The organism is Ketogulonicigenium robustum (genome assembly GCF_002117445.1).
GTDB lineage: Bacteria > Pseudomonadota > Alphaproteobacteria > Rhodobacterales > Rhodobacteraceae > Ketogulonicigenium > Ketogulonicigenium robustum.
On the sequence record NZ_CP019937.1, the window covers coordinates 195,602 to 250,424 of the forward strand.

The 54,823-nt window shown below is 62.4% G+C and carries 58 protein-coding genes (2 of these 58 cut by a window edge); 25 read left to right on the forward strand and 33 right to left on the reverse strand.

The features are described 5' to 3' along the window. A protein-coding gene (locus tag BVG79_RS01040) for a multidrug efflux RND transporter permease subunit (protein ID WP_085785262.1) crosses the window boundary here: on the reverse strand, positions 1-2,463 show its 5' portion. 645 nt of this gene lie to the left of the window's left edge; 2,463 of the gene's 3,108 nt are visible here — the first part of the coding sequence; its start codon is at positions 2,461-2,463; its stop codon lies beyond the left edge, outside the window. 3 nt (positions 2,464-2,466) lie between these two features. Beyond that, positions 2,467-3,693 (reverse strand): efflux RND transporter periplasmic adaptor subunit, encoded by a 1,227-nt coding sequence (locus BVG79_RS01045; RefSeq protein ID WP_236951385.1) that lies wholly within the window; start codon positions 3,691-3,693, stop codon positions 2,467-2,469. 340 nt (positions 3,694-4,033) lie between these two features. Here BVG79_RS01045 and BVG79_RS01050 point away from each other — a divergent pair, with 340 nt between their 5' ends. Further along, on the forward strand, positions 4,034-5,872 hold the full coding sequence (locus BVG79_RS01050; RefSeq protein WP_085785263.1) for an ABC transporter ATP-binding protein: 1,839 nt from the start codon (positions 4,034-4,036) through the stop codon (positions 5,870-5,872). A 434-nt stretch (positions 5,873-6,306) separates the two neighbouring features. After that, positions 6,307-7,605: a Hint domain-containing protein gene (locus BVG79_RS01055; protein ID WP_157115596.1), complete on the forward strand. Its 1,299-nt coding sequence runs from the start codon at positions 6,307-6,309 to the stop codon at positions 7,603-7,605. 42 nt (positions 7,606-7,647) lie between these two features. Here the strand turns inward: BVG79_RS01055 and cydX are convergent, their stop codons facing one another. The 5 genes from cydX to cydD all read right to left on the reverse strand — a co-directional run bounded on the left by cydX (position 7,648) and on the right by cydD (position 13,943). Then, entirely contained in the window at positions 7,648-7,758 is a 111-nt protein-coding gene (gene cydX / locus BVG79_RS01060) for a cytochrome bd-I oxidase subunit CydX (RefSeq protein ID WP_085787171.1), read from the reverse strand. Between the two features lie 14 nt (positions 7,759-7,772). Then, positions 7,773-8,924 (reverse strand): cytochrome d ubiquinol oxidase subunit II, encoded by a 1,152-nt coding sequence (gene cydB / locus BVG79_RS01065; protein ID WP_085785264.1) that lies wholly within the window; start codon positions 8,922-8,924, stop codon positions 7,773-7,775. 6 nt (positions 8,925-8,930) lie between these two features. Then, positions 8,931-10,508: a cytochrome ubiquinol oxidase subunit I gene (locus tag BVG79_RS01070; protein ID WP_085785265.1), complete on the reverse strand. Its 1,578-nt coding sequence runs from the start codon at positions 10,506-10,508 to the stop codon at positions 8,931-8,933. Between the two features lie 88 nt (positions 10,509-10,596). After that, positions 10,597-12,279, reverse strand: a complete 1,683-nt coding sequence (locus BVG79_RS01075) for an amino acid ABC transporter ATP-binding/permease protein (RefSeq protein WP_085785266.1) — start codon at positions 12,277-12,279, stop codon at positions 10,597-10,599. Continuing rightward, a complete protein-coding gene (gene cydD / locus BVG79_RS01080; protein ID WP_085785267.1) occupies positions 12,276-13,943 on the reverse strand; it encodes a thiol reductant ABC exporter subunit CydD in 1,668 nt (555 codons plus the stop codon). The genes BVG79_RS01075 and cydD overlap by 4 nt, the downstream gene beginning before the upstream one ends. Positions 13,944-14,120: 177 nt before the next feature. Here cydD and BVG79_RS01085 point away from each other — a divergent pair, with 177 nt between their 5' ends. Next, entirely contained in the window at positions 14,121-14,480 is a 360-nt protein-coding gene (locus BVG79_RS01085) for a protein tyrosine phosphatase family protein (protein ID WP_085785268.1), read from the forward strand. A gap of 31 nt (positions 14,481-14,511) precedes the next feature. On the opposite strand, the gene BVG79_RS01090 is transcribed toward BVG79_RS01085, so the two are convergent. From BVG79_RS01090 to mnmC2, 7 genes are all read right to left on the reverse strand, one after another. Next, on the reverse strand, positions 14,512-15,702 hold the full coding sequence (locus BVG79_RS01090; protein ID WP_085785269.1) for an MFS transporter: 1,191 nt from the start codon (positions 15,700-15,702) through the stop codon (positions 14,512-14,514). Positions 15,703-15,791: 89 nt separating this feature from the next. Further along, the gene (locus tag BVG79_RS01095; RefSeq protein WP_085785270.1) at positions 15,792-16,112 is read right to left on the reverse strand and encodes an ArsR/SmtB family transcription factor; all 321 of its coding nucleotides are present in this window, start codon (positions 16,110-16,112) and stop codon (positions 15,792-15,794) included. A gap of 231 nt (positions 16,113-16,343) precedes the next feature. Beyond that, positions 16,344-16,808: a Cu(I)-responsive transcriptional regulator gene (gene cueR, locus BVG79_RS01100; RefSeq protein WP_085785271.1), complete on the reverse strand. Its 465-nt coding sequence runs from the start codon at positions 16,806-16,808 to the stop codon at positions 16,344-16,346. 6 nt (positions 16,809-16,814) lie between these two features. After that, on the reverse strand, positions 16,815-17,012 hold the full coding sequence (locus BVG79_RS01105) for a heavy-metal-associated domain-containing protein (protein WP_085785272.1): 198 nt from the start codon (positions 17,010-17,012) through the stop codon (positions 16,815-16,817). A gap of 87 nt (positions 17,013-17,099) precedes the next feature. Next, positions 17,100-17,297: a hypothetical protein gene (locus BVG79_RS01110; RefSeq protein ID WP_085785273.1), complete on the reverse strand. Its 198-nt coding sequence runs from the start codon at positions 17,295-17,297 to the stop codon at positions 17,100-17,102. Between the two features lie 268 nt (positions 17,298-17,565). Continuing rightward, entirely contained in the window at positions 17,566-18,438 is an 873-nt protein-coding gene (locus tag BVG79_RS01115; protein WP_085785274.1) for a DMT family transporter, read from the reverse strand. Next, positions 18,435-19,109: a tRNA (5-methylaminomethyl-2-thiouridine)(34)-methyltransferase MnmC2 gene (gene mnmC2, locus BVG79_RS01120; protein WP_085785275.1), complete on the reverse strand. Its 675-nt coding sequence runs from the start codon at positions 19,107-19,109 to the stop codon at positions 18,435-18,437. Before mnmC2 ends, BVG79_RS01115 begins: the two co-directional genes overlap by 4 nt. 46 nt (positions 19,110-19,155) lie before the next feature. Between mnmC2 and BVG79_RS01125 the strand changes: the two genes are divergently transcribed. Beyond that, on the forward strand, positions 19,156-20,181 hold the full coding sequence (locus tag BVG79_RS01125) for an NAD(P)/FAD-dependent oxidoreductase (protein WP_085785276.1): 1,026 nt from the start codon (positions 19,156-19,158) through the stop codon (positions 20,179-20,181). On the opposite strand, the gene moaB is transcribed toward BVG79_RS01125, so the two are convergent. Together moaB and BVG79_RS01135 are read right to left on the reverse strand one after the other, a co-directional pair. Then, entirely contained in the window at positions 20,178-20,711 is a 534-nt protein-coding gene (gene moaB / locus BVG79_RS01130; protein ID WP_085785277.1) for a molybdenum cofactor biosynthesis protein B, read from the reverse strand. The genes BVG79_RS01125 and moaB overlap by 4 nt on opposite strands. Continuing rightward, on the reverse strand, positions 20,708-21,481 hold the full coding sequence (locus BVG79_RS01135; protein WP_085785278.1) for a uracil-DNA glycosylase: 774 nt from the start codon (positions 21,479-21,481) through the stop codon (positions 20,708-20,710). Before BVG79_RS01135 ends, moaB begins: the two co-directional genes overlap by 4 nt. Before the next feature lie 45 nt (positions 21,482-21,526). On the opposite strand from BVG79_RS01135, the gene dgcA reads away from it, so the two are divergent. Further along, on the forward strand, positions 21,527-22,489 hold the full coding sequence (gene dgcA, locus BVG79_RS01140) for an N-acetyl-D-Glu racemase DgcA (RefSeq protein WP_085785279.1): 963 nt from the start codon (positions 21,527-21,529) through the stop codon (positions 22,487-22,489). A gap of 7 nt (positions 22,490-22,496) precedes the next feature. Continuing rightward, on the forward strand, positions 22,497-23,360 hold the full coding sequence (locus BVG79_RS01145) for a D-amino-acid transaminase (RefSeq protein ID WP_085785280.1): 864 nt from the start codon (positions 22,497-22,499) through the stop codon (positions 23,358-23,360). Between the two features lie 68 nt (positions 23,361-23,428). Here the strand turns inward: BVG79_RS01145 and BVG79_RS01150 are convergent, their stop codons facing one another. Genes BVG79_RS01150 through BVG79_RS01160 form a run of 3 tightly spaced genes read right to left on the reverse strand, consistent with a single transcriptional unit; the run spans position 23,429 to position 25,147 of the window. After that, positions 23,429-24,064, reverse strand: coding sequence for a DUF5671 domain-containing protein (locus BVG79_RS01150; RefSeq protein ID WP_085785281.1), 636 nt, complete (start codon positions 24,062-24,064; stop codon positions 23,429-23,431). Further along, positions 24,061-24,381 carry a DUF1244 domain-containing protein gene (locus BVG79_RS01155; protein ID WP_198167864.1) on the reverse strand — a complete coding sequence of 107 codons (321 nt, stop codon included), beginning with the start codon at positions 24,379-24,381 and terminating at the stop codon, positions 24,061-24,063. The genes BVG79_RS01150 and BVG79_RS01155 overlap by 4 nt, the downstream gene beginning before the upstream one ends. After that, the gene (locus BVG79_RS01160) at positions 24,374-25,147 is read right to left on the reverse strand and encodes an N-formylglutamate amidohydrolase (protein WP_085785282.1); all 774 of its coding nucleotides are present in this window, start codon (positions 25,145-25,147) and stop codon (positions 24,374-24,376) included. Before BVG79_RS01160 ends, BVG79_RS01155 begins: the two co-directional genes overlap by 8 nt. Positions 25,148-25,314: 167 nt before the next feature. On the opposite strand from BVG79_RS01160, the gene pyk reads away from it, so the two are divergent. From pyk to pheT, 6 genes are all read left to right on the forward strand, one after another. After that, positions 25,315-26,760, forward strand: coding sequence for a pyruvate kinase (pyk, locus tag BVG79_RS01165; RefSeq protein ID WP_085787173.1), 1,446 nt, complete (start codon positions 25,315-25,317; stop codon positions 26,758-26,760). Positions 26,761-26,789: 29 nt separating this feature from the next. Beyond that, complete coding sequence (locus BVG79_RS01170) at positions 26,790-27,020, forward strand: hypothetical protein (RefSeq protein ID WP_085785283.1); 231 nt, start codon at positions 26,790-26,792, stop codon at positions 27,018-27,020. 131 nt (positions 27,021-27,151) lie between these two features. After that, a complete protein-coding gene (rpmI, locus tag BVG79_RS01175; protein ID WP_085785284.1) occupies positions 27,152-27,349 on the forward strand; it encodes a 50S ribosomal protein L35 in 198 nt (65 codons plus the stop codon). 12 nt (positions 27,350-27,361) lie between these two features. Then, a complete protein-coding gene (rplT, locus tag BVG79_RS01180; protein WP_085785285.1) occupies positions 27,362-27,724 on the forward strand; it encodes a 50S ribosomal protein L20 in 363 nt (120 codons plus the stop codon). Between the two features lie 130 nt (positions 27,725-27,854). Then, the gene (pheS, locus tag BVG79_RS01185; RefSeq protein ID WP_085785286.1) at positions 27,855-28,928 is read left to right on the forward strand and encodes a phenylalanine--tRNA ligase subunit alpha; all 1,074 of its coding nucleotides are present in this window, start codon (positions 27,855-27,857) and stop codon (positions 28,926-28,928) included. A 51-nt stretch (positions 28,929-28,979) separates the two neighbouring features. Then, positions 28,980-31,376, forward strand: a complete 2,397-nt coding sequence (pheT, locus tag BVG79_RS01190; RefSeq protein WP_085785287.1) for a phenylalanine--tRNA ligase subunit beta — start codon at positions 28,980-28,982, stop codon at positions 31,374-31,376. A 39-nt stretch (positions 31,377-31,415) separates the two neighbouring features. Here pheT and BVG79_RS01195 read toward each other — a convergent pair whose 3' ends face one another. Further along, a complete protein-coding gene (locus tag BVG79_RS01195) occupies positions 31,416-32,111 on the reverse strand; it encodes a glutathione S-transferase family protein (protein ID WP_085787174.1) in 696 nt (231 codons plus the stop codon). A 197-nt stretch (positions 32,112-32,308) separates the two neighbouring features. Between BVG79_RS01195 and mscL the strand changes: the two genes are divergently transcribed. Continuing rightward, a complete protein-coding gene (gene mscL / locus BVG79_RS01200) occupies positions 32,309-32,731 on the forward strand; it encodes a large conductance mechanosensitive channel protein MscL (RefSeq protein WP_085785288.1) in 423 nt (140 codons plus the stop codon). Between the two features lie 15 nt (positions 32,732-32,746). Continuing rightward, positions 32,747-33,205, forward strand: coding sequence for an Lrp/AsnC family transcriptional regulator (locus BVG79_RS01205; RefSeq protein WP_085785289.1), 459 nt, complete (start codon positions 32,747-32,749; stop codon positions 33,203-33,205). A gap of 87 nt (positions 33,206-33,292) precedes the next feature. Here BVG79_RS01205 and rpsU read toward each other — a convergent pair whose 3' ends face one another. Then, complete coding sequence (gene rpsU, locus BVG79_RS01210) at positions 33,293-33,499, reverse strand: 30S ribosomal protein S21 (RefSeq protein WP_013383050.1); 207 nt, start codon at positions 33,497-33,499, stop codon at positions 33,293-33,295. 109 nt (positions 33,500-33,608) lie between these two features. Here rpsU and BVG79_RS01215 point away from each other — a divergent pair, with 109 nt between their 5' ends. The 3 genes from BVG79_RS01215 (at position 33,609) to BVG79_RS01225 (ending at position 35,990) form a co-directional block, all read left to right on the forward strand. Then, a complete protein-coding gene (locus tag BVG79_RS01215) occupies positions 33,609-34,232 on the forward strand; it encodes a COQ9 family protein (protein WP_085785290.1) in 624 nt (207 codons plus the stop codon). 79 nt (positions 34,233-34,311) lie between these two features. Next, the gene (locus BVG79_RS01220) at positions 34,312-35,067 is read left to right on the forward strand and encodes an electron transfer flavoprotein subunit beta/FixA family protein (RefSeq protein ID WP_085785291.1); all 756 of its coding nucleotides are present in this window, start codon (positions 34,312-34,314) and stop codon (positions 35,065-35,067) included. Further along, entirely contained in the window at positions 35,067-35,990 is a 924-nt protein-coding gene (locus BVG79_RS01225; RefSeq protein ID WP_085785292.1) for an electron transfer flavoprotein subunit alpha/FixB family protein, read from the forward strand. The genes BVG79_RS01220 and BVG79_RS01225 overlap by 1 nt, the downstream gene beginning before the upstream one ends. Here the strand turns inward: BVG79_RS01225 and BVG79_RS01230 are convergent. From BVG79_RS01230 to BVG79_RS01250, 5 genes are all read right to left on the reverse strand, one after another. Then, positions 35,933-36,718 carry a DUF6473 family protein gene (locus BVG79_RS01230; protein WP_085785293.1) on the reverse strand — a complete coding sequence of 262 codons (786 nt, stop codon included), beginning with the start codon at positions 36,716-36,718 and terminating at the stop codon, positions 35,933-35,935. The genes BVG79_RS01225 and BVG79_RS01230 overlap by 58 nt on opposite strands. A 102-nt stretch (positions 36,719-36,820) precedes the next feature. Beyond that, complete coding sequence (locus BVG79_RS01235) at positions 36,821-37,087, reverse strand: HPr family phosphocarrier protein (RefSeq protein WP_085785294.1); 267 nt, start codon at positions 37,085-37,087, stop codon at positions 36,821-36,823. Positions 37,088-37,105: 18 nt separating this feature from the next. Beyond that, complete coding sequence (locus BVG79_RS01240; RefSeq protein WP_085785295.1) at positions 37,106-37,522, reverse strand: PTS sugar transporter subunit IIA; 417 nt, start codon at positions 37,520-37,522, stop codon at positions 37,106-37,108. After that, the gene (rapZ, locus tag BVG79_RS01245; protein ID WP_085785296.1) at positions 37,519-38,454 is read right to left on the reverse strand and encodes an RNase adapter RapZ; all 936 of its coding nucleotides are present in this window, start codon (positions 38,452-38,454) and stop codon (positions 37,519-37,521) included. The genes BVG79_RS01240 and rapZ overlap by 4 nt, the downstream gene beginning before the upstream one ends. A gap of 11 nt (positions 38,455-38,465) precedes the next feature. Next, positions 38,466-38,909 (reverse strand): HPr kinase/phosphorylase, encoded by a 444-nt coding sequence (locus tag BVG79_RS01250; protein ID WP_085785297.1) that lies wholly within the window; start codon positions 38,907-38,909, stop codon positions 38,466-38,468. Between the two features lie 278 nt (positions 38,910-39,187). Here BVG79_RS01250 and BVG79_RS01255 point away from each other — a divergent pair, with 278 nt between their 5' ends. Together BVG79_RS01255 and BVG79_RS01260 are read left to right on the forward strand one after the other, a co-directional pair. Then, positions 39,188-40,786: a phosphoenolpyruvate carboxykinase gene (locus BVG79_RS01255; RefSeq protein ID WP_085785298.1), complete on the forward strand. Its 1,599-nt coding sequence runs from the start codon at positions 39,188-39,190 to the stop codon at positions 40,784-40,786. Positions 40,787-40,899: 113 nt separating this feature from the next. Continuing rightward, positions 40,900-41,385, forward strand: a complete 486-nt coding sequence (locus tag BVG79_RS01260; protein ID WP_085785299.1) for a DUF3859 domain-containing protein — start codon at positions 40,900-40,902, stop codon at positions 41,383-41,385. A gap of 3 nt (positions 41,386-41,388) precedes the next feature. On the opposite strand, the gene BVG79_RS01265 is transcribed toward BVG79_RS01260, so the two are convergent. Then, entirely contained in the window at positions 41,389-42,042 is a 654-nt protein-coding gene (locus BVG79_RS01265; RefSeq protein ID WP_085785300.1) for a ribonuclease T2 family protein, read from the reverse strand. Between the two features lie 128 nt (positions 42,043-42,170). On the opposite strand from BVG79_RS01265, the gene BVG79_RS01270 reads away from it, so the two are divergent. After that, on the forward strand, positions 42,171-42,914 hold the full coding sequence (locus BVG79_RS01270) for a DUF1013 domain-containing protein (RefSeq protein ID WP_085785301.1): 744 nt from the start codon (positions 42,171-42,173) through the stop codon (positions 42,912-42,914). A 66-nt stretch (positions 42,915-42,980) separates the two neighbouring features. Here the strand turns inward: BVG79_RS01270 and mdoH are convergent, their stop codons facing one another. Both mdoH and BVG79_RS01285 read right to left on the reverse strand, forming a co-directional pair. After that, a complete protein-coding gene (mdoH, locus tag BVG79_RS01275; RefSeq protein WP_085785302.1) occupies positions 42,981-44,720 on the reverse strand; it encodes a glucans biosynthesis glucosyltransferase MdoH in 1,740 nt (579 codons plus the stop codon). A gap of 176 nt (positions 44,721-44,896) precedes the next feature. Next, on the reverse strand, positions 44,897-46,507 hold the full coding sequence (locus BVG79_RS01285; RefSeq protein WP_085785304.1) for a glucan biosynthesis protein G: 1,611 nt from the start codon (positions 46,505-46,507) through the stop codon (positions 44,897-44,899). A 236-nt stretch (positions 46,508-46,743) separates the two neighbouring features. Here BVG79_RS01285 and BVG79_RS01290 point away from each other — a divergent pair, with 236 nt between their 5' ends. From BVG79_RS01290 to BVG79_RS01300, 3 genes are all read left to right on the forward strand, one after another. Then, positions 46,744-47,262, forward strand: coding sequence for a GNAT family N-acetyltransferase (locus BVG79_RS01290; RefSeq protein ID WP_085785305.1), 519 nt, complete (start codon positions 46,744-46,746; stop codon positions 47,260-47,262). A 72-nt stretch (positions 47,263-47,334) separates the two neighbouring features. Next, positions 47,335-49,119 carry an aspartate--tRNA ligase gene (gene aspS / locus BVG79_RS01295; RefSeq protein WP_085785306.1) on the forward strand — a complete coding sequence of 595 codons (1,785 nt, stop codon included), beginning with the start codon at positions 47,335-47,337 and terminating at the stop codon, positions 49,117-49,119. Positions 49,120-49,173: 54 nt separating this feature from the next. Next, complete coding sequence (locus BVG79_RS01300) at positions 49,174-49,494, forward strand: DUF1467 family protein (protein ID WP_085785307.1); 321 nt, start codon at positions 49,174-49,176, stop codon at positions 49,492-49,494. Here the strand turns inward: BVG79_RS01300 and BVG79_RS01305 are convergent, their stop codons facing one another. Then, positions 49,495-50,064 (reverse strand): nitroreductase family protein, encoded by a 570-nt coding sequence (locus BVG79_RS01305; RefSeq protein WP_085785308.1) that lies wholly within the window; start codon positions 50,062-50,064, stop codon positions 49,495-49,497. A gap of 79 nt (positions 50,065-50,143) precedes the next feature. Between BVG79_RS01305 and BVG79_RS01310 the strand changes: the two genes are divergently transcribed. Both BVG79_RS01310 and BVG79_RS01315 read left to right on the forward strand, forming a co-directional pair. Further along, positions 50,144-50,392 carry a DUF167 domain-containing protein gene (locus BVG79_RS01310; protein ID WP_085785309.1) on the forward strand — a complete coding sequence of 83 codons (249 nt, stop codon included), beginning with the start codon at positions 50,144-50,146 and terminating at the stop codon, positions 50,390-50,392. After that, the gene (locus BVG79_RS01315; RefSeq protein WP_085785310.1) at positions 50,389-51,165 is read left to right on the forward strand and encodes a M48 family metallopeptidase; all 777 of its coding nucleotides are present in this window, start codon (positions 50,389-50,391) and stop codon (positions 51,163-51,165) included. The genes BVG79_RS01310 and BVG79_RS01315 overlap by 4 nt, the downstream gene beginning before the upstream one ends. 12 nt (positions 51,166-51,177) lie before the next feature. Here BVG79_RS01315 and rimO read toward each other — a convergent pair whose 3' ends face one another. The 3 genes in view from rimO to BVG79_RS01330 are tightly spaced (at most 56 nt apart) and all read right to left on the reverse strand, a layout consistent with a single transcriptional unit that may run on beyond the window. Further along, complete coding sequence (rimO, locus tag BVG79_RS01320; RefSeq protein WP_085785311.1) at positions 51,178-52,548, reverse strand: 30S ribosomal protein S12 methylthiotransferase RimO; 1,371 nt, start codon at positions 52,546-52,548, stop codon at positions 51,178-51,180. A 56-nt stretch (positions 52,549-52,604) separates the two neighbouring features. Next, complete coding sequence (murJ, locus tag BVG79_RS01325) at positions 52,605-54,200, reverse strand: murein biosynthesis integral membrane protein MurJ (RefSeq protein WP_198167865.1); 1,596 nt, start codon at positions 54,198-54,200, stop codon at positions 52,605-52,607. After that, positions 54,197-54,823: the 3' end of a [protein-PII] uridylyltransferase gene (locus BVG79_RS01330; RefSeq protein ID WP_236951387.1), read on the reverse strand. It continues 2,100 nt past the right edge of the window; 627 of the gene's 2,727 nt are visible here — the last part of the coding sequence; its start codon lies off the right edge, out of view; the stop codon is at positions 54,197-54,199. The genes murJ and BVG79_RS01330 overlap by 4 nt, the downstream gene beginning before the upstream one ends.

The window sequence follows — 54,823 nt, forward strand, 5'->3', positions numbered from 1 at the left end:
GCCGGACATCGACACCGCGCGCGATCCGCCAAAGCGCGCTAGGCTTGTGGGGACGACTTCCCATTTCTGGGTCATGAAAGCTGAAAACGGCACCATCTCGCCGCTGGAGTTGCGGGCGTTCCACTGCATTACGTCGTCGGCCTGCATGCGGTAATCGGCTTGCCCCTGCACCATGACGGGGCGCAGCGTGCCGTTGAAGGCAAAGTCATTCACTTGGCGGCCGGTGAAGATCGTCGCCAGCATGGCGTTCACATCGGATACCGATATCCCCAGCGCCGCCGCCTTCAGTTGGTCGACATCCAGATTCAGCGCCACAGTCGAGCGTGTGGTGCCGCCGCGAATGTTGTTGACCGCGCCCGATGCGGTCGCTGCGGCATTCAGGTCGGCGGCGGCGTTCAGAAGGGCTTCTTGCCCGTTCGCGCCCTGATCGACCAGATACATCGAGAACCCCGAGGAATTCCCCAATGCCGGCATGGCGGGCGGCTGCATGAAGAAGATATTGCCCGCGCGGTGCCCCGAAAAGCGGGCCGTGGCGCGCTGCACCAAGCTGGCCGCCGTGTGGTCGTGGCGGTCGTCGAAGGGGCGCAGCTTTACAAACAGCATCGCGCTGCCTTGCCCCGACCCGCCGAAACTGAACCCGAGGTTCGCGAACACGGCGTCGACCGTCGCGCTTTCTTCGTTCAGCAGGTAGTCTTCGACCTCAAGCAAAACTTTTTCGGTTTGCGCGGTGGTTGCGCCGTCGTTCAGCGAAATCATCGCCATCAACACGCCTTGGTCTTCTTGCGGGATGAACGATGACGGCAGGTTGTCGTAAAAATACCAAAGGGCGCCGGTAATGGCCGCCAGTGCGACCATCGATTGCACGGGCAGCTTCAAAATCCAGCGGTTGGTCTGGGCGTAGCGATTGGTGAACGCCGCAAGGCCGCTGTTGAACCAGCGCGCAGGGGGAAAGCGGCGCGGGCCGTGTTGCGGTTTCAGCAGCGTGGCGCACAGCGCGGGCGTCAGGATCAGCGCGACGAACAGCGACAGCACCATGGCCGAGATGATCGTGACTGAAAACTGGCGGTAGATCACGCCGGTCGACCCCGCCATGAACGCCATGGGCAGGAACACGGCTGACAGCACGGTCACGATGCCGACCAGCGCGGGCGTGATTTCATGCATCGATTTGCGCGTGGCGGCGCGGGCGTCCAGACCCTCTTCCTCCATCACGCGTTCGACGTTTTCGACGACGACGATGGCATCATCGACCAGCAGGCCGATGGCCAGCACCAGCGCGAACATCGTCAGCGTGTTGATCGACATACCGAACAGCGACAACACCCCAAATGTGCCCAGCACCACGACTGGTACGGCAAGGGTGGGGATCAGCGTGGCGCGCCAGCTTTGCAGGAAGATCAGAATGACAAGGAAGACCAGAATGACCGCCTCGGCAAGGGTGTGGTACACCTTCTCGATCGATTCCTCGACAAAGGGCGAGGTGTCGTAGGCGTAGGCAATCTCGACCCCTTCGGGCAGGGCGTTTTGCAGCCCTTCCAGCGTGTGGCGCACGTTTTCGGCGGTATCGACCGCGTTGGCCCCCGAGCTGAGATTGACGCCAAAGCCTGCAGCGGGCTTGCCGTTGAAACGCGAATCCTGTCCGTAGCTTTCCTGCCCGATTTCAACGCGAGCCACATCGCCTAGGTAGACATGGCTGCCGTCCGAGTTGGTGCGCAGCAAGATACGCTGGAATTCCTCGGGCGAGGTCAGTTGCGATTGCGCCGTCATCGACACACTGAACTGTTGGCCCGGCACTACCGGCTGGCTGCCAAGGCTGCCGACAGTCACAGTGGCGTTGCGCGACGAAATGGCCGATGTGATGTCCGACGGTGTCATCTGGTACTGCACCAGTTTGAACGGATCCAGCCAGATACGCATTGCATAAGATGTGCCAAAGGCTTGCAGCCCGCCCACGCCGTCGACGCGGGTGACGCTGGGCTCGATCAATTCGTTCATCATGTCGCCCAGTTGCAGCGTTGTATAGCTGCCGTCGTTCGACACCAGCGCGGCGACCATCAAGATGGAATCGGTCGACCGCGATACCGTCACACCGTTGCTTTGCACGCTGTCGGGCAGTTGGTTGGTGATCGACTGCATCCGGTTTTGCACCTGGATCTGCGCCATGTCGGCATCGATGGAATCATCGAAGGTCAGGGTGACCGTCGCGCGGCCTTGTGACGATTGCGACACCATATAAAGCAACCCCTCTAGTTCAGAGAGGCCGTTCTCGATCGGGGTGGTAACCGCGTTTTCGACTGCTTCCGCAGGCGCGCCCGAGTAGCTGGCGCTGATGCGGATCGTGGTTGGCGCAACCTCGGGGTATTGCGCGATTGGCAGTTGCTGGATGCCCCATGCGCCAAACAGCATGGTGATAATCGCCAGCACCCATGCAAAGACGGGGCGGTTAATGAAAAACTGCGCCATCGGTTAGTTCCCGCCTTGCGGGGTGGCGGGGACATCCTCGACAAGCCCTAGCGCGTTGATGGTGACAGGAACGGGCACCACATCGCGGCCGGCTTGCATGTTCGACAGCCCGTCGACGATGATCTGGTCGCCCGCAATCAGACCCTCGGTTACGATCCAGCTGTTGCGCGTGACCCCCATTGACGTCAGCGTGCGCTGTTCGGATTTATTGCCAGCTCCCACGACCCACACGGTCAACGATCCGTCATTCGCGCGCGATGTGGCGCGTTGGGGCACCAGCACGGCATCGGTCGAGCCGATGGTGATTTCGCCGCGCACGAACATGCCGGGCAATATGCGCCGCTGCGGGTTGTCGAATTGGAACCGGATGGTTTGCGATGCGGTGGTTTGCGAGATTGCCACTTCGGGGGCGACAAGCGCGCCGGTGAAGCTGGTCGATCGCCCGTCATCCAGCGTCAGAGTCACATCGACGGTATCTTTGGGCGAGAGCTGGCCCTGTTCGATCTGGGTGCGCACCGACAGCAGGCGCGCTGCGGGTTCGGTCAAATCGACATAAATTGGGTCGATGCGGGTCACGTTGACCAGACCGGTGGTTTGATTTGCGGTGACGATGTCGCCCACGGTGATGGCAGGCAGCCCCGCGATGCCGTCAATCGGGCTGCTGACGGTGGTCCATTTTAATTCGCGCTGCGCATCATCCAGCGCGTTTTGCGCGTTGACCAGTGTAGCCTGCGCGGCGGCAAATGTCGCCCGCGCGCCATCCATATCGGTGCGGGTGGCGGCGTTGTTATTCGACAGTTGCTCCAGCCGCTGCAGGTTGGTTGCGGCATTGTCGCGCGCGGTGGTGGCCTGCGTCAGGGTTGCTTCGGCGCTCAGGACGGCAGCCTCGTAGGTGTCGCTTTCGATGCGAAATAGCGGCGTGCCTACCGTCACGTCCTGCCCCGAGACATAGAGAATTTCGGTGATCATCCCGCCCACGCGCGGGCGCACGGCGGATTCCTGAAAAGCCACCGCACGGCCGGGGATCACCTCGGTCAGGGCGACGGTTTCAACGGCGGCTGTGACCACACCAACCTGCGTCGGCCCAGCACTGCGCCCGCCGAAACCACCGCCCCCGCCCATGGGCTGGGCAATGGCCATTCCGGCCGACAGCAGCAGTATGGCAAGCGGGGTTAACAGGTGGCGGAGGGGCAAGGTTGGCTTCATCTGGCTCTCGGGCTTGCGGGTCATAAGGCTCATCCCCGTCGGGCGCGGATGGATAGGTCTGACGTTGGTCTAGCTTGAACGGATATGCCCTGCATTTCCGTCGCGGGGGTAGTGAAAAAAGCGTGTTAAACAAATCTGCGCGGTGCGGGCTTATTATTCGTGCAACCCCAGCTGGTAAATTGATGCGGTGCGGGTCGCCAAACCGTCGCAAAGCGATGCTATCGTGGCTGTTCGTAACCCCCGCGTCTGCCGTCCTGCCATTGCGGGGAAAAGGTGCTGGTCTGGCCCGTGTCACCATGGTAGCAGGGCCGTCCCGTAGAAAATAAAGGTCGGGAATCCGTCCTGACCACCCGAAGGTGTGCCCATGTTTCGTTGGTTTGAAACCCGCGTCGACCCCTATCCTACCGATACCCCGCAGATGCCGCCCCAACGGTTCTGGGCGTTCATCTTGCACTATTCGCGCGGCCTGCTGCCGTGGATCGTGCTGCTGGGCGTCGTATCCGCCCTGACAGCGCTGATCGAGGTCGCGCTGGTCGGTTACCTTGGCGCGTTGATCGACCGTATGGCCGGCGCCGAGCCGAATGCCTTTTGGCAGAACGAGGGGCGCACCCTTGTGTTGGCCGGGCTGGTGTTGGTGCTGATCTCACCGCTGATCCAGGCGCTGGGCTCGCTTGTCATGCACCAGACCCTGTTGGGGAACTACCCGCAACGGATCCGTTGGCAGGCGCACCGCTGGATGCTGGGGCAGTCGCTCAGCTATTTCCAAGACGAATTCGCCGGGCGTGTTTCGACCAAGGTGATGCAGACCGCACTGGCCGTGCGCGAGGTGGCGATGAAAATCGTCGACGTGCTGGTCTATGTGCTGGTCTATTTCAGCGGCGCGCTGATTTTGGCGGCCTCTAGCGATTGGCGGCTGGCGTTGCCGTTTTTGGCGTGGGGCATCGTGTATGGCCTGCTGTTGCGCTGGGTCGTGCCGAAAATCGGCCGCGTGTCCGAGGCGCAGGCCCATGCCCGCGCGGCCATGACGGGCCGCATCGTCGATGCCTATACCAACATCACCACGGTGAAGTTGTTCTCGCATTCCTCGCGCGAGGAAGCCTTTGCCCGCGAGAGTATGGACGAGTTTCTGGGCACGGTGCATGCGCAGATGCGCCTGTCGACCATTCAGAACGTTTCGCTGGCGGTGCTGAACGCGCTGCTGACCGCAACCGTGGCCAGCCTTGGCATTTTCCTGTGGATGCGCGGTGCGGTGCCGGTCGGGGCGTTGGCGATTGCCGTGCCGCTGGCGCTGCGCATGGGGAACATGTCGCACTGGATCATGTGGGAATTTGCGGCGCTGTTTGAAAACGTCGGCACGGTGCGCGATGGCATTTCGGCGCTGGCTGTGCCGCGTAAGGTCGTTGATGCCCCCGCCGCAAAGCCGCTGGTGGTTCATCAAGGCGAGGTCGCCTTTAATCACGTCGGCTTCGACTATGGCTCGACCTCGGGGGTGATCAACGACCTGAATCTGGTGATCAAACCCGGCGAGCGGATCGGCCTTGTCGGGCGGTCGGGCGCGGGTAAATCGACCTTGGTCAACCTGCTGCTGCGCTTTCACGATGTGAAGTCTGGGCAGATTCTGATTGATGGCCAAGATATCGCCACCGTCACGCAGGATTCGCTGCGCGCCGCGATTGGGGTGGTGACGCAAGACACGTCGCTGCTGCATCGCACGATCCGTGACAACATCGCCTACGGCCGCCCCGATGCCTCGATCGAGGAGATCATGGCCGCCGTCCGTCTGGCCGAGGCCGAGGATTTCATCACCCGCCTGACCGACAGCAAGGGGCGTGGCGGGCTGGATGCACAGGTCGGCGAACGCGGCGTGAAGCTGTCCGGCGGTCAACGCCAGCGCATTTCCATCGCGCGGGTCGCCCTGAAGAACGCCCCGATTCTGGTGATGGACGAAGCGACATCCGCCCTCGATTCCGAGGTCGAGGCCGCGATTCAGGAACAGCTAACCGGCTTGATGGAAGGGAAAACGGTGATTGCCATTGCTCACCGCCTGTCGACCATCGCGGCGATGGATCGCCTGATCGTCATGGACAAGGGGCAGATCGTCGAGGAAGGCACCCACGCGCAATTGCTGGAGTTGGGCGGTATTTACGCCCGCCTGTGGGCGCGGCAATCGGGTGGCTTCCTGCCCAGTGACGACGAAAGCTGACAGGTCGGGGTGTCAGTACATCGTTAATAAATGCGCCGCCCTTCGGGGCGGCGTTCTTTTTTGCCTCGTCGCGCGATTCGTCTTGCTCTCACCATGTCGAGGGTGAGGATGTGCGTATCTGCGATTGGGTGCTATTATTATTCAGACTCGCGTAGGTTGGTTCTGAATGCGTTAACCAATTTGGCGAATGGTTATGCGTCTTGCGCTGGTCGCGGGTGATGTCGACACTATGCGAGGTGTCGTTATAATGCACTGATAAATATAATTTTATATGTGAAATTATAATCTCTATTCTGCCGTATATATCGGATAATCTACGATTAATTGTTAACCAATTTTGCATCAGCCAAATTGCCTTAAGGGCCTATCTGCCGCCGTGTGCTAAAGGGAATGTTTTGGTGTTCCGTGATTCAATGCGCGTGCGAGGGTAGCTTATGGCGATTAGTATTATCGATGGTGGAACTTATGTCATCAATGCACAAAACGTTAATGATCCAAACCTTTTGAACCTGAACCTGCTGGGCAGTGCGACCATCATCGTCGATGGCGTCGATTTCAAATCCAGCAATATTTTGTTGAACTTGAACGTCGCCTCGAACGTGACGTGGCAAACCCAAAACGGGGCATCGCTGACGATCGAGTCTGGTTTGCTAGGCCTTAATCTGCTGTCGGGAATGGATTTTGTCGTTGGCGACACCAGTAAGATCGACTTCCATGCCGCTGGTGTGACGGCATTGGGCGTGCTGCTGACGCCTAGTTATGATGTGACGTTTACAGGCGCCGGGGCAGGCGTTTTCAACTACACGCCTGCGAATATCGCGGTGCTGGGGCACACTTTCTTTAACGTGTCGGGGATGGGCGCCAAGGACCAGTTCATCCTGAACGGCGGGCATCTAGCGGTGCGAAATTACAATGCCGCGTCCGAAGTTCTGACCCTAGGCCGCACAGCGGATAGTTTGTTGGTGAATCTGCTGGCGAAACTGGGGCTGGTATATGAAGACGTCAGCGTACGTATAGGCATGTCGCAAAAAGAATACGCCGAATTCACCGACAAGGCGGGGCAGGGTGGCATTGCCAACCAAGGTAGCGCCTGGCTGTTGTGGAACACCAGCGTCGGGACCTACACCGACCCCTGCTTTGCCGAAGGCACCTTGATCACCACGGGCCGCGGCGCTGTGCCCGTGCAAGACCTGCGGGCGGGCGATCTGGTGCTGACGAAAGACAAGGGGCTGCAGCCTATCAAGTGGGTAGGCAGGTCGCATCTGGACGCGGCCATGCTGGATATGCGCCCCAATATGCTGCCCGTGCGCATTGCCAAGGGGGCGCTGGGGGCCGGTATGCCGCACACGGATCTAACCGTATCGCCGCAGCACCGCATGGTTGTGTCCGGCGATGCCGTGCACGCTGCGACGGGCAACGACGAAGCGTTCATTGCGGCCAAGCACATGACCAACCTGCCTGGCGTCAGCGTCATGCAAGATGCGACCGAGGTGACATATTACCATATCTTGCTGGATGCGCATTCCGTGATTTTCGCAAATGGCGCCCCCAGCGAGAGCTTCTTCTTGGGCGACTACACCCGCCGCACGCTGAACCCGCGCCTGATGGCCGAGGTGCGGCAGGTCGTGCCCGGGGTCGATGATCCTGATTTTAGTCCCGTCATGGCCCGTCCGGCGTTGCGTGGGCGCGATGCGCGCGAGGTGTTGACTGCCAGCTGCTACGCCGCAGATTAAGGCATGAAAAAGGCCCCCGCGATGGCGGGGGCCTTTGGCGTTCTAGTCTTGCTTTTTCTTCGATCCGTCATCGACCAGTTCAAACCACATGGCGTTCAGAACGGCGAAGGTGACGGCCAAAGGAAGGCCCAAAATCCAAGCAAAATACCACATGTCATTTGTCCTTTCTAATAAGCATGGCCGCCGTCGGTGATGTCTTTCTCGCGCACCTTGCCCCACAACAGTTTGTAGGCCCATGTGGTGTAGGCGCAGATCAGCGGCAGGAAGATGGCTGTGACCACCAGCATGATGAACAACGTCATATGGCTGGAGGACGAATCCCACACGGTCAGGCTGGCCTCGGGTTGAATTGACGAGGGCAGGATGAACGGGAACATCGAAAGCCCGACGGACGCGATGATGCCCAAAATGGCCATTGCGCTACCCGCCATGGCCAAAATCTCGCGCCGCAATTGCAGCGCAAGCAGCACGACCAGCGGCCCCAGCAGCCCCAAAACGGGGGCGATGATTGTCCACGGGTGGGCGGCGTAATTTGCAAACCACGCGCCCCCTGCAACGGCCACCGTTTTCCCCAGCGGGTTCGACGGACCGTCAGGCGCGAATGTGCTGGTGACCTGATACCCCCCAACGAACGCCCAAAGGGCAAGCCCCCCCAGCGCATAAATCACCAGCGTGGCGATCGACGCCCAGCGGCCGAAGACGCGGCCGCGTGCGCGAATGTCGCCTTCGGTTTTCAGGATCATCCAGTTCGCGCCGTGCATGATCAGCATCGTGACCGACAGCAAGCCGCACAGCAGCGCGAACGGGTTCAGCAGGGCGAAGAAGCTGCCCTCGTAGAAAATGCGCAGATCCGAGCCCAGCCGGAACGGCACACCTTGCAGCACATTCCCAATGGCGACGCCGAAGATCAGGGCAGGGACGAACCCGCCAATAAACAGCGCCCAGTCCCAGTTGCGGCGCCACCGCGCACTTTCGCGCTTGGACCGGTATTTGAACCCGACGGGCCGCAGGATCAGCGCGGCCAAAATCGCAAACATGGCCAAGTAGAACCCCGAGAACGACACCGCATAAAGCAGCGGCCATGCGGCGAAAATCGCGCCGCCGCCCAAGATCAGCCAAACTTGGTTACCTTCCCATACGGGGCCGACGGTGTTGATGACGATGCGCCGTTCGATATCGGTTTTGCCCGCGAAAGGCAGCAGCATCGCCACGCCCAGATCGAACCCGTCCATCAGGGCAAAGCCGATCAGCAAAACGCCCAACAGCACCCACCAGATCAGGCGCAGCGTGTCATAGGTGATCAATTCATGTAAGATCATAACAGGTTACTCCGCCGGAACTGGGTTACGGCCCCACAGGGGCGCTTCGGGTTCTTCGTCGGGTTGGGGGCCTTTGCGGATCGCGGCCAGCATCAGGCGCACCTCGATCACCAGCAGAACCGAGTAGATTGCGGTAAAGCCGACGATGGTCAGCAAGACTGTGGGAACCGTCAGATGCGACACCGCCGCAACCGTCGGCAAAATGCCGTCGATTGCCCAAGGCTGGCGGCCGAATTCGGCGACGATCCAACCTAGCTCGGCCGCGATCCACGGCAACGCCATGGCGGCGACGGCGATTTTCAGCGGCCAGCGGCGTTTGTCCAACTGGCGGCGGGCCGACAGGAAGAAGAACCCCGCCATCAGCGCCACGTTGAAGAAGCCGATCCCCACCATGCCACGGAAGGCCCAGAACAGCACGGGCACGTAAGGCACGGTATCCCACGCCGCCGCCTCGATCTGCGCGTCGGTGGCTGTGCGCGGGTCATCGACGTATTTCAGCAGCAGCAGGGCATAGCCCATGTCGTCTTTGTAGGTATCAAACCGCGCTGCAACCTCGGGGGCGACGGTTTCACCGACGGGGGTGGCGCGATAGTCTTGCAGCGCGTCATAGGCGTTCAGGCCCAGACGAATGCGCTGTTCATTCTCGGCCAGCAGCTGGTCGATGCCGGGGATTACGGTGGTCAGCGAACGCGTGCCGATCAGCCCCATAACCCACGGAATATGGACGCCAAAATGCGTGGTGCGTTCGTTCATGTCGGGAATGCCGACCAGCGTGAAAGATGCCGGTGCGGGCTGGGTTTCCCACATCCCCTCGATCGCGGCCATTTTCATCTTTTGGTTGGATGACACCAGATAGCCGCTTTCATCCCCCAGCACGACGACCGAAATCGACGCCAGCAGCCCGAAGGATGCTGCAATCGTCATCGACCGCTTGGCCAGATCGACAAATTTGCCCCGCAGCAGATACAGCGCCGAAACCCCCAGCACAAAGACCGAGGCCGTCACATAGCCCGCCGAAACGGTGTGCACGAAGCGGGTTTGTGCGACGTGGTTGGTCAGCACCTCGAAAAAGCTGGTGACTTCCATTCGCATGGTGTCGGGATTGAATTCGGCGCCTACGGGGTGCTGCATCCAACCATTGGCGATCAGGATCCACAGGGCCGAGAAATTCGACCCGATGGCAACGGCATAGGTGGCCATCAGGTGGCCGACCTTCGACATCTTGTCCCAACCAAAGAAGAAGAGGCCGACGAACGTCGCCTCCATGAAGAATGCCATCAACCCCTCGATCGCAAGGGGGGCGCCGAAAATGTCGCCGACATAGTTGCTAAAATAGCTCCAGTTCATGCCGAACTGGAATTCCATGACGATACCTGTTGCCACGCCCAGCACGAAATTGATGCCGAACAGCGTGCCCCAGAATTTGGTCATCTGGCGCCAGATTTTGCGGCCAGTCATCACGTAGACCGTTTCCATGATGGCCAGCAAGATAGACAAGCCCAGCGTCAGCGGGACGAATAAAAAGTGGTAAAGCGCTGTCAGCGCGAACTGCAGGCGCGATAGAGTTACAATATCAAATTCCATCACTATGCCTTTCCCGGCGCAAAGCCGGCGTTATGCACACTGGATGTCCAGCAGAATGGCTGGGCATCTGGCTGATAGGGCTGCGCGTTCAGTCCGGGCGCAGCAGGGCCAGCGCACTGGAAAACGCGGGGCTGGCCTTTTCATAGCTGGCGACAATGCGGCCGCCCTCCATGACGATAAGGCGGTTGGCAAATGCGGCCTCGCGCCTGATATGGGTTGCGATTACTACGGTTCTGTCGTCGGTCAAGCGTTGTAATTGCGTGATAACGTCGCGCGCGGTGCCGCTGTCGAGGGCCTCGGTCGGCTCGTCCAGCAACCAGATCGGGGCGTCGCGCAGGATCATGCGGGCCAGTGCCAGCCGGCGCGCCTGCCCGCCAGATATACCCAAGCCGCCCTCGCCGATGACGGTGTCGAGCCCGCCTGGTAACTGCGACAGTCCGGCAGCTGCCGCCGCATCGGTCAGTGCCTCATCGCTGGCCGTGGGCGCGGCGAGGCGCAGGTTTTCGCGCAGCGTGTCGGCGAAAATCTGGTTGCGCTGTGTCATCAGTGCTGTCGGCGCAACGGCGGCTACGCCCGATGTCGGCGTAACTTCTTGCGCCAATATAGCCAGCAGGCTCGACTTTCCCGCCCCAGAAGGGCCAATGATTGCAACGGTTTGTCCGGCGGCTATCGACAGGTTGATGGTATCCAGTCGCGGCTGACCCGCGCCAGATTGGGCAAGCGTCACCGCTGCCAGCTCGGCTGCGGTCCCTGCGGGCGGCCGCGGGTATTCGGGCAATGGCGCCGTGTCTTGCAAGCGTGGGCGCAGGCGCCGCGCTGCCATTCGAATGCGTGGCAATTCCATCGCACCGCGCCGCAGTGCGCCGAACGGTTCGACTGCGGCGAAGGCCAGCAGAACGGCCAGTGTCGCAGGCGCTGCCCCGATATTTCCGGCTTGAACCAAGTGCCCTGCGACCAGCAAGACACCCGCCAAAACGGCCGCTGCGACCAGCCCGAACGCAAGTGTCGCAGTGGCTTCGGTGTTGTTCAACTTTTGGTCAACACGGGCTAGCCGTGCGTCCGCCTGCAGGATTGCGTCGGCCTGCGCCTGCATCCGGCCGGTCATGATCAGGGCGGTTTGCCCCTGCACAAGGTCGATGGTGCGAGCGCGGTTCGCCTCGACCATGCGGGCGCGGTACAGGGTGTTCGCGGCAGCGCTGCGGGCAGCGGCGGCGGGAATGGCGATGCCGGCAGCGATCAGTACTGCAACAACCCCCAACCCCAGCCAGACATTCAGCACCCCCAGCACCACACCCGCAACCAGCGCCACCGCACCGGCGGCGAACGCGGGTACCAGCACGCGCAGATATAACCCGTCGAGGGCGTCTATATCATGCGTCAGCCGGAACAGCAGCCGCGCGGGCCGCAGGATTAGCCGCCCCGCCGCGCCGGGCGTGGCCCAGCCGCGGAACAGCCGCGCGCGCAAGCTGGCCAAGACGCGCAATGTGGCGTCATGCGTCACCACCCGCTCGCCATAGCGCGATGCGGTGCGCGCCAGCGCCAGCAGCCGGATCGACGCGGAAGGCATGAAGACGTCGAATGCGGCAATCGCCGCGACCGATAGCCCCGCAATGGCGGCTGCTGTCAGGAACCAGCCCGATAGACCCAAAAGGGCCGTGCCAGCCAACGCAGTGGCGGCGGCCAAAAGCCCGCCTTGAATCATCGCCTTGCGCTGTTGTTGGATGAACAGCCGCAATACGGGCGTAAGGTCGCGGATGGCGGGGTGCTTCATGCCGCATCCTCCAACCGTGGTGGCGCAAGGCGGATGGTGCGCCCCATGCGCTGCGCAAGCAGCGGGTCATGCGTGGCAACGACCAGCGTTTTGCCCTGCGCGGCCTTGATCAGGCTATCGGTTACATCCGCTGCGGTGATGGGGTCCAGATGGGCGGTCGGCTCGTCCGCAAGAATGATCTGCGCGGGGTGCGTATCCTCGCGCGCGAGGGCGCGGGCCAGCGACAGGCGCAGCACCTCGCCGCCGGACAGGCCGACGCCGTCTTCGCCAATCGCACCGTGCCCGTGCAACGCCGCGACACGGCCTAGCTGCGCCTGTTTCAAAGCCGCATCCACAGTGCACTGTGCCATGGGGCGGCCCAGCGTGATGTTCTGCTGCAGGCTGCCAGCGAACATATGGGCGTTCTGGCCCACCCAAGCGATGCTGGCGCGCGCACCGGCGGGGGTGGCATCGCCGATGCTGATGCGCCCCGCCGTTGGGCTGGCAAGGCCAGCGATTAGGGCCAGCAGCGTGGATTTCCCCCCGCCGCTGGGCGCAAGGATCGCCACATGTTCCCCCGCCGCGATCTGCAGGTTCAGGTCGTGGAACACGGGGGCAGGGGCGCCGTCATGTGAAAATGCCAAGCCATCGATGGCAATGGCAGGCGCAGCGCCCAGCGCGCTGACGGGGCCGGTGGGTAGCGGCTGGCCCTGCGCGTCGGTTTGCATGGCGAGGGCTTTCATCGCAGCCTCGCCCGCTGCGCGATCGTGCCAGACGGCAGACATCTCGCGCCAAGGCTCAAAGAAGTTGGGGGCCAGCAGCAGAATGAACATGCCCTGTGTCAGTGTCAGCTGGCCGCCCCACGCGCCAAAGGGCAGCTCGCCCAGCAGGTGGAAGCCGACGTAAACGGCAACCATTGCGACCCCTAGGGCCGAAAATAGCTCCATCACGGCGGATGTCATGAAGGCGATGCGCAGCACGGCCATCGTTTTTTCGCGCAACTGTTCGGCATGGGTATGGATGCGCTGGGCCGTCGCCTCGACCGCGCCAAGGCCCCGGATCGTCGCAAGACCGCGCAGACGGTCGAGCAAAAAGGCGTTCATCGTGCCGAGCTCGACCATTTGGGTGCGGCTGGTGGCCTCGGCGCGCCAACCGATGAGGGCCATGAAGACGGGAATGACCGGCAGGCAGATCAGCAGCGCCAGCGCGGCAGCCCATGACAGCGGCAGGATGGTGAAGAAGAACACCAGCGGCACAACGGCAGCCTTCAGCCGGATCGGGCGGAACCGCGCCAGATAGGGCACGATCGCCTCGGCTTGTTCGGCGATGATGCTGGCCGCCGCGCCCGATTCCTGCCGGCCGCGATCCAGCGGCGACTGGGCAGTCAGGGCCGAGATTGCGTTCGCCCGCAGCTGATGCAAGCGCCGCCGCGCGGCGGCGAATGATAGCCGCGTTCCCCAACTATCAAGAAACGCGCGCAGCGCGCCAACGGCAAAGACACCCGCAGCCAGCGGCGCCAAACGCGAAAAATCACCGGCAGCGATTCCCCCGATCGCCATGGCGATGCAGGCGGCTTGTGCAATCCAAAGAAGGCCAGAAACGGTCGGAAGCACATCGGCCCCACCCCTCTTGGCGGGGTTGCCACTGTGGTGATGTTCCTTGTGAACCGAACGGCTGGGGCGCATGGCTTGCTCGCTGGTCGTTGTGCGCCTTATTTTTCACCGCTTTTTTGCGCAGGGGCAAGCGAAATCGACCCCTTAGCTGCGGGCGCGCGTAGGTGTTTCCAGATGGCCAATCAGGGGCATATGGTGGTAGCGATCAGTCAGCGCCCACGGCGCGAATGCATTTTGAGGAGAGATTCAATGGCACATTCGGATCACGACGCGGCAGGGCTGCAAATCCGCCACATCGACGACGACTTCTCGACCATGGCCCAGATCAGCGTCGAGGATGTCGCCGCCATCGCGCAGCTGGGCTACAAGGCGCTGGTTTGCACGCGCCCCGACATGGAAGACCCGGGCCAGCCCGATTTCGCGCAGATCGCTGCGGCGGCCGCCGATCAGGGTCTGCAGATTGCGCATATTCCTGTTGTGGGTGGTGTGGGCGCAACGCCCGAACAAGTGGCCGAGATGAAGGCGTTTCTGGCCGCCGCGCCCAAGCCGATCCTGGGCTATTGCCGGTCGGGCACCCGCGCAGGCGTGCTGTATGAGGCCGCGAAGTAAATGCAAAAGGGGGCGCGCGTGGCCCCCTTTTTCACGCCGTCTTGCGCCCTATCCGCCACACCAGCGGCGCCAGCACCAGCGCGATGGCGGGGAAGATCATCCAGTTGATCACGACCCACCCCGAGGCATTCAGCAGTGCCCCCGACGAGAACGAGGCGATGGCGACCGTGCCGAAGATGACAAAGTCGTTCAGCCCTTGGGCGCGTGCGCGTTCGGACGGGGCATGGGCGGCGGTCAACATCGCGGTCGACCCGATGAAGCCGAAGTTCCAGCCGATCCCCAGCAAAACCAGCGAGCCATAGAAGTTCACCAAGCCAAAGCCCCCCAGCGCCGCGATCGCCGATAGCCCGATAATGACCAGACCGGCCGCCGTCATGCGTTCGGTACCAAAACGCGCCATCAGGCGACTGGTGACAAGGCTGGGCAGAAACATCGCCAAGACGTGCCATTGGATGCCCAAGGCCGCAGCATCGACCCCATGGCCATGCCCAACCATCGCGATGGGCGCGGCTGTCATGACAAAGACCATCAACCCGTAAGTGACCAGCCCCGACGCCAGCGCCAGCAGGAAACGCGGCGTGCGCAGCATTTCCCCGACCGACCGCGCCGGGGCATCTGTTGGCTGCGGCGTGTGCGGCGCGGTCGGGCGCAGGCGCGTCAGCACGATCATCGCCAGTATGGCCAACACGGCTTGCGCCAGAAAACTGCCCGCAAACGGCACGCCGCCAAAGGCGTTGCGCGTCCAGATGACGGTTTGGGGGCCGACGACCGCAGCGATCAGGCCGCCGATCATCACCCACGAAATGGCCTTGGCGCGCTGGGCCTCGGTCGCGCTGTCGGTGGCGGCAAAGCGGTAGCTTTGCACGTTCGCGGCGTAGTAGCCGGCGATTAATGTGCCCAAACAGAAGGTGGTGAAGTTCTGTGTATAAACCCCCGCGAACGCCACCAGCGCCCCGATGATCGCCACCAGCGCCCCGATCATATACGCGGCCTGCCGCCCACAACGGCGCATCAGGAATGCCGCGGGCAGTGTTCCCAGCGCCAGCCCCAAATTGAACAGGCTGACCGGCAATGTCGCCAGCGCCGGTGTGCTGGATAGCTGTTGCCCGATCAATCCGCCTAGCGAAATAATAATCGGCGGGGACGCAGCCCCCAAAGCCTGTGCGGTCGTCAGCACAACCAAGTTGTGCCGGAATAAGAGGGTATCCGGTGTCTTTGCCATAGTGCGGTGTCGGTTCGATCTATCTGTCTGGCGTCACACGGCCTTTGCAGGGGCCATGATCCATCACTGACAGGATCGTTCCGGCAAAGCTAGGCCGCTTCGGCACAAAATGTTTCGTAAAGCATCAGGACCACTTTTTGTGCCGCTTCGCTTTCGATGCGGTACCAGATCGTTTGGCCATCGCGTCGGCCGATGATGATCCGGTCGCGCCGCAAAAGCGCTAGGTGCTGTGATACTGTCGAGTCGCGGATCCCCAGAAATTCGGCCAGCTGCCCGACCGACTTCTCGCCCTCGGCCAACTGGCAGAGGATCAGCAGCCGATGTCGGTTCGCCAATGACTTGAGCAGTTCGCTTGCATCATCGGCCGAGCCGCGCATGGCCTCGGGGTCGATATTGATCTCAAATACCATTTTTTCTTAGCTACAGTTCTGTGAAGTTTTCAGGGGCGCATGCTGCGGCGCAAGGCGACAGCGCAGGCCCCCGAGTATCTTCATTTCTGTGCCGTTTCACCAGCGGGTTATTTTATATATCGGGTAAGTAAGCCAAGATACGCCGGTGCGGTGAAAAATGGTTTTAATTCGGGCGGATACCTTCTTTTGATGGGTCTAAAACGTGCCGGTCGCGCCGGGCAATCGGCAATTTTACGCTGGCGTGCGTCCGCGGTTTTGTCCGTTGACGCCAAAGCGCGGCGGGCTGATCGGGGCTTGCGCGTGGGCGGGCGCCGTCGCGAATTCGTCCAATATGGCGCAATCTGGGCTGCCGTCGCCGTGGCAGCTGGCGGCCAGACGGCCCAGCGCATCGCTCATCTCCAGCAACTCGGCGGCTTGGCGCGCCAGTGCTTCGGCGTGGCTGGTCGCTAGGGCCTTCACATCGGCGCTGGCACGGTGGGGATCGCGCCACAGGCCCAGAAGGTCGCGGATCTGGTCGATGCCGAACCCCATATGGCGGCAGCGACTGATAAAGCGCAGCGCCTCGATATCTTTGGGGCCGTAATGACGATAGCCGGCAACTGACCGCGCCGCTGGCGCAATCAGGCCGACTTGTTCGTAGTAACGGATCATTTTTGCCGAAAGGCCCGTCTGCGCCCCTGCTTCGCCGATATTCATGGCAGGTCAGGCGGAGGGAATGGCGGGAAAACCAGCCTCGTCCAACGCGGCGCTGATCTGCGCCGCATCCGCGCGCGAGGTCACGTCGATCAGGCGGTCGGCAGGTGCGGCGTTCACGACCGCATCGGGGTCGATCTCGCGGATCGCGGCGGTCACAGCGCGGGCGCAGCCGCCGCAGGTCATATTTTCAACGCGAAACTTCATGAGAGCCTCCTTGCCCTTGTCCACGTTCCCTAAGATGGGGGTTGCCACCGTGGGAAGGTCAAGGGGCAAGAAGGCCCAAAGAAGAATTTATTCAGCTGCGACGGCGCCGCTGAATTTACCGCACCAGTCATTGGCGCTGACGACCGGCCAGAAACCACGGGTTTCGGCGGCGGGCTGGCTGATGGGCGGGTTCGCGCGACACAGGCCGGCGTTTTGAAGCTTGCTATCGGAATTGGCCGCGTGATCCTCGTAGAAGGCGCAGGCGTTGCAATTGCTGTGTGCCATCTGGGTTCATCCTTTTGCTGGCGTTCATTGTCTGGCTGGCTGGCGTTGCCGAAAGGCGCTGCTGGCTTGCTGGTACACCCTATCTAGAACTCTTCTAAAACTGCGTCAAGGGAGTCTTTGAAAAAAATCGTTTAAAAACAAATAGTTGACTAATTTAATCGGCCTTTCACGGCTGACTAAAAAAGTCGGAAAGGCAAAAAAATGGCCCCGCAGTTCACACTGCAGGGCCGTATTGAGGTGCGAATTCAGAGCGTTATGCGCCAGTAGATCAGGCTTTGGCCTTCGCGCGCTCGCGCAGCAGCGTAAAAAGGCCTGCGGCCAAAACGATGGCCCCGCCGATGATCACGCGGTGTTCCAGCGTCTCGTTAAAGAAGAAAAGCCCGATCAGGCTGACGAATCCCACCTGCAAAAACGCGAAGGGCTGCACGGCGGACGCCTCGGCAACCTCGTAGCATTTGATCAGCATCCAGTGCGAAATCATCCCGCACACACTCAGCGCGAGCATCAAAAGCCAGTCATGCGGCGTCATCGGGTCGATGTTGAAAACGCCGATTGCGGTAGCGCAGATGGCGCCGACAACGGCTGTCCACACAAGGCTGGTATTCGCGCTATCTTTGCGGCTGACATACCGCGTCAGCAAGCCGTAGATGGCGAACAAGGTGGCGGCCAGCAACGGTAGCAGCGCGGTGGTGCTGAACACGTGCTGCCCTGGTTGCAAAATGATCAGCACGCCAACGAAGCCGATCATGATCGCCGTCCAGCGCCGCCAGCCGACCTTCTCGCGTAGGATCGGCCCCGAGAGGGCGGCGACGATCAGCGGGTAGCTGGTAAAGACGGCGTGGGTCTCGATCAGGCCCAGCAGTTTGAACGAATAGACCATCACCGCCATTTCGGCGATCAGCAGCAGCGCGCGAACGGTCTGCCAGATGGGGTGGTGCGTGCGGATGGCAGCGGCCATAGAACCAGCCTGCGCGCGTGCGATGGCCAGTGCGAAAACCGCGAAAAAGATGTAACGGATCATGAGGATCATGAACACGTTGTATTCCCCCGCCAACTGCCGCGAGAGGCCGTCCTGAAGCGAGAAAACAATGGTCGTCATCACCATCAGCGCAATGCCGAGGCGGGTATTCTGGGTTGTCATCGGGGAAACCGGGCTGTTGTCATGTGACGCTTGCGCCCGTACCCCTTCAGGCGGGTGACCTCAAGCCCCGTCGCAGCCAGATTGGCCCGCACGAAGCCCGCTGCGGCGTAGGTTGCCAGTGTGCCGTCGGGGCGCATGTGGCGGGCGACCTCGGTCAGCAGGGCGGCATCCCACATTTCGGGGTTCTTGGCGGGGGAAAACCCGTCCAGATACCACGCATCCGCCGCGCCCTGCCATGCGGGCAGGGTCTGCCGTGCGTCACCCACGATCACGTTCAAGCTGACGTTCCCGTCGAATGTCGCGCTGTTGCCGGCTGCAAGGGCGGCGGTCAGCTCGGCGGCTTCGGCGGTGATCTCGGGGAAGGCGGCCAGCGCTTGGGCGCGGTCGGCGGGGGCCATGGGGAAGGCCTCGAACGTGGTGAAACGCAGGTGCCCCTGCGCGCCAGCACGCCGCCAAGCCTGCAGCGTCACCAGAAAGTTCAGGCCTGTGCCAAAGCCCAACTCGGCGATGTGGAAGTCGCCGGTGAACCGCGCGGGCAGGTCGTTCCCTTGCAGGAAAACATAGCGCGTTTCCTCTAGCCCGTTGTCGAGCGAGAAATACGGGTCGTCGAAACGCTGCGATACGGGAATGGTCCCGTCGCGCCACGTGATGTGTGCGTGCTGGTTGTCCATGGAAGCCTGCCTTAGAATGGCCGCACAATCTGCCGAAGGGGCTTAAATGGCAAGCTATGATGTAACCGTGATGGGGGCGGGTGTGTTCGGCCTGTCCTGCGCATGGGCCATGGTGCAGCGCGGGGCCAAGGTGCAGGTGATCGACCCGTTTGGCGTGGGCGCTGGCGCAAGTGGCGGGGTGGTCGGCGCACTGGCCCCCCATGTGCCGGACCAGTGGAACCCCAAAAAGCAGTTCCAGCTGGACGCGCTGCTGATGGCGGAACGCTACTGGGCCGAGGTCGCTGTCGTAGGTGGTTTGGACAGCGGCTACGCGCGGCTGGGCCGCATTCAGCCCTTGGCCGACGCGCATGCCGTTGATCTGGCGCGGGCGCGCGTGGCTGGGGCCGAACAGTTATGGGGCGATGCCGCCATTTGGCGGGTCGAGGCGCTGGCGGGCGGGCCGTGGGGCGTGACATCGCCCACGGGGCTGGCCGTGTTCGACAGTCTCACGGCGCGGATCGCGCCTTTGCGGGCGGTGCATGCGCTGGCGGCGGCTATTGTGGCCAAAGGCGGTGTCATCGCGGCGGATGGTGTGGCGACGGGCGCTGTGGTGTGGGCGACGGGCTATGCGGGCCTGCAGGACCTGACCTTGGCCATGGGGCGCAGCGCGGGCGGCGGCGTCAAGGGGCAGGCGGCGGTGTTCGCGTTGGACTTGCGCGATCAGCCGCAGCTTTTCACCGATGCGCTGCATGTCGTGCCCCATGCCGACGGGACAACCGCCATCGGGTCGACGTCCGAAAACGCGTGGGATGACGATACCGCGACCGATGACCAGTTGGACGCGCTGATCGCCAAGGCGCGCGCTTTGGTGCCGGTGCTGGCCGACGCGCAGGTGACCTCACGCTGGGCGGGGGTGCGGCCCAAGGCCCGATCACGGGCGCCGCTGCTGGCAGCACACCCACTGCAGCCGGGCGTGTTTGTGGCAAACGGCGGGTTCAAAATCGGCTTTGGCGTGGCCCCGATGGTCGGCAAGGTGATGGCAGATCTGGTGTTGGAGGGGGTAGATAATATCCCCGCAGGCTTCGGCTTTTAACCCTTGCGGCGCAGGTGTTCGTCAAGGCGCGGCATGATTTCGACGAAGTTGCAGGGCTTGTGACGATAGTCCAGCTGCGCGGCCAAAATGCCGTCCCAGGCGTCTTTGCAGGCCGAGGGGCTGCCCGGCAGCGCGAACATGTAGGTGCCCTGCGCCACGCCCCCCGTCGCGCGGCTTTGCACGGCGGATGTGCCGATTTTTTGAAACGAGATCAGCGCAAAGATGGTGCCGAAGGCGTCAATTTCTTTCTCATACACATCGCGGTGAGCCTCGACCGTCACATCGCGGCCGGTCAGGCCGGTGCCGCCGGTGCTGACTACCACGTCGATTGCCGGGTCGGCGCACCACGCCCGCAGCTGGTCGGCGATCGACGTGCGGTCGTCGGGCATAATCGCGCGGGCGACAAGGGTGTGGCCGGCATCGTGCAGGCGCTGCACCAGAACATCACCCGAGCGGTCATCGGCCAATGTGCGGGTGTCGGACACCGTCAGAACGGCAATCGACAGGGGTATAAACGCGCGGTCGGTCATAGGCGGGCTTTCAGGGACAAAAGGTCGGCCCAGGCCTCGCGCTTGGCGGCGGGTTCGCGCAGCAGATAGGCGGGGTGGGTCATGGGAAGGGTGGGAATGTTCTGCACCGCGCCCCAAGTACCCCGCAGGCGCAAGATGCCGGCCTGCCCCAGCAGCGCCTTGCACGGGGTATTGCCCATCAGCACGATGAACTCGGGGGCGGCCAGTTCGATATGGCGCTGCAAAAACGGCAGCATCATGGCAATTTCCGCATCATTCGGGGTGCGGTTTTCGGGCGGCCGCCACGGCAGAACATTGGTGATATACAGACCCTGATCCGCCATTTGCGCGCTGCGGGCCAGCCCGATGGCCGCGAACATCTTGTCCAGCAACTGGCCCGCGCGCCCGACGAAGGGTCGTCCCTCGCGATCCTCGTCGCGGCCGGGGGCTTCGCCGATGATCATCACGCGCGCGCTGGGCAGCCCGTCGCTAAAAACCAGATTGCGCGCCCCTTGGCGCAGGTCGCAATGCGCATAGGCGGCCATCTGCGCGGCCAGATCCCCTAGCGTGTGGGCGGCAGCTGCGGCGGCTATGGCTTCGGCCACGGGGTCGATGGTGGGCGGTGGGGCAAGTGTGGGGGTAGGCGCTGCTTCTGGCTGCACGGCCTTCGGGGTTTCGGCGGGCAACGCGTAACGGTTGACCGGCGCGTCGCCGATCGCCTCGTCGGCGCCCAGTTCGACCAGCCAGGCCAGCATGTCACGTGCCGCAAAGAAATCCGGTGCAGAATCCATGCGCGCAGGATAGGCAGGAAAGAAGGAAAAGGGCAGGGGGTCTGCATGATAAACATTCAAGTCGAGCGATTTGCGTTGGCATCGGCGTTCCGCATCAGTCGCGGCGCAAAAACCGAAGCCGACGTCGTCACGGTCGAGGTGATGCGCGGCGGTTTTACAGGGCGCGGCGAATGTGTGCCCTACGCCCGCTATCGCGAGACTGTTGAGTCGGTTCGGGCCCAGATTCGCACATTGCCGGCGGATATCAGCCGCGCGGATTTGCAGAAGGCACTGCCTGCGGGTGCCGCGCGCAACGCCGTCGATTGCGCGCTTTGGGACCTCGAGGCGAAGATGCAGGGCAAGCCCGTTTGGCAGTTGGCGGGGTTGCCCCAGCCCGTGCCGCAGATTACGGCCTACACCCTGTCGCTCGATACGCCCGATGCGATGGAGGAGGCCGCCCGGAAGAACGCCCACCGCCCCCTGCTGAAGATCAAGCTGGGCACGCCGGACGATCTGCCCCGCCTGCAAGCGGTGCGGCGCGGGGCCCCGGGGCCTGCCATCATCGTCGATGCAAACGAAGGCTGGAGCGTGTTTGACTACATCGCCCTCGCCCCCCATCTGGTTGATTTGGGCGTCAAATTGGTCGAGCAGCCCCTGCCTGCAGTCAATGATGATGCGCTGCGCGGCATCGCGCGACCTCTGCCGGTCTGCGCCGATGAATCCAGCCATTCGCGGCGCGAACTGACGGATCTGGTCGGCAAATACGATGTGGTCAATATCAAGCTGGACAAGACTGGCGGGCTGACCGAAGCCATTGCCCTGCGCCGCGCTGCCGAGGCAGCTGGCTTGAAAATCATGGTCGGCTGCATGGTCGGATCGTCGCTTTCGATGGCGCCTGCGGTTTTGCTGGCGCAAGGTGCGGCTTATGTTGACCTTGACGGGCCTTTGCTTCTGGCCGAAGACCGCCCGCAAGGCTTGCTTTATGACGCGGCAGGGGTGCACCCGCCGCAAGCGGATCTATGGGGATAGGAACAAGATGACCCGTATTGTATATCTGAACGGCGAATATCTGCCCGAAGACAAGGCGAAGGTATCGATCTTCGACCGTGGCTTCGTGATGGGCGACGCGGTGTACGAAGTGACCGCCGTTGTCGGCCGCAAGCTGCTGGACTTTGCCGGACACGAGGCGCGTCTGACCCGTTCGCTGGGCGAGATTGGCATCGAAAACCCCTTTGCCGAGGGCGAGCTGCTGGCGATCCACCGCGAATTGCTGGCGCGTAACGACATCGAAGACGGCGGCATCTACCTGCAGGTCTCGCGCGGGAACCCGGGTGACCGCGACTTCGTCTTCCCTGATCCCGCCGTGGTCAAGCCGACTGTCGTTCTTTACACGCAATCGAAGCCGGGTGTGTTGCAGTCGGAATCGGCGCTGCACGGGGTGCGTGTCATCTCGGTTCCCGAACTGCGCTGGCACCGCCGCGATATCAAAACGGTGCAGCTGCTTTACCCCTCGATGGCGAAGATGATGGCCAAGAAGGCGCATGTCGACGATGCATGGTTCGTCGAAGACGGCTTCGTGACCGAAGGGTCGTCGAACAACGTCTATATCGTCAAGGACGGCGTCATCATCACCCGCCCGCTGTCGACCGACATCCTGCACGGCATCACGCGCGCCGCCCTGCTGCGCTATGTGGCCGAGACGCAAATCGCCGTTGAAGAACGCCCCTTTACCATCGCCGAAGCCCAAGCGGCGGACGAGTCGTTCCTAACGTCGGCCTCGTCCTTCGTCACACCGGTGGTCGAGGTGGATGGCGTGGCCGTCGGCACAGGCAAACCCGGCCCGATCGCGCAGCGGCTGCGTGAAATCTACATCGAAGAGGCATTGAAGGCCGGCATTTAACTGCCGAGAGCCGACGCGAAAGTCTGATCGGAAAAGGCGGGGAAGACCCCGCCTTTTTCATGTGTGCCCTAGGCGGTGCCGTCTTGCGCTGGGGCGGGTTCTGGCGTCGCCAACTCGCTGCGGAAGAACAATGCCACCGCGCCCGCGACCACGGCCAGCAGCAGCATTTGCAGCACCAGCATCTGGTCGAGCGCGCCGTTCAGCCACGCGCCCAACAGCCCCGTGGTGACCCCCAAAATTGTGAGCGCGGCAAAGAATAGGCCGGTGTTACCCAACCAGATCCGCACATTCGACCGGCGTGTTCCCGCATCGCGCTGCACCAGCCGTTGAGTATAAATGTGCAGGCCCACGAAAACGGGGGCAAAGACGATCAGCGTAGCGATGCTCCAGCGCGAGACGCGGAAAGCGTGGGGGCCGAAAGTCGATTCGATCTGGTCGAAGCCGATGTTGATGATGTTCCAGACGACGACCAACAAGGCCAGAAACTTCAGCGTATAAAACAGCGCCTCGCGCGCCGAGGGCGAGGGGATGGGGCGCGGCACTGGAGGCATGACGTTGGTGGGGTCACCCCATGCGGCCAGCGCGGTTTTGACTTCACCCGCACTCCAGCCCGCAGCAAGAAGCTGGTTTTCGATGACCGTGCGGCCCGCGCCTTTGGCCAAGGCGTCGCGGACGAAATCCGACAGGGGCGAGGATTTGCTCATGCCTTGTCATCCGGCGCGGGGTGGCTGGCGGCAAAGGCGGCCAGCTGTTCCGGTGTGCCAGCGGTTTGATGCTGCTTGCGCCAGTCCTCATACGGCATGCCGTAATACATTTCGCGCGCGGCCTCTTTGCCGATGGTGATGCCGCGTTCGGCGGCGGCTTCGTCCATCCAGCGCGACAGGCAGTTGCGGCAGAACCCCGCCAGATTCATCAGGTCGATGTTCTGCACATCGGCGCGATCCTCCATCAGGTGCTGGCGCAGGCGGCGGAAAGCGGCTGCTTCGATCTCGATCAGCGTTGCATTGTCGATATCAGGCATCGCGGCCTCCTTCGGCTTGGGTGAGGGCAGTTTGCAAAAGCGGCGCTAGGCGCGCGGCCCACAGGCTTTGCGCGGCAGGGCCGTCGATCAGGTCGTTGCGGATCTCGATCAGCGTATTGGCGCGACCCGCCTGCAGGGCATGGCGGTCGATGCTGTCGCCCGGCAGGTGGCCGCTGTAGGGCTGGTTTGCGCCAACGACCAAGTCGCCCTCGGCCTGCAACTGCGCGATCAGGGCGTGCGACAGGGCCGGGTCGGCCTCGTCAAACAAAACCCCAATGTGCCACGGCCGCGGCGGGCGGGCGCGCAGTTGCGGGGTAAAGCTGTGAATGGCGACGATGACCGTATCGGGGTGGCGTTGTGCCAACGCGTCAATTGCGGCGTGATACGGGCGGTAAAGCCGATCCAGCCGCCGGCCGCGTTCATCGGCGTCTGCCGCGCGATTCGCAGGGATCACGGTGCCGTCATACAGGCGCATCAGCAGCGTCGGGTCGTCCTCGCCTCGGTTCGGGTCCATCACCAGACGCGAAAAACGCGACAACACGACCGGCGCATCCAGCAAATCACCCAACGCGCGTGCGACGCCTGCCGCGCCCGGATCATAGGCGATATGGCGCGCCATATCGGCTGCCGGCAGCCCCAGATCACCGCCGGAAACCCAGTCCGGCACGCGGTTGGTGGCGTGATCGCACGTGATCAACCAGCGCGCGGGGCGGGCCGCGCCGACGATTTCGAAGGCCTCGGTCACTTTATCCTGAACGGGTGTCATGTTGCCTTTTCATAGCCGGGTTACGCAGAAGGTGACCATACGCCTGTTGAGCCTTAATTGGAATTGAGCAATAAGAAATCAAGACAGTTAGCGATAACGTCAATCAGCGTGGAAGGGCGGCCATACTAGCGGTGTGGTCGCTGACAGGGACAAAGGAAAGCCACACCATGAAGCGCCACCGCAATGTAAAGATCGTCGCCACGCTGGGGCCTGCATCCAGCAGTTACGCCATGATCCGCGCTTTGGTCGAAGCCGGTGCGGATGTCTTCCGCCTGAACATGAGCCACGGCACCCATGAGGAACAAAAGGCCCGATACGACATCATCCGTCAGGTCGAGGCGGATTTGAACGTGCCGATCGCCGTGCTGGCTGACCTGCAGGGGCCGAAGCTGCGTGTCGGCACTTTCGCAGACGGCCCCGAAGATCTGGCCGTCGGCGCCGCGTTCCGCTTGGATCTGGACCCGACCCCCGGTGATGTGACGCGCGTGCAACTGCCCCACCCCGAGATTTTCGCTGCGCTGCGCCCCGGTGCATCGCTGCTGGTGAATGACGGCAAGATCCGCCTCAAGGTCGTCGAATGTGGCGCCGATTTTGCCGATTGTACCGTTGTGGTGGGCGGCGCGATTTCGAACCGTAAGGGCGTGAACGTGCCCGACGTAGTGCTGCCGCTGGCCGCACTGTCGCAAAAAGACCGGGTCGATCTGGAATTTGCCTGTGCGCTGGGCGCGGATTGGCTGGCCCTGTCGTTCGTGCAGCGCGCCGCCGACGTTGAAGAAGCCCGTGCACTGGCCAAGGGCCGCGCGGCGATTTTGGCCAAGATTGAAAAGCCTGCGGCTGTCGATGATTTCGACGAAATTCTGGCCGTGTCGGACGGGATCATGGTCGCCCGTGGCGATTTGGGGGTCGAGCTGCCCGTTGCCGCCGTGCCGCCTATCCAAAAGCGTCTGATCGCCGCCTGCCGTGCTGCGGCCAAGCCCGTGATCGTCGCGACGCAGATGCTGGAATCGATGATCGAAAGCCCGATGCCCACACGGGCCGAGGTTTCGGACGTTGCAAACGCCATCTACGAGGGCGCGGACGCCGTCATGCTGTCGGCCGAGTCGGCTGCCGGTAAGTTCCCGCTGGAAGCTGTGCGGACGATGGAGAACGTCGCCATCGAGGTCGAGCAGGACCCCCGCTACCGCGAGTTGCTGGATGCCAGCCGCATGGTCGACCGCTCGAGCATCGCCGAAGGCATCGTGGCCGCCGCGCGCGAGATTGCCGACACCACCGATGTGCGTGCGATCTGCTGCTATTCGCGTTCGGGCAAGACGGCCAATCTGGTCGCGCGCGAGCGTCCGCGCACCCCGATTCTGGTGCTGACGCCGCTGGTGCGCACCGCACGGATGATGTGCCTCAGCTGGGGCACGATCTGCCGCATGACAGAAACGGTGGACGAGTTCCGCTCGGCCGTGGTGGCTGCGGTGCGGATCGCTTTGGCGGAAAATCTGGCCGACAAGACCGACCACGTCGTGGTCGTCGCGGGTGTGCCGTTCAACACCGTCGGATCGACCAATATTCTGCGCATCGCCCCCTGTGATGAACGTTTGATCTACGGCACAGACGTGGCATGATGCACTAAGCCGCAGATACCGGAGGACCAATGAACCCTGACTATATTTACGTATCCGGGGTTCTTCTGCTGGGGTTCGGGGCCATTTCACTGATCAAAGGGCTGGCCGACAACAGGCTGGCCCGCATGGGCCTTGGTGTCTTCGTGGTGGGCGTCTGCCTTGTGGTCGGGGTGATGCTGACGCAGGGCGCCGCCTATGCCCCGGCGCAGCTGCCCGCCATTTTCATCCGCGCTATTGCAAGCCTGCTGCATCAGACGTGACGGCCCCGGTTTAAAAGCTGCCGCCCCCCTTGCATGATTTTCCCAGCCGCCTTATAGGGCAACTTCCTTCGCGCGTCCGGTCCAGTGGCATACCGAGTCGCGCGCTCACCGACCCGAAGAAGGAGACGGAAATGCCTAAGATGAAGACCAAGTCGGCCGCTAAAAAGCGGTTCAAGGTGTCGGCCTCGGGCCGTGTGATTGCTGGCCAAGCCGGCAAGCGTCACGGCATGATCAAGCGCACCACCAAGTTCATTCGCAATGCCCGTGGCACCACGGTTCTTTGCGCTGCTGACGAGAAGATCGTCAAGCAGTTCCTGCCCTACGCATAAGGAGAGCTTGAGATGTCGCGCACTAAAGGCGGTACCGTCACGCATCGTCGTCACAAGAAAGTTCTTGATGCGGCCAAAGGTTATTACGACCACCGTCGCCGCACGTTCAAAGTGGCGAAACAGGCCGTCGACAAGGCCAACCAATATGCGACCCGTGACCGCCGCGTCCGTCGTCGCAACTTCCGCGCACTGTGGATCCAGCGTATCAACGCAGGTGTTCGCATGGTGGATGAATCGCTGAACTACTCGAAGTTCATCAACGGTCTGGCTCTGGCCGGTATCGAAGTGGACCGCAAAGTGCTGGCCGATCTGGCTGTGCACGAGCCCGAAACGTTTGCTGCCATCGTCGAAAAGGCGAAGGCCGCGCTGGCGTAAGTTATTCTTCGGCCATCTGGCCGGTTGAAGACAAACAGGAAGCCGCGGACCTTTACGGGTCTCGCGGCTTCTTGCGTCTTGGGGCGGCGCGCTTTACGCCTGTCGCCGACAGTCAGGAAGGGGTCCCGCGATGGACGATCTGAGAGCGAAATATCTGGGCCTGATCGCAGGGGCCGGCAATGAGGCCGCAATCGAGGATCTGCGCGTGCAGGCCTTGGGCAAAAAAGGCGAAATCGCGCTGCTGATGCGCGGTCTGGGCACCATGTCGCCCGAGGAACGGCAGACCGCCGGTCCTGCGTTGAATGCGTTGAAAGATGAAATCAATTCCGCCATCGCAGGGCGCAAAGCCGCCCTTGGCGATGCCGCGCTAGAGGAGCGCCTGCGCAGCGAGTGGCTGGACGTGTCCTTGCCCGCGCGCGACCGCCGCACCGGCACCATCCACCCGATCAGCCAAGTGTCCGAGGAAGTCACGGCGATCTTCGCCGATATGGGCTTTGCCGTGGCCGAAGGCCCGCAGGTGGAAAGCGACTGGTACAACTTCGACGCGTTGAACATTCCGGGTCACCACCCCGCCCGTGCCGAAATGGACACGTTCTATATGCACCGTCAGGCGGGCGACAACCGCGCCCCTTCGGTGCTGCGCACCCACACATCGCCCGTGCAGATCCGTAGCATGGAGGCGCACGGCGCCCCGCTGCGCATCATCTGCCCCGGCCGTGTGTATCGCGCCGACTACGACCAGACCCACACCCCCATGTTCCATCAGGTCGAGGGGCTTGCAGTCGACCGCAACATCTCGATGGCGAACCTGAAATGGGTGCTCGAGGAGTTTGTGAAGTCTTATTTCGAGGTCGATTCCGTCGATCTGCGCTTCCGCGCCAGTCACTTCCCCTTCACCGAACCCTCGGCCGAGGTGGACATCCGCTGTTCGTGGGAAGGCGGCACGCTGAAAGTGGGCGAGGGCGATGATTGGCTCGAGATTTTGGGCTCGGGGATGATTCACCCGAAGGTGCTGAAAGCGGGCGGGATCGACCCCGACCAGTATCAGGGCTTTGCCTTTGGCATGGGGATCGACCGTATCGCGATGCTGAAATACGGCATCCCCGACCTGCGCGCGTTCTTTGACAGCGACCTGCGTTGGCTGCGTCACTACGGCTTTGCAAGTCTGGATGTGCCGACGCTGCAAGGCGGCCTTTCGCGCTAAATTTCGGGGCGGCGCGGCCGTCTATCACAGATTTTAAAGGGTTGGAGCGACATGAAATTCACCCTCTCGTGGCTGAAAAACCACCTCGATACGACCGCCTCGCTGGATGAGATCCTCGAGGCGCTGACCGACCTCGGGCTGGAGGTTGAGGGCGTTGAAGACCCCGCAGCCAAGCTGGCGGGCTTCAAAATCGGCAAAGTGCTGACCGCCGTGCAGCACCCCGATGCTGACAAACTGCGTGTGTGCACCGTTCTGACCGAGGATGGCGAGCAGCAGATCGTGTGCGGCGCGCCGAATGCGCGCGCGGGCATCACCGTTGTGGTGGCCAAGCCCGGCACCTACGTTCCGGGCATCGACATCACCATTCAGGTCGGCAAAATCCGCGGTGTCGAATCGCATGGCATGATGTGTTCCGAGCGCGAGCTGGAGCTGTCGGAAGAGCATGACGGCATTATCGAATTGCCCTCGGGCGATGTGGGGCAGCCCTTTGCCGACTGGCTGGCGGTGAACCAGCCCGCCAAGGTCGACCCGGTGATCGAAATTGCCATTACACCGAACCGTCCCGATGCGTTGGGTGTGCGCGGTGTGGCGCGTGACTTGGCCGCGCGCGGTCTGGGCACGCTGCGTCCGCTGCACATTGCAGCGGCTGCACCCAGCTTTACCACAGACGCGACCGTCGCGATTGCCGCAGATACGCTGGATGACGCGCCCGTATTTGCAGCCCAAGCTGTGCGGGGCGTGCAAAACGGCCCCAGCCCCGTCTGGCTGCAAGATGCGCTGCGTGCCATCGGGCTGCGTCCGATCAGCTTCCTTGTCGATGTGACGAACTATTTCTCGTACGATCTGTGCCGCCCGCTGCACGTGTTCGACCAAGACAAGGTGAAGGGCACTGTCCACGTCCGGCGCGCCCGCGCGGGTGAAGAACTGCTGGCGCTGGATGGCAAGACCTATACCCTGTCCGAAGGCCAAGTGATTGTCGCCGATGACGAAGGCCCGATCTCGATCGGCGGCATCATGGGCGGCGAGCGCACCGGCGTCACCGACGAGACAGTGAACGTGCTGGTGGAAAGCGCTTGGTGGCAGCCCATCCAGATCGCGCGCACCGGCCGCGCGCTGAAGATTAATTCCGATGCGCGCTATCGCTTTGAACGTGGCGTTGACCCGGCATTCACGCTTCCGGGCCTTGATGCTGCGGTGCAGATGATTGTGGATGTAGCTGGCGGCGCGGCGTCGCAGGTTATCGTCGCTGGCGCTGTCCCCGATGTGGCGCGCGCGTATAAATTGGATACTGACCGCGTCCAAAGTCTTGTCGGCATGGAAATCGCCCCCGAGACGCAGCGCGCCACGCTGCAAGCCCTTGGCTTCGTGCTGGACGGCGACATGGCCCATGTGCCCAGCTGGCGCCCCGACGTTCTGGGCGAGGCTGATCTGGTCGAGGAAGTCGCCCGTATAGCATCGCTGACCAAGCTGGTCGGCGTGCCGATGCCGCGCATGCAGGCGGGTGTGCCAAAGCCGATCCTGACGCCGCTGCAGCGCCGTTTGGGGGCCGCGCGCCGCGCGGTTGCAGGCTTGGGCTACAACGAATGCGTCACCTATAGTTTCATTGACCAAAAGGCGGCCAGCCTGTTTGGCGGCGGCGAGGCGACCAGCGCGCTGGAAAACCCGATCTCGGCCGATCTGTCGCATCTGCGCCCAGATCTGCTGCCCGGCCTGCTGCGCGCGGCGGCCCGCAACCAAGCGCGTGGTTTTGCCGATCTGGCCCTGTTCGAGGCCGGCCATGTCTTCTTTGGGGGCGAGCCGGGCGAGCAAGTGCTGCACGTCACGGGCCTGCTAGTCGGTCGCACCGCCCCGCGCGATGTGCACAAGGCCGCGCGGGCTGTCGATGCGTTCGACGCCAAGGCTGATATCGAGGCTGTGCTAGCCGCTGTCGGCGCGCCCGCGCGGGTGCAAATCATGCGCAATGGCGCGCATTGGTGGCACCCAGGTCGTCACGGAACCATCTGCCTTGGCCCCAAGAAGGTCATCGGCGTCTTTGGCGAGTTGCACCCCCGCTTGCTGAAGGAAATGGACATCCAAGGCCCCGCCGTCGCCTTCACCATCTTCTTAGAAGAGGTGCCGCTGCCGAAGAAACAAGGTGCCGCGCGTCCTGCGTTGATCCTGAACGACCTGCAAGCAATCTCGCGCGATTTCGCTTTTGTTGTGCCCAGTGCCGTCGAGGCGCAGGCGGTGGTTAACGCCGCATTGGGGGCTGACAAGGCGCTGATTACCGATGTGCGCGTGTTCGATGAATTCAGCGGCGGCAGCCTGCCCGAAGGGCAAAAGTCGCTGGCGGTGTCCGTCCGCATCCAGCCGCAGGGCGCGACGCTGAAAGAAGCCGAGATCGAGGCGTTGGCCGTAAAAGTGGTCGAGAAAGTGACTAAAGCCACCGGCGCAACGCTGCGCGGCTAGGTATAAAGGGGGCGGCGCCAGTGATCGCCGCCCTTTCTTTTACCCCTGGGCGGGAATGCGCATGCCGCGCTGCACGGCAGGGCGAGCCAAGAAACGCTCAAGATAGGCCTGAACGTTCTTGCGTTCACTCCAGCCGACCAGCGGCTTGGTGCCATAGAATTCCAAACTGTTCAGCCACGGCGCGATGGCCATGTCGGCGATCGAATATTCGCCTGTGATCCAGTCTTTATCGGCCAGCTCTTTGTCCAGAACCTGCAGCAAGCGGGCGGCTTCGTTGAGGTAACGCTCGCGCGGGCGAGGGTCTTCGATGGCGGCGCCTGCGAATTTACTGAAGAATCCCATTTGGCCAAACATCGGGCCGACGCCGCCCATTTGGAACATCAACCACTGGATGGTTTTGAACCGCTGTGCGCCGGTGCCGATGAACTGGCCCGACTTGTCCGCCAGATACACCAGAATCGCGCCGCTTTCGAACAAGCCGATGGGTGCGCCATCGGGGCCGTTCGGGTCAAGAATGGCGGGGATTTTGTTGTTGGGGTTCAGCGACAGGAACTCGGGGCTTTTGACATCGGCATCCGACAGCGTCACGCGGTGTGCCTCGTACGGCAGGCCCATTTCCTCCAGCGCGATCGACACCTTGACCCCGTTCGGTGTGGGGAAGGAATAAAGCTGGATGACATCAGGGTTGGCTGCGGGCCAGCGGTGGGTGATGGGGAGTGTGGAAAGATCGGCCATGGCGCTATCCTTGGTTAGGGTGGTCGCAGCTATGCTACCTTGTGCAGTCCGGGTTAAAAAGCCGTGCTTTGCGCCGCGCTTGACCTTGCACCCCATGCCGCTGCCGCAACGCTGGACAAAACGCCCAAACCCCAGCAGGATCACGAAATATGGGGCAGGCATGACGCCGCCCCGATAAAAATGAGTGGGGACAGACAATGTTCAACGAGTTTCGCGCCTTTATCGCGCGCGGCAATGTGATCGACCTTGCGGTCGGTATCATCATTGGTGCCGCATTCACCGCAATCGTCAATTCGCTGGTTACCGACCTGATCAACCCGATCATCGGTGTCGTCACCGGCGGGATCGACTTCTCGAACCTGTTTATCAATCTGGGCGCGGGCGAATATGCTAGCCTGGCTGCCGCACGCGCAGCTGGCGCACCGGTGTTCGCTTATGGGTCGTTCATCACCGCGATCATCAACTTCCTGATCATCGCTTGGGTTGTGTTCCTGCTGGTCAAGGCCGTGAACAAAGTCACCGCCGCGAACAAAAAAGCCGAAGAGCCCACGGCACCCGCCGGCCCGACGCAAGAGGAACTGCTGGCGCAGATCCGCGATCTGCTGGCTGCCAAGGGCTGATCCGCCTGAACCGCCATGCAGCTTGATGCCACGGACAAGCGCATTCTGGATGTGCTGCAAAAGGAAGGCCGAATCACCAACGCCGAATTGGCCGATCGCATCGGCCTTTCGGCATCGGCCTGCCATCGCCGTGTGCAACGGCTGGAGGAAGACGGATTTATCCGTGGTTTCGTCGCCTTGCTGGACCCGCGAAAGGTGCGGCGGCAAACCACGGTTTTCGTTGAAATCACCCTCTCGGGGCAGGCGGACGAGGTTTTGGATAGCTTCGAGCGTGCCGTCGCCCGTGTTCCGCAGGTGCTGGAATGCCACCTGATGACCGGCGCGGCGGATTATCTGCTAAAAGTGGTCGCCGAAGACACCGAGGATTTCGCCCGCATCCACCGTCGCCACTTGGCCAAACTGCCGGGGGTTGCGCAAATCCAGTCGTCGTTCGCCTTGCGCACCGTGGTGCAGACAACGGCGCTGCCGCTATAAAAAACCCCCGAAGCGGAAACCGCCTCGGGGGTCTTTATGTCCGTAACCCGCTAGCCAAAGGCCAATGGGTGTGCATTCGGAAGTGTCTTAGATAAGACCTTCGCGCTGCAGCTTCTTACGGGCGAGCTTGCGCTGACGGCGGATGGCCTCGGCTTGCTCGCGCGCTTTCTTGACGGAAGGCTTCTCGAAATGTTGCTTCAGCTTCATTTCACGGAAGACGCCTTCACGCTGCAGCTTCTTCTTCAGGGCACGGAGGGCCTGATCGACGTTGTTGTCGCGAACGCTAACCTGCATGTGGTTTTCACCACCTTTCTAAGTTGGATTTGCAAAATTGCAGGAAGCCCGCCCATAGCAAACTCCGTTGTTTTTGTCTAGCCTAGCGGCAAGAAAGAAGGGGAATCCGATGCAATCTGATGCGCCACGCGACAGGCTGATGCAGGCCATGGGGCAGCATGTGCTGTTCGATGGCTGGTCCGAGGCGGCTTTTGCAGGCGCTGCGGCGGATGCGGGGGTTGATTTGGGCACAGCGCGTGTGCTGTTTCCGCGCGGGGCGCTGGATGTGGCGGTCGCGCTTCACAGGCAGGGCGATTCGCTTTTGACAGCCCCCACCGCCGACGGCATCCCGCTGCGCGCGCGCATGGCGGTAACCATCATGCAGCGTTTGGCGCTGGCGGGCGACCGGCAGGTTGTGCGGTCGACCTCGGCGCTGTTTGCACTGCCGCAGCACGCGGCCGAGGGTGCAAAGCTGATATGGGGCACAGCCGATGCGATCTGGGTGGCCTTGGGCGACACGTCGGACGACTATAATTGGTACACCAAGCGCATGACCCTGTCGGCCGTTTACAGCGCCAGTGTTCTGTACTGGCTGGGGCAGGACGACGATGCCGCCGTTGCCGCCTTTGTCGAGCGCCGCATTCGCGATGCGCTGCGGTTGCAAAACCCTGCCATCACGTCGATTTTGGGCCGCGTTCTGCGCCCGTTGCACGCCCCGCGCCATCGCGACGATTTGCCCGGCCGCTGGGGTTAGTGTGCCTTGTAGCGGGCGGGGATACGGGGTTATCTCTGCCGCAATGGGGTGCCCCCTGCAGACCTTGAAGGAGAGCCGAATGAAAATCCTCGTCCCCGTGAAGCGGGTGGTTGACCATAACGTCAAGGTGCGCGTGCGCCCTGATGGCAGCGGCGTCGAGCTGGCGAACCTGAAAATGTCGATGAACCCTTTCGATGAAATCGCTCTCGAAGAAGCGATTCGCCTGAAAGAGGCAGGTACAGCCGCCGAGGTTGTCGCGGTGTCGGTGGGGACGAAGGCATCGGAAGACGTGTTGCGTAAGGCGATGGGCATGGGGGCCGATCGCGCGATTCTGGTGCAACTGGACGACGGCGCCGCCGATGTCGAGCCGCTGGCCGTCGCCAAGCTGTTGAAAGCTGTCGTGCAGGCCGAGAGCGCGCAGCTGGTGATCGCAGGCAAGCAGGCCATCGACAACGACATGAACGCGACCGGCCAGATGCTGGCGGCTTTGCTGGGGTGGGGGCAGGGCACCTTTGCATCCGAAGTCGCGATCGAAGGGGACACCGCCCGCGTCACGCGCGAAGTCGACGGCGGTTTGCAGACCCTCGCGCTGGCGCTGCCCGTGGTTCTGACGGCTGACCTACGCCTGAATGAGCCGCGTTTTACATCGCTGCCCAATATGATGAAGGCTAAGAAAAAACCCATTGATGTCATGGCCGTGGGCGATATGGGCATTGATATCAGCCCGCGTCTGACCGTGCTGGAAACCACCGAACCACCACCGCGCGCGGCGGGCGAGGTTGTGGGGTCGGTCGACGATCTGGTGGCGAAATTGAAAGCGGCGGGGGTAATCTGATGGCTGTTCTGGTTCTGGCCGAAGTGCAATCGGGCGCGCTTGTCGCCGAAGCTACCGCACGCGCAGTCACTGGCGCTGCAACACTGGGCGAGGTGACCGTTCTGGTCGCTGGCCCGCAGGCCGCGGCTCAGGCCGCCGCGCATATCGCGGGCGTCACCCGCGTGCTGCTGGCGGACGATCCGCAATACGATCATCAGCTGGCCGAGCCGCTGGCCGACTTGCTGGTGCAAGTCGCGCCAGACTTCAGCCATATCGTCGCCCCCGCGACCGCGACCGGCAAAAACGTCATGCCGCGCGTTGCGGCGCTGTTGGATGTGATGGTGCTGGCAGATGTGATCGCGGTTCTTTCCGATGATACCTTTGTGCGCCCCGTTTATGCCGGCAACGCGGTGCAAACAGTGCGGTCTGGCGATGCGGTCAAGGTGATCACCCTGCGCACGTCGGCGTTTGCACCTGCGGCCCCGGCAGATAGTGCTGCGCCGATTGCCGCTGTTTCGGCGCCCGCAGCGCAAGGCCTGTCCAGTTGGATCGAGGATAAGGTCGTCGTCTCGGGCCGCCCTGACCTTTCGGCTGCGCCCATCGTGGTATCGGGCGGCCGTGGCTTCGGGTCAGAGGAAGGTTTCGCGATGCTAGAGGCCCTGGCCGACAAGCTGGGCGCCGCGATTGGTGCCAGCCGCGCGGCCGTCGATTCTGGCTATGCCGCGAACGATCTGCAGGTCGGGCAGACGGGCAAGATTGTCGCCCCGCGTCTTTATATCGCCATCGGAATTTCGGGGGCGATCCAGCATTTGGCCGGGATGAAGGATTCGCAGGTTATTGTCGCGATCAACAAAGACCCCGAGGCACCCATCTTCCGCATCGCCGATTACGGTCTGGTCGCAGACCTTTTCACGGCTGTGCCGGAATTGACTGCAAAGCTTTGATTGGCGGGCAGGGTCGCGGCAAAGCCGCTGCCGTGCAGCACGGGCAATAGCCTGCGCGAAATCTCTTGGTGGCCGGCGGTGTCGATTGCGCCGCCGGCGCCGCGCCGCGGGCGAATTTGCAGCATCGTGTAACCTGCCGACGCCAACTGCATCAGCGCCGATTGCCCCATCAGGGCCAGATCCTCGCTATCGCCCAAAAACAATAGTGTCGCGGGCCGCGCTGCAAAGCGCAGGAACAGATGGGTGCGGGCCGCCCAAGCGGTGCGGATTTCTGCCTCTAGCGCAAGGCGGATGGAATGGGGCAGCGCGGCGGGCAGCATGTCGACGGCGGTGACATTATCCAGCGCCACGCCCTTGCACATTTGCAAAAACCGCGCCGAGAAGCTGCTGATCCGTGTGTTGTCCTGCGGGTCGACCATATAGTAGCGGTTCGAAATCGTGGCGGGGGATGTCAGTTCCAGCACAATATGGTGGGCGGCTTTGCTGGTTTCGCTGACAAAGCTGTCGCGCATGATCGCCTCCAGCCCGCCATTATCGGTTGCAAGATTGATGCAGGGGACGCCCAGCTCTTCCTCTACCAGATTGGGGTAGGGGGCTGTGATGGTGCCCGCAAAGGTCTGCGAGCCGCCCAGAAAGGCGATGTAGTCGCGCCCAATGGTGCGCGCGGGGGCGCGGAATGCCAGTTTGGACGTGCCGTAATGGCAGGTTTTTGGCCCAAAATGTGCCATAGCGCAGTCGCCCCGCAAAAGTGATCATGAAGGGTTGCGCCATCGTCGCCCGCCCTGTGCCATATGACCGTGAAGAGGTTTAGAAAACGCTAATAAACGGGATCAGTCTGGTTCGCCGAACCGATTCGCGACCAGTGCGGTCAGCGCATCCATCAGGGCCTCGGCCTCGGGGCCGCTGGTTTCCACGCTGATTTCGGTGCCTTTCGCGGCACCCAGCATTAGCAGCCCCATGATGCTGTCGCCCGACGCGTCCATGCCATCTTTGCTGATGGTGGCGCTGGCGTCGAAACGTTCGACCGTTTCGGTCAGTCTGGCCGAGGCACGGGCATGCAGGCCCTTGACGTTCACAATCGGAAGCGCGCGTTTCATGCTAGCAATGTCGGGGGGTTAGTTTCCGCAGACGCAAAAGGTGCCGTCCGCTGCCATCATCTGGCTGTTTATGTATTTTCGCCCGGCGGTGAGGGCGGCCGTTACCGCGTCGTCTACTGGTTTTTGGCGTGATTTGGCCAGTTTGATTAACATCGGAAGGTTGGCGCCATAGACCATGCGTCGGTTCGATAGGTTGCAGGCCTGCATCGATAGATTCGACGGCGAGCCGCCGAACATATCGGTCACCATCACCACACCGTCGCCGGAATCGACGGAATCGGCTGCGGCGCAAATCTCGTCCTGCTTCTCTCCCCGGTCGTCCTCGGGGCCAATGGCGATGGCGACGACGCCATCTTGTTTGCCCACGACATGTTCGACCGCCGAAAGATATTCGCGGGCCAATCCACCATGTGCAACGATCACAATACCGATCAAATCCGTTGTCCTGTGTTGGTTGACCGCGCATTGGCGGCCTGCCGATCCAGTTCTCTGTGGCTTATAGACACGGGCCAGCCCAGAGCTTCAAGCGCATTTCGCATCTCTTCCGCCATCATGACCGAGCGGTGTTGCCCGCCCGTGCACCCAAATGCGATAACGAGGTGAGTCTTTCCCTCAGCCTGCCATGCGGGAAGCAGAAATTCCAGCATTTCGGCGACGCGTAGCCTAAATTCACTAAAACGTATGTCCGCTTTCACATAATCAGCCACCGCCGCATCGCGGCCATCCAGCGAGCGCAGCACCGGATCCCAGTGCGGATTGCGCAAGAAGCGACAGTCAAAGACCATATCGGCGGTGCGCGGCAGACCGCGCTTGTACGAAAACGACGACACGGTCACGGCAAGGCCGACACCGCTGCCATAGGTCGCCTCGATTTCAGCGCGCAGGTCGTGCACTGTCAGCGCGCTCGTATCGATCAATGTGGTTGCGGCGGCGCGCACCGGCTCGAGCAATGTGCATTCGCGGCGGATGCCCAGCAGCGGCACTTCGGCGGGGGCCAAGGGGTGGCGACGCCGCGTTTCGGAATAGCGGCGGATCAGCACGTCTTCGCTGCAGTCCAGATACAACAGCTCGCCCTGGACGCCGTGGATCGTGTCCAGCAGCCGGAAGGCATCGAAAAACGCGGCGACCGAAAAGTCGCGATTGCGGGCGTCGATCCCCAGCGCCATCGGGCGACTAGGGGGTGGCCCTTCCAGCAGGCGCGGCAGCAGGGTCAGCGGCAGATTGTCGATCACCTCGAAGCCGATATCCTCGAACGCGCGGATGGCTGTTGTGCGGCCCGCACCCGCCGGGCCGCTGACGATAACGACGCGGGTCGATGGCGTATCTGTGATGGTATCTTCGGGGGGCAGGTCTGCTGGCCCTGTCATGTCATTGGCCCTCAGTGAATTAACGGTGATCGGGTGCGCCGCCACATCTTCAGATATGTGTGAAGAGCGGCGGGGAAATAGCGGGTATCCGGATTGTGAAGCACCGGTATCTCGACCCCGCACAGCGTCATTTGGTGGGCCTGTGGCAGGCGTTCAAGGGCCTTTTCGTCCATCGCCGCGACGACGACGACCTCGGCCCGCGCCTGGTGGGGGGCGCGCAGCAGCCCGACGCCGCGGGCCTCGATCAAGCCGGTGATATGGGTCGGGCAGGTGGCGATCAGGCGCCCCCCCTCGGGCATGATTTGCGTGCGGTCGTCGGCCACCAGCTTGCACCCCAGCGCGATCATCTGCAACGCTGTCGCCGACTTGCCGCTGCCTGCGTCGCCCGTCAGCAGCACAGCGCGGCCCCCAAGGGCCACGGTTGTCGCATGGATGATGGTGGGAAGGGCGGGCATGGGGCGCTGCGTAATCCTATGGGCGAATCAAGGCGTGCGGCGATCGCGGCATCTGTCGCGGCGCATCCTTGCGTATCTGCTTTGGCAAGAAAAAATGACCAGCTTTCAGCCTTGGCAAGGGCAAAGGAATGACTCGGCTGCACTGAACTGAAAAATGTGGGGAATTATCTACAGTCGTTTGCGCTAACTATCGTTTGGGTGGCTATTCACGCAAGATTCGGTCGTGCTAAGCAGCCGGTAGACTGCGGGCAGGCAGCGAATTTCAAAGGAACAAAGATATGGATCATGGGCGCGTTAACCCGGCGATGAAGCTTGAAGCACAGGGCATCACGGGGCTGGGCCAGGTCTATTACAACCTGTTGGAACCCGCGCTGGTCGAAGCTGCGATCAAGCGTGGCGAAGGCGAGTTGGGGCAAGGTGGTGCGGTTTTGGTCAACACGGGGGCCTTCACGGGCCGCTCGCCCAAGGACAAGCATGTCGTGGCGACCCCGGGGGTCGAGCCCCACATCTGGTGGGACAACAACCGCCGGATGGAACCCGACGCATTTGACCGCCTGTATGCCGACATGCTGGACCACATGAAGGGCCGCGACTTCTTCGTGCAGGACCTGTTCGGCGGCGCAGACCCGGCCTATCGCCTTGACGTGCGGATGGTGACCGAACTTGCGTGGCACGGCCTGTTCATCCGCCACTTGCTGCGTCGCCCCACCCGCGACGAGGTGGATGCCTTCTTGCCGGAATTCACCATCATCAACGTGCCCAGCTTCCGCGCCGATCCCGCGCGCCACGGGTGTCGCAGCGAAACGGTCATCGCGCTGAACTTCGAGAAAAAGCTGATCCTGATCGGCGGCACGGAATACGCGGGCGAAAACAAGAAGTCGGTCTTTACGCTGCTGAACTACATCCTGCCCGAAAAGGGTGTGATGGCCATGCACTGTTCGGCCAACCACGCGATCGGCAACCCCGATGATTCTGCGATTTTCTTTGGCCTGTCGGGTACCGGCAAGACGACCCTGTCGTCTGACCCTGCGCGAATCCTGATCGGCGACGACGAACACGGCTGGTCGGACGACGGCATCTTCAACTTCGAAGGCGGCTGCTACGCCAAGACGATCAACCTTTCGGCCGAGGCTGAGCCCGAAATCTACGCCACCACATCGAAGTTCTCGACCGTGATCGAAAACATGGTCTACGACCCCGAGACCAAGGCGCTTGATTTCACGAATGCCAAGTACACCGAAAACATGCGCTGCGCCTATCCGCTCGAGCAAATCTCAAACGCGTCCGAAACGGGCGTTGCCGGCGCGCCGCAGAACGTGATCATGCTGACCTGCGATGCATATGGCGTGCTGCCGCCCATCGCGCGGCTGACACCTGCGCAGGCGATGTACCACTTCCTGTCGGGGTTCACGTCGAAGACGCCGGGAACCGAACGTGGCGTGGTAGAGCCCGAGCCGACCTTCTCGACCTGCTTCGGTGCGCCCTTTATGCCGCGCCGCCCCGAAGTTTACGGCAAGCTGCTGCAAGAAAAGATCGCCCAAACCGGCGCGACCTGCTGGCTGGTGAACACCGGCTGGACGGGCGGCGCGTTCGGCACGGGCAAGCGGATGCCGATCAAAGCCACCCGTGCCCTGCTGACCGCCGCGCTGGACGGATCGCTGAACGGCGTCGCCTTCCGCAAGGATCCGAACTTCGGTTTTGATGTGCCGGTTTCGGTCCCCGGTGTTGACGACGCCCTGCTGGACCCGCGCCAGACCTGGGCAGACCCAGCGGCCTATGACGCGAAAGCGCAGCAGTTGGTGGGTATGTTTGCAAGCAACTTCGAAAAGTACCTGCCCTTCATCGACGAGGATGTGAAAGCTGCAGCTATCGGCTGATCACCCTGAAGTTGCGCTACAATCAGCCCGGTAGGCCTTGCCTTCCGGGCTTTTCTTTTGAATGCTCGCACCATGAATATGGGGCCGATCTGGCCGCAATAGGGGGAAAGACCATGCGTATTGCCACTTCTGTTCTGGCCGGTGTCAGCCTTGCTTTGGCGCTTGGCCAACCCACTCTTGCCCAAAGTCAGCGCAACTCGGCGGGTGTCGATATTGGGGCGGTTTGCCCTGCCGGCTTTGCATCGGCTGGTCAGTCGATTGCATCGCTGCCCGTCGTCGCTTGGACGGACCACGTGCCCGCCGCGCCCGGTTTCGGGTTCACCACGCGTGCCAACGTGAACATACCGGCCGGCGCGGGCGATCTGATCCTGACGTTGACACGCCCCGCTGCGAACGGCGGCAACACGCAGCAGCAGTTCCGCCAACAAATTACGGGGCAGGGCTTGTCGGCCTTTGCCTTCCACTTTGAAAGCGCCGACGAAATGGTGCCGGGCGCGTGGCAACTGGTGGCCGAGGTAGGCAGCGTGCGTGTCTACAACGCCACTATCACCGTCTATACGCCCGCAGTAGGCGACGCTTTGGTCGCCAGCTGCCAGTAAATCCTAGCGGACAGGGTTCATGCGGGCGTCATCCAGCGTACAATCGCGGATGACGTCTGCCCCGCAGCGGCGCGGTTCCAGATCTTTGGTCAGGCAAATGCGCACTTCCTGAATATGACCCGACTGGCAGGTGATGGTAATTTGGTCGCGCAGCAGCCCGGGGTTTTGCTGCATGAACGCTTCCTCGACCAAGCTGGCGGGGATTTCGACCGGACGCTGCAGGCGCGCGAAGGCGCTGGGCTTTTCAATGCTTTCATACGCGCGGCGGGCCAAATCGTAATACGCGCGCGCGGACAGGCCCGCGCAGGCCCCGTGCTTGTTCCACTGATACCAGGCCAGACCCGAAGTCCCCATAATGTCGGCCATGGCGGCCGTCTGCGCGCGGCTGGGCGCGGCAAAGCTGCTGTGGCAGTCTTGCGGCCAGCCGCGTTCAAACTGCGGCCACAGGCCGTGCAGCACCCAAGCATGCGTGCCGTCGCATTGCGATGAATCCGACGCATCGCCCTGCAGCGTGCACCATGTGGGCGACCATGACAGCGACAGGACGTAGTAATCAAACGAGCCAGCCTCGCCGCGCCGCTGGGCTGCAGCGGGCAGGGCAGCGCATAGCGTCGCAGCAATCAAGGCGAGGGCGGCGGGGAACAGGCGAAATGGCATTTTACGCTTTCCTTGGGGCATTGCGCTGACTATATGAAGATAAAGCCCCCTGACAACACGTCTTGGGCCGGATGACCGGCCCGCCCCTTTCCGGGGCAGGGGGAAGGATTGTTCTGACGAGGTGCCCTATGGCTGACAAACCGATCATGGCGCGCGCCACCGCCGTCTGGCTGGTGGATAACACGACGCTGAGCTTCAAGCAGATCGCCGATTTCACCGGCATGCACGAGCTGGAGATTCAGGGTATTGCTGACGGCGATGTGGCCGTCGGTGTGAAGGGCTTTGACCCGATCGCCAACAACCAGCTGACCGCTGAAGAAATCGCCAAGGGCGAGGCCAGCGTGCTGCACAAGCTGAAGCTGAAATTCAACCCCGCCGCCGTGGGCGAGGAAAAGCGCCGCGGCCCGCGCTATACCCCCCTGTCGAAGCGGCAAGACCGCCCCGCAGGTATCTTGTGGCTGGTGAAATTCCACCCCGAGCTGTCGGACGCGCAAATCTCGAAGCTGATCGGCACGACGAAGCCGACCATCCAAGCCATCCGCGAGCGGACGCACTGGAATATCCAGAACATCACCCCGATCGATCCGGTCGCGCTGGGCCTGTGCCGCCAGTCGGAACTGGATGCGCAAGTGCAAAAGGCGAACGAGAAGAAGGCCCGCGACGGCGCGTTGATGACCGATGACGAGCGTCGCAAGCTGCTGTCGACCGAGCAGAGCCTGTCGATGCCCGCCGAGCCGCGCATTCCCACCGCGATTGCCGGCCTGGAAGCTTTCACCCTGACCGAGACCCCGAAAGAGGTTGAGGCCGAAATGGACGCAGACAGCTTCTTCAATCTGCCCGCAGGTGGCGGTGACGACGAAGACGACGAATAGGGCGCGGTTTGCGTCAAAAAAGCCCGGCTGGATCGTAAGACCAGCCGGCGTTTTTTATGTCTGCCCTTACGCCGCCTGTTGCCAATCGGCGCAGATAGCTTGGTGGCGCGTGACGATGGCGGGCACCTCGGTCTCTTGCGGGACGCGGTAAAGCCACGTGCGGCTGGGGCGCGATGTCCACGATATGATCAGCGGCGCGGCGATCATTGGCAAGCCCACAGGCAGCAGCCACAAGACCAGCTCCGGCGTCAGGAAAATCGCGGCCACCAACCCAAACAGGCCTGTCAGGCTGATCCAGTTGCTGGCGGCCCATGCCTCGCGCAGGCCCAGCTGGCCGTCGCCGCGGTTGTTTGGGGGCCAGCCGCCATCGCGCCCCAGCAGTACCTGCATGACTGAACGAGTCTGATACATCAGGAAAACCGGCGCCATGATGCTGGATGTGATCAGCTCGACCAGAACGGAAAGGGCGGCGCGGCCAGCGCCCCCGAACCCGCGCGTGCGGCCCGACAAGGCGGCTTTCACCAAAATCAAGAACTTGGGCATGATCAGCAGCCCGATCACCCCCACCGCAAGGCTGATGGCTTTCGCGGTTTGGTCGGCGGGGAAGACCGGAAACGACCAATATTCGTTGGGGTAATAGTTCGGCGCGCGGCTGGAGGTCATCGGGGCAAAGATGCTGACGATGATGAAGGCCAACCAAAACAGCGGCGAGATATAGGCCAGAATGCCTTGGGCAAAGGTGAACCTGCTCCACCATTTCAGGCGGGGGGCGCAAATGATCTTGCTGTGCTGCAGGTTGCCTTGGCACCAGCGGCGGTCGCGCTTGGCGTGGTCGACGATGTTTTCGGGGCCCTCCTCGTAAGACCCCTTCAGATCGTCGTCCAAGCGCACGTCCCAACCGTTGCGGGCCAGCAGCGCGGCTTCGACGTAATCGTGGCTGAGAATATGACCCCCGAATGGCGGCTTGCCGGGCAGAACGGGCAGCCCGCAGCTTTCGGCGAAAGCATGGACGCGCGTGATCGCGTTATGCCCCCAGAACGGCCCCGCACGCCCTTGCAACATTGCTTGCCCCCGCGCGAATACGGGCGAGTGGAACGCGGCCGAGAACTGCTGCCCGCGCCCGAAGCGCGAGCGGGCATTGACGATCTGCGGCAGCGTCTGGATCAGCCCCATATCGGGGGTAGCCTCCATCCGGCGCGTCAGGGTTAGAATCGTCTCACCATCCATCAGGCTGTCGGCGTCCAGAATGACGGCGAAGTCATAGGCCCCGCCCGAGGTGGTGATGAAGGATTCGATGTTGCCAGCCTTTTTGCCGGAATTGTCGCTGCGGCGACGATAGAACATGCGGCCCGCGCCCGCGCGTTCCGACAGCAGGTGCTGATACCAGTGCCACTCTTCCTCGGCCCGCGCGTCGTCGCGGGTGTCGGAGAGGATGGCAAAGTGGAAATGCGCCCCGTGCCCCGTCGCCTGCAGCGATTCATCCATCGCCGCCAGACGGGCAAATGTCTCGCGTGGGTCTTCGTTGTAAATGGGCAGCAGCACGACAGTGCGGGTGGACAGCGGCCCCGTCGACTGCGGCTGTTTGGGCGCACGCGTCAGCAGCCCGATGAACGCACCCGATGCGCCAATCGCCAGCCACGCGGTCGAGATGAAAATAAGCGCGGCCCGTAGGATGTCGAAGACATCGATCCCATCAGACGCGCCGAACTGCACGAAAAGGTAGAACCCACCCGCGCCCGCAAGCAGTGCAAACAGGATTTGGCTGCTGCGACCAAAGGCCAGTAGGCCGCGCCTGAGAGTATTCATACTTTAGCTGCGGGCCCCCGGAGCGCGACGTTGCATGCGGCGCACCATCGTGTGCAGCCACTCGTTAATAGTGTGCCGCAAAGGCGATTGCGGTGCCACAAGAACTTGGCACGGCATTGCCAAAGGCGCGGCGGGGGGCAAGGCGTCTGTTTTGGTCATATTCTGAATAGGGTAGGTCATGCGCGCACCCATTGATAAATCCATACTTCCGACAATTTGCGATCATATCCTGCGAAATGGCCCGATATTTCAACCGGCCCATCCCCCGAGGGGGCGATATCGACCACAATCCGCCAATCGTTCGTGTTTGGCAGCTTTTCATGATGCATATGGGAAATGGTTCCCCCGTTTACATCGACCACCGGTGCTAAATTTTCGTCATCGGCGGGAAGTTGCGCGATGATGCCACCACGGAAATCGACAACGAATTTACGCGTCGCCCCATCATGCGGCGTGCCCGATACCCCGCCATGCCCGGCGCGGGTTTCAAACACATGCGCCAACTCTGCCTCGTCATTCTCGGGCAGGGCGCCCCAGATCAGATCGTAGTTGAATTCAAGCGAATCGCCCGCTTTCGCGGGGGCCTCGGGGACCCAGAAGGCGACGATATTATCGTTTGTTTCCAAGTCGGTTGGAATTTCCAACAGCCGTACGAAGCCTTTGCCCCAGTCGCCACGCGGGCGCACCATGATCGAGGGCCGTTCCTCGTAATGGGCTTCGGCGTCTTGGTAGTTGGCAAAGTCGCGATCGCGCTGCATCAGGCCGAAACCAATCGGGCTTTCTTCCGACAAGAAGCTGCCCGCTAGCCGCGCGGGATTGTTCAGGGGGCGCCAAAGAATGTCGCCGCCCGCACGCAGCACCTTCAGCCCGTCGCTGTCGTGGACATTGGGGCGGTAATCGTCGAACGCGGCGCGGTTCTTTTCCGAATAGAGGAACATGCTGGTCAGCGGGGCAACCCCCAGAACCGAAATGTCCTTGCGTAAAAACAGCCGCGCGGTGACCCCGATGGTCGTATTGCGACCGGGGACGATTTCAAACCGATAAGCCCCCGTCAGGCTGTCACTTTCCATCGCGGCGTAGACGACAATTCGCGACGGGTCGGTGCCGCGATCGATATAGAATCGTGAAAAGCGGGGGAATTCCTCGCCCGACGTGGCGCCGGTATTGACGGCCAATCCGCGCGCGCTGGCGCCATAGGTATTGCCCCGCCCCAAGGCGCGGAAATAGCTGGCACCCAAAAACGCGATAAGCTCGTCCATGATATCGGGGCGGTTCAGCGCGTAATGCAGGCGGAAACCCGCAACGCCCGGAAGGTCGAAATGGGCGGGAACGCGCGCCGCCAGATCACCGCGATAGTCGAAGTCATCGCTGGAAAAGATCATCGGGCGGGCTTGGTTGCCGCTGATTTCGAACAGGCGCACCGGCTCGGTAAACAGCCAGCCCATATGGAAGGCTTGCAGACGGAACGGCGCGGCATCGGCTGTGCCACGCGCGCGTTCGGGCCGGAAGGCGATCGACCGGTAGTCGTCATAGTCCAGCCCCGTCAGGAAGCTGTCTGTCACGCGTTCAGCCGTATAGGGCTGTTGCGACAAGGTTTTCATCTCGTCGCTCAGCCGGTCATAGCTGAACGGGACGGGCCCGTCCGGCAGATCTCCAGGCGCCACTTGCGCCCATGTCCCCTGTGCCAGAGGCAGCATGCTGGCTGCCATCGCCGCGCTGGTCAAAAGCCGGCGGCGGGTAAGGGGCGGGGGTGTCGTTTCGTTCGGAAGCTTCGAGGGGGTCGCCATCTGCACACAGATACCTGAGTTTGGGTTCAACACCCGGCCCCGGACCCGCCCGAGAATCGCCTGCGGGGGCCACGACGACCGCATTGCGTCTTTCATTTACATGCCGCAATTTGCCTTTCAAGAGTGCAAGATCAAGGTCTTCTGCGGGTCTGCTATGCGTTTTGCGAACAGCCGTAGCGGCATCTTGCTTATTGGGCTGCGCGCTGTCAGAACAAATCCGCCGGAAGGGGGCTTAAATGATTATTAGGGTTGCGAAATCTGCGGATTCAATTTCAATCGCTGCGGTTTATAATGACGCTGTTTTAAATAGCGTTGCCGTCTGGAACGAAACACCTGTCACGCCTCAAAATCGGGCAGATTGGATGGCCGCCCGTCAGGCCGATGGATTTCCGGTTCTGGTGGTCGAGGATTCGCAGGGCGAAGTGGTGGGTTTTGCCAGCTATGGGCCCTTCCGCGCCTTCGATGGATTCCGCCTGACGGTCGAACATTCGGTCTACGTGCGGGCCGACCAACGCGGGCGCGGCATGGGGCGGGCGCTGTTGCAGGCGCTGATCGAATATGCCCGCAAGCAGGGCATCCATGTGATGGTGGCCGGCATCGCGGCCGAGAACGAGGGCTCGATCCGATTGCATCAGCACTTGGGTTTCAAAACGGTCGGGCTGTTGCCGCAGGTGGGCGTGAAATTCGGTCGTTGGCTGGATTTGGCCTTTTTACAGCTGCAACTTGACGAAGGACCCGCACCAAAGCGCGAATGAACGCGCCTTTGCCTTGACTTCCGCCCGCCGTGGCGGTGTATCGGCGCTAAAGCTTCCAAGGGGATCGCACGCATGCACGCCTATCGCAGCAACACCTGCGCAGAACTGAACGCCGCCCATGTCGGTCAAAACGTCCGCCTGTCTGGCTGGGTTCATCGGGTGCGCGACCACGGTGGTATCTTGTTCATCGACCTGCGCGACCATTACGGGATCACGCAGGTTCTGTGTGACCCCGACAGCCCGGCCTTCGCCGAGGTCGAAAAGGTGCGCGCCGAATGGTGTATCCGCATCGACGGCGTCGTGAAGGCGCGCGATGCCTCGCTGGTGAATACCAAGCTGGCCACCGGCGAAATCGAAGTCTTTGTGCAAGACATCGAAGTGCTGGGCGCTGCAGCTGAACTGCCGCTGCAGGTTTTTGGCGAGCAAGAATACCCCGAAGAAACCCGTCTGCGCTACCGCTACCTTGACCTGCGCCGCGAGGATATGCAGCGCAAGATGACCCTGCGTTCGGATGTGGTCGCCTCGATCCGCCAGCGTATGTGGGGCAAGGGCTTCCGCGAATACCAAACGCCGATCATCACGTCGTCCTCGCCCGAAGGCGCGCGCGACTTCCTGATCCCGTCGCGTCTGCACCCGGGCAAGTTCTATGCGCTGCCGCAGGCGCCCCAGCAGTTCAAGCAGCTGCTGATGGTGTCCGGCTTTGACAAGTATTTCCAGATCGCGCCGTGCTTCCGCGACGAAGACCCGCGCGCTGACCGCAGCCCGACCGACTTCTACCAGCTCGACATGGAAATGTCGTTCGTCACCCAAGACGACGTGTTCGCGACGATCCAGCCCGTGCTGAGCGGCCTGTTCGAGGAGTTTGGCGGCGGCCGCAAGGTCGACACCGAATGGCCGCAGATTTCTTACAAAGACGCGGCGCTGTGGTATGGCAGCGACAAGCCCGACCTGCGTAACCCGATCAAGATGCAGGTCGTATCCGAGCATTTCGCGGGTTCAGGCTTTGCCGTGTTCGCCAAGCTGCTGGAACAAGACGGCACCGAAATCCGCGCGATTCCGGCCCCGACCGGCGGCAGCCGCAAGTTCTGTGACCGCATGAACGTCTGGGCCCAAAAAGAGGGTCTGCCGGGCATGGGCTATATCTTCTGGCGCGAGGCCGAGGATGGCTCGGGCATGGAAGCCGCTGGCCCCTTGGCCAAGAACATCGGCCCCGAGCGGACCGAGGCGATCCGTCAACAATTGGGCCTTGGCCTTGGCGATGCCGCGTTCTTCCTGGGCGGCAAGCCCGCCGTGTTTGAAAAGGTTGCCGGCAAGGCCCGCAACGTGATCGGCGAAGAACTGGGCCTGACCGAGAAAGACCGTTTTGCGTTCGCATGGATCGTCGACTTCCCGATGTTCCAGCAAGATGCCGAAACTGGCGCTTACGAATTCGAACACAACCCCTTCTCGATGCCGCAAGGTGGCCTTGAGGCGCTGAACGGCGACCCGCTGGCCGTGCGCGGCTTCCAGTACGATCTGGCCTGTAACGGGTACGAGCTGGTCTCGGGTGCGATCCGGAACCACCAGCCGGAAATCATGTTCAAGGCGTTCGAAATCGCGGGCTACGGCCCCGATGAAGTGCGCCGCCGTTTTGGCGGCATGGTCAACGCCTTTACCTACGGCGCGCCGCCCCACGGTGGTTGTGCAGCTGGTATCGACCGTATCGTGATGCTGCTGGCAGATGAACAGAACATCCGCGAGGTGATCCTGTTCCCGATGAACCAACGCGCCGAAGACGTCATGATGGGCGCCCCGAACGAGCCGACGAACGAACAACTGCGCGAGCTGCGCCTGCGCGTTCTGCCGCCGGAAGCCTAATCATTCCCTGCCGCGGCCTAGGTCGCGGCAGATCTTCACGAAGGAGAGCTGCCTATGACTATCACCTCTGTCATCGTTGTTTACGCGGTCAGCTGGTTCATGGTGCTGTTCATCGTCCTGCCGATCGGCCTGCGCACGCAGGGCGATGTGGGCGAGATTGTGCCGGGCACCCACGCATCGGCCCCCGCCAACTTCGACTTCAAGCGGACTGTAAAAATCACGACGCTTTGGGCCGTCATCACGGGCAGCCTGATTTGCGCGATTATCTTGTCGGGTGTGATCAAGGTGCGTGACCTTGATGTGTTCCACCGCATGAACCCGCCGACCGAAATGCAAGAACCGCATGTGATCGAGCGGCGGACCCACACGAACTGATTATTGCGCCATCCGCGTCACGATCTGGTCAAGGTCTGGGCGCGGGCGGTCGCTAGGCTGCGTGCCAGCCGTGCCGATATGGACGAACCCGACCAGCTGTTCGTCGGGCGCCAAACCCAGACCGTCTTGCAGGAAAGGACGGTCGTAAGCGGCCCATCCGGTCAACCAATTCGCGCCAAAGCCGCTCGCCAGCGCGGCATTCACCAGCCCCAGCGCAACAGCGCCTGCGGTATAGGTTTGTTCAATCGCGGGCACTTTGTCTGTCGGGCGCGGCACTTGCACCACGGCGATGGCAAACGGGCTTTGGCTGAACTGGGTGACAGCCTTCAGCTTTGGGCCGTCTTCCTTCCCCAGCGCTTGGCCGCGCGTTTCGGCCAGCGCCGCCAGCCTGTCCAGCGCGCCGCGTTCCAGAATGATAAAGCGGAACGGTTCCAGCTTGCCGTGGTCGGGCGTGCGGGCGGCGGCGGTTAGGATTTGCGTCAACACCTCGCCCTCGGGGGTGGGCAGGCCCAGCAGCCGCGCGGGATGCGAGCGGCGGTGCAACAAAAACGAAAGCGGGGAATGGGTCATCGGCTTCCTTCGTCGGTTCGATGGTCGTTTTCTGTGTGGGGGCTTTGTTCCCCGCGCAGGGCAGGATAAACTGTCCCCCATGGATATGACAGATCTTGCCGTTACCGGTGCCGAAATTGCGGTGCGCGTGACGCCCCGCGCATCGCGGGCGCGCATTTTGCACGACGATGACGGCACTATCCGCGTCTATGTCACAGTCCCGCCCGAGGACGGCAAAGCCAATGCCGCCGTCGCAGCGCTGCTTGCCAAGGCGATGGGAATCCCCAAAAGCCAACTTCAATTGATTCGCGGCGCCACCGCCCGCGACAAGGTGTTTCGACTGCTATGAAAGCTATTCGCGTGCGCTGCGGTTTGTTGACGGTTCTGTTTGCCACGCTTTTGCTGGCGGCTTGCGGGGCCCCGCAAACCACCAGCGCCCCGTCCACGTCACCCAAACCATCCACCAGTGCCAGCGCAGGGGCGGGTCAGCCCGATCTGGCGCTGCGGGCGCAAGGCTTCGTCTATGCGGCATCGAACATCGAACCCGTGGCCGAGGCAGTCTGTCGCGATTACGCGGCCAAGCAAAACGTGCCGCGCAACTGCAACTTCCGCATCGTGATCGATGATCAGTCCGACATCGGCGCGAACGCCTATCAAACGCTGGACGCGAACGGCAACCCCATCATCGCGCTGACGGTCGATCTGCTGCTGATGGTGGCCAATAGCGACGAAATCGCCTTTATTCTGGCGCACGAGGCCTCGCACCATATTCTGGGGCACCTACAGCAGCGCGATTTGGACGCGGCGCGCGCATCGGCGGTCGCGCAGCGTATCGCCGGGTCACTGCCCATCGCCCCCGAGGGCGCATTGCGCAATGCGGCCGAGATCGGGGCCGCCTATGGCGCGCTGCGCTATTCGAAAGACTATGAACTACAGGCCGATTCGCTGGGCACTGTCATCGCGGCCGAGGCAGGCTTCGATCCGCTGCGCGGGGCGGCCTTCTTCTTCCGCATTCCAGACCCGGGGAACCAAATCCTTGGCAGCCACCCCGCCAATGCCGAGCGGCTGAGCGTTATCCGCACCACCTACCGCGATTATGTGGCGCAAAAGGCGGGCAGCTAGCGGGGGCGCCGGTTAAACCGGCGTGCCCCACAGGTCGTAATCCTCGGCCTCGTCCACTGTCACGCGCACGATGTCGCCGACGGCCATGGTCTCGGTGCCTTCGTCGATAAACAGGTTGCCGTCGATCTCGGGGGCGTCGGCCTTGGTCCGGCAGGTCGCGACGCCATCTTCGATTTCATCGATAATGACATCCATCTGCAGGCCTACCTTGGCCTGCAGCTTGGCGGCGGAAATGGCCTGCGCCTTTTCCATAAAGCGGTTCCAGCGGTCTTGCTTCACCTCGTCCGGCACATGGTCGGGCAGCAGGTTCGAACGCGCGCCGGCGACGTTTTCGTATTGGAAGCAACCGACGCGATCCAGTTGCGCCTCGTCCAGCCAGTCCAGCAGAGTCTGGAACTCGGCCTCGGTCTCGCCGGGGTAACCGACGATAAAGGTCGAGCGCAGGGTGATATCGGGGCAGACATCGCGCCACGCGGCGATTTCATCCAGCGTCTTGGCGGCGGCAGCTGGGCGGGCCATGCGGCGCAGCACATCGGGGTGGGCGTGTTGGAACGGGATGTCGAGGTAAGGCAGAATCAACCCATCCGCCATCAGCGGGATCATGTCGCGCACATGCGGGTAAGGGTAGACGTAATGCATCCGCACCCACGCGCCTAAACTGCCCAGATCACGCGCCAGATCGGTAATATGCGCGCGGTGGCCACGCTCGGTGGCATATTTCAGGTCGACCCCATAGGCCGAGGTATCTTGGCTGATGACCAGCAGTTCTTTCACGCCGCTTTGCACCAGCTTTTCAGCCTCGCGCACGATGGCGTGGGCAGGGCGGCTGGCCAGACGGCCGCGCATGTCGGGGATGATGCAGAATTTGCACTTGTGGTTACAGCCCTCGGAAATCTTGAGGTAGCTGTAATGGCGCGGGGTCAGTTTGATCCCCGCCGCCGGCAGTAAATCCACGAACGGATCGGGCGAGGGCGGCACAGCGCCATGCACAGCATCCAGCACCTGCTCATATTGGTGCGGGCCGGTGACGGCCAAAACCTTGGGGTGCACGCCCGTGATGTATTCAGGTTCTGCGCCCAAACAGCCGGTGACAATTACCTTGCCGTTTTCCTGCAGGGCTTCGCCAATCGCCTCGAGGCTTTCGGCCTTGGCCGAATCAAGGAAGCCGCAGGTGTTGACGATGACCGCATCTGCCCCGGAATAGTCGGGGCTGATGGCATAGCCTTCGGCACGCAGGCGCGTCAGGATGCGTTCGCTGTCAACAAGGGCCTTTGGGCAGCCAAGGCTGACCATGCCGATGGTCGGTTGACCGGGTCGGGGGGCCGTGTCGAAACGCGGACGCGGGGCTAGATCGGGGCGAAGATCGGGCGGATTTTGCGACATTCGCGCCGTATATATCGCCGCCGCGCGCGCGAAAAGGGGCTTCTTTGCCCCTTGGGTCACGCTTTGCGGCGTCGCAGCATGGCTTTCACTTCGCGGATGTCGAATGCGCCGAGCGCCTGGCCCGTGACAAAGTAGACACCCATGCCGCCAAACACCAGAATCATCAGCGCCAGATAGCGCATGTGGCCCGGCCCAAGCAGCGGTTGCAGCGCCCATGTGCCTAGGCCAAGCGCCACGCCCATGATGCCCGCCGCCACGCAGATCCGCCACGCACGGCGGCGTAGTTGCGCGTCGATTTGCGCGGCAAGCCCCATGTTGCGGCTGCCCGACCATAGTTGTGCGACCATTCCCCAGCCCGCCAGCGTGGTCCCCAGTGCGGCGGCGACAAAGCCGATGAACGGCGCCAATGCAACCGCTGCAACCGCGTTGACCACCAGCGCCACCAAGGCAAACCGGAACGGGCTGCGGGTATCTTCGCGGGCGTAATAAAGGGGCTGCAGAACCTTTTGCAGCACGAAAGCAGGCAGGCCCAGCCCGTAGACCGCCAAAACCAGCGCGGTCGCGGCGGTGTCATCGGCGGTGAAGGCGCCACGTTGATACATCACCGAAATCAGCGGCACGGCGATCACCACCAGCGCGACGGCCGCCGGAATCGACAGCATCAGCGCGAATTCGGTCGAGCGGTTCAGCGCCTGCCGCCCGCCCGCATCATCTTTTGCACCCAAACGGCGCGATAGTTCAGGCAGCAGCACCACACCAATCGCGGCACCGACCACGCCCAAAGGCAGTTGATACAGCCGGTCGGCATAGGCCAGCCAGTTGATCGCCCCGTCGAAATAGCTGGCGACTTGGCGGCCAACCAGCAGGTTGATTTGCACGACCCCGCCCGCCAAAATCGCAGGGAAGGCGATAATGGCCAGGCGCTTCATCTCGGGCGTCAGGCGAGGGCGTTGCAGGCCGATGTTGAATCCCGCGCGGCGCGATGCCAGCCATACCGTCGCTAGCTGGAACACGCCGGCGATTGGCACCGCCCATGCCAGCGCCAGCCCGATCCGTGTGCCATCGCCGCCGCCCGGCAGCGCATCAAAATGCGCGCCAATCAGGATGGCGGGGATGAAGGTCAGGTTCAATAGCGCTGGGGCCGCAGCCGCGGCGCGGAACCGCCCCGAGGCGTTTAAGACCCCCGACAGCAGTGCCGTCAGCGAGATCAGTAGAATATAGGGAAACGCCACGCGCCCGTAGCTGGTGGCCAGCCCGAACCGCGCGTCGCCCGCAAAGCCCGAGGCCATTGCCCAGACCAGCGCAGGCATGATCAAAATGCACAGCACCGAAAACAGCGTCAGGATGAACGTCATCCCCGAAAACGCGTCGCGGGCGAAGCCCTGCGGGTCATCGCCGCTTTCCAGCTTTTTCGAAAACATCGGGATGAAGGCCATGCCGAACGCGCCCTCGGCAAAGAAGCGGCGGAACATGTTGGGCAGCGAAAAGGCGATGTTGAACGCCTCGGCCACGGGGCCCGTGCCCAGATAGGCCGCCATCAGAATGTCGCGGGCAAAGCCCAAAATGCGGCTGAGGAATGTCCAAAGCCCCACGGTGACGAAGTTCGTCGCCAGCCGGATGGGGGATGTGGTGCGCTGCGGGGTGTCGGTCACGATCGGGCCCTTTCGGCACCTTGGGCAATGGCCTCGCGCAGCTTGGCTTCAAGCTGTTGGCGACGGCCTTCGGCGTGGAATTTCAGGCCGAACATGTCTTTGACGTAGAAGGTATCAACGGCCTGTTCGCCGTAGGTTGCAATCACGGCGGATGCGAGGTTCGCGTTCTGCGCCGCCAGCGTGCGCACCAGATCGTGCAGCAGGCCGGGGCGGTCGCGGGTGTCGACCTCGATAATGGTGTAGATGTCCGACCCTTCGTTATCAAAGGTGATGAGGGTCGGCACATTGAACGCGCGTTCGCGTTTCTTGATCTTGTCGCGTTCCTTCATCGCTTCGCGCGGGACAACCTCGCCCTTCATGGTGCGGTCGATCATCTGGCGCAGGCGGGGCAGGCGCGCGGCCTCGAACGGGCGACCATCGGCGTCCTGTACCCAGAAGGTCGCGGTCGCGTAGCCGTCTTTGCTGGTATAGGTGCGGGCATCAACAACGTTTGCGCCCACAAGGGCGAGGGCGCCGGTCATACGCGAGAACAGGCCGGGGTGGTCGGCCATGGCAAAGCTGGCGCGGGTCGCGTCGCGTTCGGGGTCGGGGGTCAGGTCGATGCGAATTTCGGTGTCGCTGAT

Bases quoted from the DNA above. Each gene is read 5' to 3' on its own strand.
- BVG79_RS01045 (WP_236951385.1), bottom strand. From the start codon at position 3,693: ATGACCCGCAAGCCCGAGAGCCAGATGAAGCCAACCTTGCCCCTCCGC.
- BVG79_RS01050 (WP_085785263.1), top strand. From the start codon at position 4,034: ATGTTTCGTTGGTTTGAAACCCGCGTCGACCCCTATCCTACCGATACC.
- BVG79_RS01055 (WP_157115596.1), top strand. From the start codon at position 6,307: ATGGCGATTAGTATTATCGATGGTGGAACTTATGTCATCAATGCACAA.
- cydX (WP_085787171.1), bottom strand. From the start codon at position 7,758: ATGTGGTATTTTGCTTGGATTTTGGGCCTTCCTTTGGCCGTCACCTTC.
- cydB (WP_085785264.1), bottom strand. From the start codon at position 8,924: ATGATCTTACATGAATTGATCACCTATGACACGCTGCGCCTGATCTGG.
- BVG79_RS01070 (WP_085785265.1), bottom strand. From the start codon at position 10,508: ATGGAATTTGATATTGTAACTCTATCGCGCCTGCAGTTCGCGCTGACA.
- BVG79_RS01075 (WP_085785266.1), bottom strand. From the start codon at position 12,279: ATGAAGCACCCCGCCATCCGCGACCTTACGCCCGTATTGCGGCTGTTC.
- cydD (WP_085785267.1), bottom strand. From the start codon at position 13,943: ATGCGCCCCAGCCGTTCGGTTCACAAGGAACATCACCACAGTGGCAAC.
- BVG79_RS01085 (WP_085785268.1), top strand. From the start codon at position 14,121: ATGGCACATTCGGATCACGACGCGGCAGGGCTGCAAATCCGCCACATC.
- BVG79_RS01090 (WP_085785269.1), bottom strand. From the start codon at position 15,702: ATGGCAAAGACACCGGATACCCTCTTATTCCGGCACAACTTGGTTGTG.
- BVG79_RS01095 (WP_085785270.1), bottom strand. From the start codon at position 16,112: ATGGTATTTGAGATCAATATCGACCCCGAGGCCATGCGCGGCTCGGCC.
- cueR (WP_085785271.1), bottom strand. From the start codon at position 16,808: ATGAATATCGGCGAAGCAGGGGCGCAGACGGGCCTTTCGGCAAAAATG.
- BVG79_RS01105 (WP_085785272.1), bottom strand. From the start codon at position 17,012: ATGAAGTTTCGCGTTGAAAATATGACCTGCGGCGGCTGCGCCCGCGCT.
- BVG79_RS01110 (WP_085785273.1), bottom strand. From the start codon at position 17,297: ATGGCACACAGCAATTGCAACGCCTGCGCCTTCTACGAGGATCACGCG.
- BVG79_RS01115 (WP_085785274.1), bottom strand. From the start codon at position 18,438: ATGACAACCCAGAATACCCGCCTCGGCATTGCGCTGATGGTGATGACG.
- mnmC2 (WP_085785275.1), bottom strand. From the start codon at position 19,109: ATGGACAACCAGCACGCACACATCACGTGGCGCGACGGGACCATTCCC.
- BVG79_RS01125 (WP_085785276.1), top strand. From the start codon at position 19,156: ATGGCAAGCTATGATGTAACCGTGATGGGGGCGGGTGTGTTCGGCCTG.
- moaB (WP_085785277.1), bottom strand. From the start codon at position 20,711: ATGACCGACCGCGCGTTTATACCCCTGTCGATTGCCGTTCTGACGGTG.
- BVG79_RS01135 (WP_085785278.1), bottom strand. From the start codon at position 21,481: ATGGATTCTGCACCGGATTTCTTTGCGGCACGTGACATGCTGGCCTGG.
- dgcA (WP_085785279.1), top strand. From the start codon at position 21,527: ATGATAAACATTCAAGTCGAGCGATTTGCGTTGGCATCGGCGTTCCGC.
- BVG79_RS01145 (WP_085785280.1), top strand. From the start codon at position 22,497: ATGACCCGTATTGTATATCTGAACGGCGAATATCTGCCCGAAGACAAG.
- BVG79_RS01150 (WP_085785281.1), bottom strand. From the start codon at position 24,064: ATGAGCAAATCCTCGCCCCTGTCGGATTTCGTCCGCGACGCCTTGGCC.
- BVG79_RS01155 (WP_198167864.1), bottom strand. From the start codon at position 24,381: ATGCCTGATATCGACAATGCAACGCTGATCGAGATCGAAGCAGCCGCT.
- BVG79_RS01160 (WP_085785282.1), bottom strand. From the start codon at position 25,147: ATGACACCCGTTCAGGATAAAGTGACCGAGGCCTTCGAAATCGTCGGC.
- pyk (WP_085787173.1), top strand. From the start codon at position 25,315: ATGAAGCGCCACCGCAATGTAAAGATCGTCGCCACGCTGGGGCCTGCA.
- BVG79_RS01170 (WP_085785283.1), top strand. From the start codon at position 26,790: ATGAACCCTGACTATATTTACGTATCCGGGGTTCTTCTGCTGGGGTTC.
- rpmI (WP_085785284.1), top strand. From the start codon at position 27,152: ATGCCTAAGATGAAGACCAAGTCGGCCGCTAAAAAGCGGTTCAAGGTG.
- rplT (WP_085785285.1), top strand. From the start codon at position 27,362: ATGTCGCGCACTAAAGGCGGTACCGTCACGCATCGTCGTCACAAGAAA.
- pheS (WP_085785286.1), top strand. From the start codon at position 27,855: ATGGACGATCTGAGAGCGAAATATCTGGGCCTGATCGCAGGGGCCGGC.
- pheT (WP_085785287.1), top strand. From the start codon at position 28,980: ATGAAATTCACCCTCTCGTGGCTGAAAAACCACCTCGATACGACCGCC.
- BVG79_RS01195 (WP_085787174.1), bottom strand. From the start codon at position 32,111: ATGGCCGATCTTTCCACACTCCCCATCACCCACCGCTGGCCCGCAGCC.
- mscL (WP_085785288.1), top strand. From the start codon at position 32,309: ATGTTCAACGAGTTTCGCGCCTTTATCGCGCGCGGCAATGTGATCGAC.
- BVG79_RS01205 (WP_085785289.1), top strand. From the start codon at position 32,747: ATGCAGCTTGATGCCACGGACAAGCGCATTCTGGATGTGCTGCAAAAG.
- rpsU (WP_013383050.1), bottom strand. From the start codon at position 33,499: ATGCAGGTTAGCGTTCGCGACAACAACGTCGATCAGGCCCTCCGTGCC.
- BVG79_RS01215 (WP_085785290.1), top strand. From the start codon at position 33,609: ATGCAATCTGATGCGCCACGCGACAGGCTGATGCAGGCCATGGGGCAG.
- BVG79_RS01220 (WP_085785291.1), top strand. From the start codon at position 34,312: ATGAAAATCCTCGTCCCCGTGAAGCGGGTGGTTGACCATAACGTCAAG.
- BVG79_RS01225 (WP_085785292.1), top strand. From the start codon at position 35,067: ATGGCTGTTCTGGTTCTGGCCGAAGTGCAATCGGGCGCGCTTGTCGCC.
- BVG79_RS01230 (WP_085785293.1), bottom strand. From the start codon at position 36,718: ATGGCACATTTTGGGCCAAAAACCTGCCATTACGGCACGTCCAAACTG.
- BVG79_RS01235 (WP_085785294.1), bottom strand. From the start codon at position 37,087: ATGAAACGCGCGCTTCCGATTGTGAACGTCAAGGGCCTGCATGCCCGT.
- rapZ (WP_085785296.1), bottom strand. From the start codon at position 38,454: ATGACAGGGCCAGCAGACCTGCCCCCCGAAGATACCATCACAGATACG.
- BVG79_RS01250 (WP_085785297.1), bottom strand. From the start codon at position 38,909: ATGCCCGCCCTTCCCACCATCATCCATGCGACAACCGTGGCCCTTGGG.
- BVG79_RS01255 (WP_085785298.1), top strand. From the start codon at position 39,188: ATGGATCATGGGCGCGTTAACCCGGCGATGAAGCTTGAAGCACAGGGC.
- BVG79_RS01260 (WP_085785299.1), top strand. From the start codon at position 40,900: ATGCGTATTGCCACTTCTGTTCTGGCCGGTGTCAGCCTTGCTTTGGCG.
- BVG79_RS01265 (WP_085785300.1), bottom strand. From the start codon at position 42,042: ATGCCATTTCGCCTGTTCCCCGCCGCCCTCGCCTTGATTGCTGCGACG.
- BVG79_RS01270 (WP_085785301.1), top strand. From the start codon at position 42,171: ATGGCTGACAAACCGATCATGGCGCGCGCCACCGCCGTCTGGCTGGTG.
- mdoH (WP_085785302.1), bottom strand. From the start codon at position 44,720: ATGAATACTCTCAGGCGCGGCCTACTGGCCTTTGGTCGCAGCAGCCAA.
- BVG79_RS01285 (WP_085785304.1), bottom strand. From the start codon at position 46,507: ATGGCGACCCCCTCGAAGCTTCCGAACGAAACGACACCCCCGCCCCTT.
- BVG79_RS01290 (WP_085785305.1), top strand. From the start codon at position 46,744: ATGATTATTAGGGTTGCGAAATCTGCGGATTCAATTTCAATCGCTGCG.
- aspS (WP_085785306.1), top strand. From the start codon at position 47,335: ATGCACGCCTATCGCAGCAACACCTGCGCAGAACTGAACGCCGCCCAT.
- BVG79_RS01300 (WP_085785307.1), top strand. From the start codon at position 49,174: ATGACTATCACCTCTGTCATCGTTGTTTACGCGGTCAGCTGGTTCATG.
- BVG79_RS01305 (WP_085785308.1), bottom strand. From the start codon at position 50,064: ATGACCCATTCCCCGCTTTCGTTTTTGTTGCACCGCCGCTCGCATCCC.
- BVG79_RS01310 (WP_085785309.1), top strand. From the start codon at position 50,144: ATGGATATGACAGATCTTGCCGTTACCGGTGCCGAAATTGCGGTGCGC.
- BVG79_RS01315 (WP_085785310.1), top strand. From the start codon at position 50,389: ATGAAAGCTATTCGCGTGCGCTGCGGTTTGTTGACGGTTCTGTTTGCC.
- rimO (WP_085785311.1), bottom strand. From the start codon at position 52,548: ATGTCGCAAAATCCGCCCGATCTTCGCCCCGATCTAGCCCCGCGTCCG.